General features: G+C 64.4%; 54 protein-coding genes and 1 rRNA gene (2 of these 55 cut by a window edge). 21 read left to right on the plus strand and 34 right to left on the minus strand.

The genetic code is table 11. From position 1 onward, the window contains the following. Together SADO_RS06970 and tyrS are read right to left on the minus strand one after the other, a co-directional pair. A 16S ribosomal RNA gene (locus tag SADO_RS06970) occupies positions 1-469 on the minus strand (it extends 1068 nt beyond the left edge of the window). Between the two features lie 578 nt (positions 470-1047). Next, a complete protein-coding gene (tyrS, locus tag SADO_RS06975; protein WP_353110409.1) occupies positions 1048-2256 on the minus strand; it encodes a tyrosine--tRNA ligase in 1209 nt (402 codons plus the stop codon). A gap of 171 nt (positions 2257-2427) precedes the next feature. Between tyrS and SADO_RS06980 the strand changes: the two genes are divergently transcribed. Further along, complete coding sequence (locus tag SADO_RS06980; RefSeq protein WP_353110410.1) at positions 2428-4065, plus strand: OapA family protein; 1638 nt, start codon at positions 2428-2430, stop codon at positions 4063-4065. After that, positions 4065-5216, plus strand: a complete 1152-nt coding sequence (locus SADO_RS06985) for an anhydro-N-acetylmuramic acid kinase (RefSeq protein ID WP_353110411.1) — start codon at positions 4065-4067, stop codon at positions 5214-5216. The genes SADO_RS06980 and SADO_RS06985 overlap by 1 nt, the downstream gene beginning before the upstream one ends. A 207-nt stretch (positions 5217-5423) precedes the next feature. Here the strand turns inward: SADO_RS06985 and erpA are convergent, their stop codons facing one another. Next, positions 5424-5786, minus strand: a complete 363-nt coding sequence (gene erpA / locus SADO_RS06990) for an iron-sulfur cluster insertion protein ErpA (protein ID WP_353110413.1) — start codon at positions 5784-5786, stop codon at positions 5424-5426. Between the two features lie 88 nt (positions 5787-5874). Then, entirely contained in the window at positions 5875-6927 is a 1053-nt protein-coding gene (gene argC, locus SADO_RS06995; RefSeq protein WP_353110415.1) for an N-acetyl-gamma-glutamyl-phosphate reductase, read from the minus strand. 140 nt (positions 6928-7067) lie between these two features. Here argC and SADO_RS07000 point away from each other — a divergent pair, with 140 nt between their 5' ends. Further along, positions 7068-8843: a chloride channel protein gene (locus SADO_RS07000; RefSeq protein ID WP_353110417.1), complete on the plus strand. Its 1776-nt coding sequence runs from the start codon at positions 7068-7070 to the stop codon at positions 8841-8843. A 67-nt stretch (positions 8844-8910) separates the two neighbouring features. Further along, positions 8911-9336, plus strand: coding sequence for a CopD family protein (locus SADO_RS07005; protein WP_353110419.1), 426 nt, complete (start codon positions 8911-8913; stop codon positions 9334-9336). 89 nt (positions 9337-9425) lie between these two features. Here the strand turns inward: SADO_RS07005 and bfr are convergent, their stop codons facing one another. The 3 genes from bfr to SADO_RS07020 form a co-directional block, all read right to left on the minus strand. Continuing rightward, positions 9426-9926, minus strand: coding sequence for a bacterioferritin (bfr, locus tag SADO_RS07010; RefSeq protein ID WP_353110420.1), 501 nt, complete (start codon positions 9924-9926; stop codon positions 9426-9428). Positions 9927-10031: 105 nt separating this feature from the next. After that, a complete protein-coding gene (locus SADO_RS07015) occupies positions 10032-10262 on the minus strand; it encodes a (2Fe-2S)-binding protein (RefSeq protein ID WP_353110422.1) in 231 nt (76 codons plus the stop codon). 171 nt (positions 10263-10433) lie between these two features. Next, positions 10434-10910, minus strand: coding sequence for an RNA pyrophosphohydrolase (locus SADO_RS07020; protein ID WP_353110424.1), 477 nt, complete (start codon positions 10908-10910; stop codon positions 10434-10436). A 73-nt stretch (positions 10911-10983) separates the two neighbouring features. Here SADO_RS07020 and SADO_RS07025 point away from each other — a divergent pair, with 73 nt between their 5' ends. Continuing rightward, positions 10984-11655: a histidinol-phosphatase gene (locus tag SADO_RS07025; protein WP_353110426.1), complete on the plus strand. Its 672-nt coding sequence runs from the start codon at positions 10984-10986 to the stop codon at positions 11653-11655. Between the two features lie 19 nt (positions 11656-11674). On the opposite strand, the gene SADO_RS07030 is transcribed toward SADO_RS07025, so the two are convergent. The 7 genes from SADO_RS07030 to SADO_RS07060 all read right to left on the minus strand — a co-directional run bounded on the left by SADO_RS07030 (position 11675) and on the right by SADO_RS07060 (position 20382). Continuing rightward, the gene (locus SADO_RS07030; protein ID WP_353110428.1) at positions 11675-12481 is read right to left on the minus strand and encodes an inositol monophosphatase family protein; all 807 of its coding nucleotides are present in this window, start codon (positions 12479-12481) and stop codon (positions 11675-11677) included. Between the two features lie 36 nt (positions 12482-12517). Continuing rightward, positions 12518-13405 carry a regulatory signaling modulator protein AmpE gene (ampE, locus tag SADO_RS07035; RefSeq protein ID WP_353110430.1) on the minus strand — a complete coding sequence of 296 codons (888 nt, stop codon included), beginning with the start codon at positions 13403-13405 and terminating at the stop codon, positions 12518-12520. Beyond that, on the minus strand, positions 13396-13959 hold the full coding sequence (gene ampD, locus SADO_RS07040; protein ID WP_353110431.1) for a 1,6-anhydro-N-acetylmuramyl-L-alanine amidase AmpD: 564 nt from the start codon (positions 13957-13959) through the stop codon (positions 13396-13398). Before ampD ends, ampE begins: the two co-directional genes overlap by 10 nt. Positions 13960-13963: 4 nt before the next feature. After that, positions 13964-15916, minus strand: coding sequence for an Lnb N-terminal periplasmic domain-containing protein (locus tag SADO_RS07045; RefSeq protein WP_353110432.1), 1953 nt, complete (start codon positions 15914-15916; stop codon positions 13964-13966). A 9-nt stretch (positions 15917-15925) separates the two neighbouring features. Then, complete coding sequence (locus tag SADO_RS07050; RefSeq protein ID WP_353110963.1) at positions 15926-17719, minus strand: Lnb N-terminal periplasmic domain-containing protein; 1794 nt, start codon at positions 17717-17719, stop codon at positions 15926-15928. Positions 17720-17841: 122 nt separating this feature from the next. Continuing rightward, positions 17842-18324: a DUF3015 domain-containing protein gene (locus SADO_RS07055; protein ID WP_353110434.1), complete on the minus strand. Its 483-nt coding sequence runs from the start codon at positions 18322-18324 to the stop codon at positions 17842-17844. 186 nt (positions 18325-18510) lie between these two features. Continuing rightward, a complete protein-coding gene (locus SADO_RS07060; protein WP_353110435.1) occupies positions 18511-20382 on the minus strand; it encodes an OPT family oligopeptide transporter in 1872 nt (623 codons plus the stop codon). Between the two features lie 101 nt (positions 20383-20483). On the opposite strand from SADO_RS07060, the gene SADO_RS07065 reads away from it, so the two are divergent. Together SADO_RS07065 and SADO_RS07070 are read left to right on the plus strand one after the other, a co-directional pair. Then, positions 20484-23606 carry a M16 family metallopeptidase gene (locus SADO_RS07065; RefSeq protein ID WP_353110437.1) on the plus strand — a complete coding sequence of 1041 codons (3123 nt, stop codon included), beginning with the start codon at positions 20484-20486 and terminating at the stop codon, positions 23604-23606. Further along, entirely contained in the window at positions 23599-24753 is a 1155-nt protein-coding gene (locus tag SADO_RS07070; RefSeq protein ID WP_353110439.1) for an OmpA family protein, read from the plus strand. The genes SADO_RS07065 and SADO_RS07070 overlap by 8 nt, the downstream gene beginning before the upstream one ends. Before the next feature lie 117 nt (positions 24754-24870). On the opposite strand, the gene SADO_RS07075 is transcribed toward SADO_RS07070, so the two are convergent. Further along, positions 24871-25194 carry a hypothetical protein gene (locus SADO_RS07075; RefSeq protein WP_353110441.1) on the minus strand — a complete coding sequence of 108 codons (324 nt, stop codon included), beginning with the start codon at positions 25192-25194 and terminating at the stop codon, positions 24871-24873. 102 nt (positions 25195-25296) lie between these two features. On the opposite strand from SADO_RS07075, the gene SADO_RS07080 reads away from it, so the two are divergent. Both SADO_RS07080 and SADO_RS07085 read left to right on the plus strand, forming a co-directional pair. Then, positions 25297-25620 (plus strand): putative signal transducing protein, encoded by a 324-nt coding sequence (locus SADO_RS07080; protein ID WP_353110442.1) that lies wholly within the window; start codon positions 25297-25299, stop codon positions 25618-25620. Further along, positions 25617-26066 carry a tRNA (cytidine(34)-2'-O)-methyltransferase gene (locus SADO_RS07085; RefSeq protein ID WP_353110964.1) on the plus strand — a complete coding sequence of 150 codons (450 nt, stop codon included), beginning with the start codon at positions 25617-25619 and terminating at the stop codon, positions 26064-26066. The genes SADO_RS07080 and SADO_RS07085 overlap by 4 nt, the downstream gene beginning before the upstream one ends. Positions 26067-26078: 12 nt before the next feature. Here the strand turns inward: SADO_RS07085 and SADO_RS07090 are convergent, their stop codons facing one another. The 5 genes from SADO_RS07090 to SADO_RS07110 form a co-directional block, all read right to left on the minus strand. Further along, positions 26079-26768 (minus strand): HAD family hydrolase, encoded by a 690-nt coding sequence (locus SADO_RS07090; protein WP_353110444.1) that lies wholly within the window; start codon positions 26766-26768, stop codon positions 26079-26081. After that, positions 26768-27388, minus strand: coding sequence for a CDP-alcohol phosphatidyltransferase family protein (locus SADO_RS07095; RefSeq protein WP_353110445.1), 621 nt, complete (start codon positions 27386-27388; stop codon positions 26768-26770). Before SADO_RS07095 ends, SADO_RS07090 begins: the two co-directional genes overlap by 1 nt. An 84-nt stretch (positions 27389-27472) precedes the next feature. Next, a complete protein-coding gene (locus SADO_RS07100; RefSeq protein WP_353110446.1) occupies positions 27473-28495 on the minus strand; it encodes an NAD(P)H-dependent glycerol-3-phosphate dehydrogenase in 1023 nt (340 codons plus the stop codon). 6 nt (positions 28496-28501) lie between these two features. Beyond that, positions 28502-29002 (minus strand): protein-export chaperone SecB, encoded by a 501-nt coding sequence (secB, locus tag SADO_RS07105; RefSeq protein ID WP_353110448.1) that lies wholly within the window; start codon positions 29000-29002, stop codon positions 28502-28504. Positions 29003-29169: 167 nt separating this feature from the next. Continuing rightward, the gene (locus tag SADO_RS07110; RefSeq protein WP_353110450.1) at positions 29170-29601 is read right to left on the minus strand and encodes a rhodanese-like domain-containing protein; all 432 of its coding nucleotides are present in this window, start codon (positions 29599-29601) and stop codon (positions 29170-29172) included. Positions 29602-29735: 134 nt separating this feature from the next. Here SADO_RS07110 and SADO_RS07115 point away from each other — a divergent pair, with 134 nt between their 5' ends. Then, complete coding sequence (locus SADO_RS07115) at positions 29736-30896, plus strand: murein hydrolase activator EnvC family protein (protein WP_353110452.1); 1161 nt, start codon at positions 29736-29738, stop codon at positions 30894-30896. 139 nt (positions 30897-31035) lie between these two features. After that, positions 31036-32376 (plus strand): S41 family peptidase, encoded by a 1341-nt coding sequence (locus SADO_RS07120; protein ID WP_353110454.1) that lies wholly within the window; start codon positions 31036-31038, stop codon positions 32374-32376. 45 nt (positions 32377-32421) lie between these two features. Here the strand turns inward: SADO_RS07120 and SADO_RS07125 are convergent, their stop codons facing one another. From SADO_RS07125 to ubiE, 4 genes are read right to left on the minus strand one after another with little or no spacing between them, the layout of a single operon-like run. Then, entirely contained in the window at positions 32422-32919 is a 498-nt protein-coding gene (locus SADO_RS07125; protein WP_353110456.1) for a GNAT family N-acetyltransferase, read from the minus strand. Continuing rightward, complete coding sequence (gene ubiB / locus SADO_RS07130; protein WP_353110458.1) at positions 32916-34535, minus strand: ubiquinone biosynthesis regulatory protein kinase UbiB; 1620 nt, start codon at positions 34533-34535, stop codon at positions 32916-32918. The genes SADO_RS07125 and ubiB overlap by 4 nt, the downstream gene beginning before the upstream one ends. Continuing rightward, on the minus strand, positions 34535-35158 hold the full coding sequence (locus tag SADO_RS07135; protein WP_353110460.1) for a ubiquinone biosynthesis accessory factor UbiJ: 624 nt from the start codon (positions 35156-35158) through the stop codon (positions 34535-34537). Before SADO_RS07135 ends, ubiB begins: the two co-directional genes overlap by 1 nt. 9 nt (positions 35159-35167) lie before the next feature. Beyond that, positions 35168-35971, minus strand: a complete 804-nt coding sequence (gene ubiE, locus SADO_RS07140; RefSeq protein ID WP_353110462.1) for a bifunctional demethylmenaquinone methyltransferase/2-methoxy-6-polyprenyl-1,4-benzoquinol methylase UbiE — start codon at positions 35969-35971, stop codon at positions 35168-35170. A gap of 129 nt (positions 35972-36100) precedes the next feature. Here ubiE and SADO_RS07145 point away from each other — a divergent pair, with 129 nt between their 5' ends. Next, the gene (locus SADO_RS07145) at positions 36101-37318 is read left to right on the plus strand and encodes a saccharopine dehydrogenase family protein (protein ID WP_353110464.1); all 1218 of its coding nucleotides are present in this window, start codon (positions 36101-36103) and stop codon (positions 37316-37318) included. Between the two features lie 62 nt (positions 37319-37380). Here SADO_RS07145 and SADO_RS07150 read toward each other — a convergent pair whose 3' ends face one another. The 6 genes from SADO_RS07150 to SADO_RS07175 all read right to left on the minus strand — a co-directional run bounded on the left by SADO_RS07150 (position 37381) and on the right by SADO_RS07175 (position 43790). Continuing rightward, positions 37381-39114, minus strand: coding sequence for a phosphoethanolamine transferase (locus SADO_RS07150; protein ID WP_353110465.1), 1734 nt, complete (start codon positions 39112-39114; stop codon positions 37381-37383). Positions 39115-39198: 84 nt separating this feature from the next. After that, a complete protein-coding gene (locus SADO_RS07155; RefSeq protein ID WP_353110467.1) occupies positions 39199-40485 on the minus strand; it encodes a sensor histidine kinase in 1287 nt (428 codons plus the stop codon). Continuing rightward, entirely contained in the window at positions 40472-41152 is a 681-nt protein-coding gene (locus SADO_RS07160; RefSeq protein WP_353110469.1) for a response regulator transcription factor, read from the minus strand. The genes SADO_RS07155 and SADO_RS07160 overlap by 14 nt, the downstream gene beginning before the upstream one ends. 4 nt (positions 41153-41156) lie before the next feature. After that, entirely contained in the window at positions 41157-42752 is a 1596-nt protein-coding gene (locus tag SADO_RS07165) for an ArnT family glycosyltransferase (RefSeq protein ID WP_353110471.1), read from the minus strand. Next, positions 42749-43051: a lipid-A-disaccharide synthase N-terminal domain-containing protein gene (locus SADO_RS07170; RefSeq protein ID WP_353110473.1), complete on the minus strand. Its 303-nt coding sequence runs from the start codon at positions 43049-43051 to the stop codon at positions 42749-42751. Before SADO_RS07170 ends, SADO_RS07165 begins: the two co-directional genes overlap by 4 nt. After that, entirely contained in the window at positions 43041-43790 is a 750-nt protein-coding gene (locus SADO_RS07175) for a glycosyltransferase family 2 protein (RefSeq protein ID WP_353110474.1), read from the minus strand. The genes SADO_RS07170 and SADO_RS07175 overlap by 11 nt, the downstream gene beginning before the upstream one ends. 237 nt (positions 43791-44027) lie before the next feature. Here SADO_RS07175 and SADO_RS07180 point away from each other — a divergent pair, with 237 nt between their 5' ends. Further along, the gene (locus SADO_RS07180; RefSeq protein ID WP_353110476.1) at positions 44028-44786 is read left to right on the plus strand and encodes a phosphatase PAP2 family protein; all 759 of its coding nucleotides are present in this window, start codon (positions 44028-44030) and stop codon (positions 44784-44786) included. Here SADO_RS07180 and SADO_RS07185 read toward each other — a convergent pair. After that, on the minus strand, positions 44771-46300 hold the full coding sequence (locus SADO_RS07185; protein ID WP_353110478.1) for a right-handed parallel beta-helix repeat-containing protein: 1530 nt from the start codon (positions 46298-46300) through the stop codon (positions 44771-44773). The two genes, SADO_RS07180 and SADO_RS07185, sit on opposite strands and share 16 nt — an antisense overlap. 172 nt (positions 46301-46472) lie before the next feature. On the opposite strand from SADO_RS07185, the gene SADO_RS07190 reads away from it, so the two are divergent. The 3 genes from SADO_RS07190 to SADO_RS07200 all read left to right on the plus strand — a co-directional run bounded on the left by SADO_RS07190 (position 46473) and on the right by SADO_RS07200 (position 48668). Beyond that, complete coding sequence (locus SADO_RS07190) at positions 46473-46910, plus strand: DUF3465 domain-containing protein (protein ID WP_353110479.1); 438 nt, start codon at positions 46473-46475, stop codon at positions 46908-46910. Positions 46911-46982: 72 nt separating this feature from the next. Then, positions 46983-47864, plus strand: a complete 882-nt coding sequence (locus SADO_RS07195; protein WP_353110481.1) for an alpha/beta fold hydrolase — start codon at positions 46983-46985, stop codon at positions 47862-47864. A gap of 99 nt (positions 47865-47963) precedes the next feature. After that, a complete protein-coding gene (locus SADO_RS07200; RefSeq protein ID WP_353110483.1) occupies positions 47964-48668 on the plus strand; it encodes an SHOCT domain-containing protein in 705 nt (234 codons plus the stop codon). A gap of 6 nt (positions 48669-48674) precedes the next feature. Here SADO_RS07200 and SADO_RS07205 read toward each other — a convergent pair whose 3' ends face one another. Continuing rightward, complete coding sequence (locus tag SADO_RS07205) at positions 48675-49322, minus strand: endonuclease (RefSeq protein WP_353110485.1); 648 nt, start codon at positions 49320-49322, stop codon at positions 48675-48677. A 140-nt stretch (positions 49323-49462) separates the two neighbouring features. Between SADO_RS07205 and SADO_RS07210 the strand changes: the two genes are divergently transcribed. The 3 genes from SADO_RS07210 to SADO_RS07220 all read left to right on the plus strand — a co-directional run bounded on the left by SADO_RS07210 (position 49463) and on the right by SADO_RS07220 (position 52956). Next, positions 49463-50233: an SDR family oxidoreductase gene (locus tag SADO_RS07210; RefSeq protein WP_353110487.1), complete on the plus strand. Its 771-nt coding sequence runs from the start codon at positions 49463-49465 to the stop codon at positions 50231-50233. 32 nt (positions 50234-50265) lie between these two features. Further along, positions 50266-51144 (plus strand): ketopantoate reductase family protein, encoded by an 879-nt coding sequence (locus tag SADO_RS07215; RefSeq protein WP_353110489.1) that lies wholly within the window; start codon positions 50266-50268, stop codon positions 51142-51144. 312 nt (positions 51145-51456) lie between these two features. Then, complete coding sequence (locus SADO_RS07220; protein WP_353110491.1) at positions 51457-52956, plus strand: sensor domain-containing diguanylate cyclase; 1500 nt, start codon at positions 51457-51459, stop codon at positions 52954-52956. Positions 52957-53006: 50 nt separating this feature from the next. Here SADO_RS07220 and SADO_RS07225 read toward each other — a convergent pair whose 3' ends face one another. Then, positions 53007-54506: a sodium:solute symporter family protein gene (locus SADO_RS07225; RefSeq protein ID WP_353110493.1), complete on the minus strand. Its 1500-nt coding sequence runs from the start codon at positions 54504-54506 to the stop codon at positions 53007-53009. A gap of 3 nt (positions 54507-54509) precedes the next feature. Then, on the minus strand, positions 54510-54785 hold the full coding sequence (locus tag SADO_RS07230) for a hypothetical protein (protein ID WP_353110494.1): 276 nt from the start codon (positions 54783-54785) through the stop codon (positions 54510-54512). Positions 54786-54993: 208 nt separating this feature from the next. On the opposite strand from SADO_RS07230, the gene SADO_RS07235 reads away from it, so the two are divergent. Next, complete coding sequence (locus tag SADO_RS07235) at positions 54994-55899, plus strand: LysR family transcriptional regulator (protein ID WP_353110495.1); 906 nt, start codon at positions 54994-54996, stop codon at positions 55897-55899. Between the two features lie 117 nt (positions 55900-56016). Further along, positions 56017-56947: the 5' portion of a CaiB/BaiF CoA transferase family protein gene (locus tag SADO_RS07240; protein ID WP_353110497.1), read on the plus strand. It continues 320 nt past the right edge of the window; the window shows 931 of its 1251 coding nt (coding positions 1-931); its start codon is at positions 56017-56019; the stop codon falls past the right edge of the window.

Below are 56947 nucleotides of genomic sequence, written 5' to 3' on the forward strand. Positions count from 1 at the left end.
CTCGGAGTATTAATCCGGCGCTTTTCTTTCCTGCTTAAAGTGCTTTACAACCCTAAGGCCTTCTTCACACACGCGGCATGGCTGGATCAGGCTTTCGCCCATTGTCCAATATTCCCCACTGCTGCCTCCCGTAGGAGTCCGGGCCGTGTCTCAGTCCCGGTGTGGCTGATCATCCTCTCAGACCAGCTACTGATCGTCGCCTTGGTAGGCCGTTACCCCACCAACAAGCTAATCAGACCTAGGCTCATCCTTCTGCGCGAGGTCAAAAGATCCCCCGCTTTGCTCCGTAGAGATTATGCAGTATTAGCCCGAGTTTCCCCGGGTTATCCTCCACAAAAGGGCAGATTCCTAGGCGTTACTCACCCGTCCGCCGCTCGACGCCCATCCGAAGATGTCGTTTCCGCTCGACTTGCATGTGTTAGGCCTGCCGCCAGCGTTCAATCTGAGCCAGGATCAAACTCTCCAGTTTAATACTACTTCAACTGGTATATGACCGAAGTCATACAATGAGTCATCCTTAGCGTTAAACGCTTTGGATGCTCTATTAGGGCTTGGCTTATCACCAACCCAAGGGAGCACCCACACAAGTCATTTGCATATTGTTAAAGATCTGCAACAGAACGCTTTGGGCTAATGCCGTTTGGCGTCCTTGCCGTTGCGAGAGAGCGTATTCTACGCTGAACCGCTGAGCTGTCAAGAACTTTTTTAAATTTCTTTAAAAAAGTTTTCGTGGCCTGCGCTGCAGGTATGTCGACTGCCCAAGCCACCTTTCGGCGACTTCGGCGGCCGGCATATTTCAACAGAAAGTAGCGAGCTACTCAATGCCGAAACCGACAACTCAACACATTCCGTTGAACATCTTACTGATCAACGCTCTACGCTTGTTAGCGCAGGCTTGCCGGTAAATACGTTTTAGCGTTTTTGCCGGCTCGCCGTGTTGCGAGAGGGCGTATTCTAGGGATATCGGATGAGGTGTCAACGAAAATCGTGAAAAATTTTCACGAAAGTTTCAAAACGCTGTCATGACAGCGTCTCAAAAGCCGGATATCACCCGGTCTCCAGCACCACCCGCGCGATTCTGCGTTTGCCGACCTGGATCAGACGCTCGGAACCCGGCTCGATCACGAGACCGGAATCACTGATTCGGTCCCCATCCAGACGTACCGCCCCCTGCTTCACCAGCCGGATACCTTCGCCATTGCTTTGCGTCAGGCCCGATGCTTTCAGCACAGCAGCCACCTGAAGGCCACCTTCCTCGCAGGGCACACGCTGCAGCTCGATGTCTTCGGGCACGACGCCATGGCTGAATCGCTCGACAAAAGCCTGATGGGCCGAGCGGGCTGCCTCTTCACCGTGGAACCGGGCAACGATCTCGCCGGCGAGACGGTACTTGAGGTCACGGGGATTGGCCCCGTCTGCCACTTCCTTGCGGTATCCCTCGATCACTGCGATTGGCTCGAAGGAGAGCAGCTCGAAGTAACGCCACATCAGGTCGTCGGAGATCGACATCAATTTGCCGTACTGATCGTTAGGCGCCTCGTCGATGCCGATATAGTTGTCCAGCGACTTCGACATCTTGTTGACACCGTCCAACCCCTCCAGCAACGGCATGGTCAGGACGGCTTGCGGCTTCTGCCCATAGACCTGCTGCAGATGGCGACCCATCAACAGGTTGAATTTCTGATCGGTGCCGCCGAGTTCCACGTCTGCGTCGAGGGCGACAGAGTCGTATCCCTGTATCAATGGGTACAGGAATTCGTGGATCGCGATCGACTCGTTGGCCTTGTACCGCTTGTTGAAGTCGTCGCGCTCGAGCATGCGAGCCACGGTATGGGTGGAGGCGAGCTTGATCATGTCGGCACTGGACAGCTCGTTCAGCCAAGAGGAATTAAGGACTACGCGCGTGCGCGCGCGATCCAATACCTTGTAGATCTGTGCTTCGTAAGTTTCCGCGTTCGCCTTGACCTGTGCTTCGTCCAATGGCTTGCGGGTTACGTTCTTGCCGGTCGGGTCGCCGATACGGCCCGTGAAGTCGCCGATCAGGAAGACCACGTCGTGGCCCAGGTCCTGGAAGGTGCGCATCTTGTTGAGGAGTACCGTGTGGCCCAGGTGCAGATCAGGCGCCGTGGGATCGAAACCGGCCTTGATTACGAGCCGCTCGCCGGCCTCATGCGCTTCGGCAATACGCTTGCTGAAGGCATCCTCCGGAATGACCTCATCACAGCCGCGGCGGATTTCCGCCCATATATCCTGCATCGAAAAACTTCTCCCGGTTTCCGGTCGACATACACACTTGTTGAACGAGTCTAGCGGTTTCACACTTGGCAAGCATCCGTGTTTATGCTTTTCTATCCGGATATTTGCGGGCAAGAGACAGGGGCGAGCCCGCACTTATTCCCTCGCTTCCAGCACAGCGCGCGTCTCTCTATGGGCAAGATCGACACTGATTATCTGTGGCTGCACGAGCAGCAGCCGCCTGCCGGATCGCGCTTGCGTCGACTCGCTCTACTACTGGTGATACCACTGATCGGCGGCACCGCCTGGCTGACCGCCACGCCGCAATCGGCCCTATTCGACACGACTGTCACGAACGCCGCGGACGCGAACTATGAGAGCAGCTCGAAGGTTGCGAACACGGATGTCGATGCCTCCATCGGACCGGGGCGCGCTGACGTAAGTATGCCGGCAAATGCCGCGCAAACTGACGGCGCACAGGACGACCCACAACAAGACAGCGACATCGCGCTCAGCGACAGCCAGCCCGGCGCAGCCGCCGTGGCCGTCGCCCCGATAGACCCTGACCGCGAAATCGACGAGCCCGACTCGCAGGCCGCGAACAGCCAAGCCGAGCCGAGCCATATCGTCGAATCGAGCACGGGCCTTGCGGCAGCGAGCGATGCCCCGATCGTCGACGTCCCCCAGGACACGGCATCGCAGTGGCGGGAAGTCACGATCCGCTCGGGCGATACGCTATCGATCGCGTTCAACCGTAACGACCTGTCTTATACCGACTCGCTGAAGATCGCCCATATGCCCGAGCACGGCAAGCGGTTCACCCGCGGCTTGCGTGCCGGCGACACCATGCGCGTGAAGGCTGACGACCAGGGCAGCGTCCTCGCGGTCGATTTCGCGATCGACCCCCTGCATACCCTAAAGGTTCGCCCTGCCGGCGACGGCTTCAGCGGCGACATGCAGCTTACCGACGTCGAACACCACAACGCCTACGCAGCGGGCACGATCGATACCAGCTTCTATGTGGACGCACTGGAGTCCGGCCTGTCGGACCGTCAGATCATGGAGCTGGTGAAAATCTTCGGCTGGGATATCGACTTTGCACTCGACACCCGGCCGGGCGATCGCTTCGTTGTCGTTTATGACGAGCTCTACAAGGACGGCGACAAGGTCGCCGATGGCGAGATTCTTGCGGCATCGTTCATCAACCGCGGCCGTGAGGTTCGCGCGGTACGTTATGCCGAGGCTGGTGACGACCAGGGTACGGTCTACTATTCCCCCGAAGGTCGAGCGATGAAGAAAGCCTTCATCCGTACGCCGGTGGACTACACCCGTATCAGCTCCGGCTTCAACCTCTCGCGCAATCACCCGATTCTCAACCGGATTCGCCGCCACGAAGGAACCGACTATGCGGCGCCGACCGGCACCCCGATCAAGGCAACCGGCAGTGGCCGCATCGTGTTTCGCGGCCGGCGCGGCGGCTACGGCAACATGATCATGATTCGTCACGACAGTCATCTGTCGACCCGCTACGGACACATGTCTTCGTTCGCTAATAAGTTCGGTGTCGGCAGCAAGGTGCGCCAGGGCGACGTGATCGGTTATGTCGGCATGAGCGGGCTGGCCACCGGCCCCCATCTGCATTACGAGTTCCGTGTGGACGGCGACCCCAAGGATCCCGAGCGCGTCGAACTGCCCAAGGCCTTGCCGCTACCCGACGAGCACCTGGCCGACTTTCGCAAGCGCTCCGCGCCACTGCTGACACAACTGGATTCGCTAACCCGCACCGATGTGGCCCGCGCCAGTACCGACGACGACAACAGCGCGAACTGATGGCCGCCCCGGCCTGCTATATCGGACTCATGTCCGGCACCAGCGTCGACGCGGCCGACGCCGCGCTGGTCCAGTTCGATGACAACGGCAATAATCCTCGCATCATTGCCACCCACGCCGAAGAACCCGACCCGGGCCTTCGAGACGATCTGCTGCACCTGTCCCAACAGGTTGCCGGCATATCGCTCGCCAAGTTCGGCGAGCTGGATCAGCGCGTAGGCGAATGGTTCGCCAATGCCGCGCTGGCCGTACTGGAAAAAGCCGGCATGAGCGCCGAGTATGTCGACGCGATCGGCAGCCACGGCCAGACCGTTCGCCACGAGCCAGAATCCCGCTACCCGTTCAGCCTGCAACTCGGCTCACCCAGCCTGATCGCGGCGCGCACCGGCTGCCGCGTGGTGGCTGATTTTCGCAACAGCGATATCGCCATGGGTGGCCAGGGGGCCCCGCTGGTGCCGGCGTTTCATCGCAGCGTGTTCGCCCGGCCCGACCGTGATCGAATCGTGATCAACATCGGCGGCATCGCCAATCTGACCGTCCTGCCCCGCGCGTCGGCCGACGATAGCCAAGCAGTGACAGGCCTGGATACCGGGCCGGGCAACGCGCTCATGGATACCTGGGTCGCAGCGCATACGAAACACAGCTACGACGCAGACGGACGCTGGGCGGCGAGCGGCAACGTGGACGATGCCCTGCTCGCGCAGATGATGTCGGACCCGTATCTGGCGCGCCCCGCCCCCAAGAGCACCGGCCGCGAATATTTCAATATCGACTGGCTGCGTGCCCAGATCGACAGCCTGTACTCGCCGCCGATCCCGGCCGACGTGCAGGCCACGCTATGCGAATTCTCGGCCCGTACCATTGCCCAAGCAATCGACGATTACGGCCCGGGGGACGAGGAGCTGCTGCTTTGCGGCGGCGGCGTGCGCAACGACGAACTATGCAGACGCCTGGAGCAGCTGGTGCGCCCTCGCGTGGTCACACGCACCGACGACTACCATGTGGATTCGGATTGGGTGGAAGCCGTCGCCTTCGCCTGGCTGGCGATGCGCACCGTGCACGGGCTAAGCGGGAACGTACCGGCCGTTACCGGGGCGCGCGAGTCCGTGGCGCTGGGCGGCATCTATCAGGCAGCGATCTCGCCGGAGTGATCGTCACCGGGCGATGCCTTGAAGCATGGCCTCCCGATCCACGAGAAACGACCACGCCCATGACGCCCATGGCGTCGCGTCGATACGTGGGTTGAGAACGGCGTCGCGCGCTGCGCGCGGCATTCGCACCGCAAGCCTGCCGCGTTCTCGTATGCCCGATTCACCTGTCGCGAACCAGCCCCTCACAACAGGCAAAGGCCCGCCGACTTAAACAGCGAAGGAGTTGCCGCAGCCGCAGGTGGTCGTCGCATTGGGATTGCGGATCACGAACTGCGCGCCTTCGACTCCGTCGGAGAAGTCGATTTCAGCGCCGCTGAGATAGAGCACGCTCATCGGGTCGACCAGCAGCGTTACACCCTGCTTCTGGATCTGGGTATCGCCATCCTCGACGTTCTCGTCGAAGGTGAAGCCGTACTGGAACCCCGAACAGCCGCCACCGGAGACGAACACGCGCAGCTTGAGCGCGTCGTTGTCCTCGTCCTCGAGCAATTCCTTGACCTTGACTGCGGCGGCATCAGTGAACACCAGCGCGGCCTGGTCTTCTTCGATTGCGTGTGTGGCGGTACTCATAAGCGTTTCAATTCCGTGGACCGGATATCTCTATCATAGGACATCGGTGCAAGCGCAGGGGATTCAAGCCCCTGACGAGAGTACAACGTTACGGCAACGGGCCCGGCGCTGCGAGGGCGCAGTTCTCGTCGGCGCCGATCATGAGGTTGAAGCACTGCACGGCCTGGCCGGCTGCGCCCTTGATCAGGTTGTCGATCACCGACAGCACCACGACCGTGTCACCGCCGCCCGGCCGATGCACGGCCATGCGGCACATGTTGCCGCCGCGCACGTGGCGTGTTTCGGGGGCCGCGCCGGCCGGCAGCACGTCGACAAACGGCTCGTCGGCATAGGCGTTTTCGTACAGCGCCTGCAATGCATCGGCGCTGCCTGCATTCGAATCGCTCAGACGCGCATAAAGCGTGGCATGGATGCCACGGATCATGGGCACCAGATGCGGCACGAAGGTCAGGCCCACATCGCCGCCTGCCAGCTCACCCAGCGTCTGGCGGATCTCGGGCAGGTGGCGATGACCGGCCACGCCGTAGGCCTTGAACGACTCCTGCATTTCGGCGAACAGAAAGCCGGGCTTCAGGCTCTTGCCTGCACCGGAAACGCCGGTCTTGGCGTCGGCAATCAGACTGGCGGCATCCACCAGCCCGGCATCGATCAACGGCTTGAAACCGAGCACCACGGCGGTCGGATAACAGCCCGGTGCGGCGACCAGATCCGCGCCCGCGATCTGCTCGCGGTTGAGCTCCGGCATGCCGTAGGCCGCGCGTTCGATCAGCTCGGGGCAGACATGCTCGACCCCGTACCAGGCGGCCCATTCGTCGGCATCCTTGAGACGGAAATCGGCAGATAGGTCGATCACCCGCTTACCCGCTTCCAGCAACGCCGGCACATCGTGCATCGCCGCGGCATGCGGGGTGGCGAAGAACACGATGTCGCAATCCACGAGATTCGCGGTCGATGGCTCGACAAAATCCAGATCGATGACGCCGCGCAGCTGCGGGTAGGCGTCGGCGACCGGCGTACCCGCATCGCCGCGCGAAGTCACTGCCACGACTTCTGCATGGGGATGCGCGCTGAGCAGGCGTAGCAGTTCCGCGCCCGCATAACCGGTGCCGCCGACAATTCCGATGCGTTGAAGCTGGGCCATGACTAACCGTGAAAAGACCGAAGAAACCGCGCATAATAACGCGCAACGCGTCGTCATGCGCAGCCGCGACGCTCCCGGCGCAGCCACAACCCCACAGCAATACGGATACGAGCTCTTGCACGTACGCCCTCGACCGACCCATGGCCGCTGAACCTTCGCGCCGTCGTTCGCTGCGGGAGGCCTGGCAGGGGCGCATGGACTCGATCCGCCAGCAACTCGCCGATGTCGAGAATACCCCGGGACTGAGTCTTCTCTGCCTGCTCGGTGCCGCCACCGGCGGCTTGTGCGGGCTGGTGATTCTAGCCCTGCATACGGCTATCCATACGCTGCAGGAGCCGCTGTTCGAGGTCTTCGGGATTGCGAGCGGCACGTTCACCGAGGCCAGCGTGACGTTTCGGGTAGCCGTACCCGTGCTGGGCGCCCTGCTGCTCGGGCTGATCGTGGAGTGGGTGATCAAATCCTCGGAATACGGGATTGTTCATATCATTGAGCGGCTGGTCTATTACCAAGGGGTGCTGCCGGTAAAGGCCGCCCTCGCCGAGTTCACGATGTCGGCGCTGGCGTTGGCAACCGGCCAATCCGTCGGGCGCGAAGGCGTCGCCGCCCATACCGGCGCGACCACGGGCAGCTGGCTCGGCCGCCAGCTCGACCTGCCCAACAACAGCGTGCGGACGCTGGTCGGCTGCGGCGCGGCCGCGGGCATCGCGGCGTCGTTCAACACGCCGCTGGCTGCGGTGATCTTCGCCATGGAAGTGGTGATGATGGAATACACCATCGCCGGCTTCGCGCCCATCATCCTCGCGGCGGTGACCGGCTCGCTGGTGACGTTCACGTTCACCGACGTGCATCCGCGGCTGATGGCCGACTACTCCGGCTTTTCCACCGTCGAGTTGCCCTATCTCGCGTTTGTCGGCGCCGTTCTCGGCATTGCCGGCGCGGGCTTCACACGCCTTTGCGGCGCGCTCGTGCCGCTGCTGGGCAAGATCCGGATCAGCCTGCGTATCGGGCTCGCTGGCCTCGTGACCGGTCTGCTCGCAATCCAGTTCCCACAGATCATGGGCCTGGGTTTCGAAACCGTGAATGCGTCGCTGGCCGGCGAGTACGCGATCGCTGTCGCGCTCGGCATCGGCCTGGCGAAGCTGCTGGCCAGCAGTTTTGCGACGGCCGCGGCGATTCCGGGCGGCGTGATCCTGCCAACTTTCGTGGTCGGCTCGGCCTTGGGCAGCGCGCTGGGTTCGGTCGGCGCGTTGATCCTGCCCGGCCATGCCACCGATAGCGGCCTCTACGCGCTGCTCGGCATCGGCGCGATGATGGGCGCGGTACTTCAGGCGCCGCTGTCGGCGCTCGTGGTGATCCTGGAACTGTCCGGACAGACCGGACTGGTGCTGCCCGGCATGCTGGTGGTGATCGCTGCCCTGGTGGTATCGCGCCGGATTTCCGTCAGCGAATCGCTGTTCCGTTTGTTGCTGCGCCGGCGCGGTCTGGACTATCGCAACGATCCGATCTCCCAGTACTTGCGGCGCGCAAGCGTACTCACCGCGATGAACCGGCGTTTTCGTATCGTCGAACGCCGGATCGGGCGCGCCGAACTCGAAGAGATTCTGGAAACCAAGATCGACTGGCTGCTGATCCGCTCGCGCGAGCATCGCGCCAGCCTCATGCGCCCCAGCGATGTGGCGCGTTTTCTCAGCCAGGAAGAGAACGCCGAGCTCGAGGAAATCGACCTGCACAACATCCCGGGCAAACGCGTGGACGCCTATGCGATCCACGTTCGGGCGAGCCTCCAGGAAGCGTTCGACATGGTCAATCGCAACGAAACCGAGGCGCTGGTCGTCGAGCGCAATGTAACCGGCAGCCGCGCCATTACGTATGGCGTACTCACCCGCGAGGCGATCGACGGTACTTACCGCCCGTAGGTCAGCCGCTACAATGCACCCGATTCAAGGGCGGCCGACCCAGGCCCGCCTGCCACAGGAGTAACGAATGCTTTTATGGGTCAAGGCCTTCCACGTGATCTTCATGGTGACGTGGTTCGCCGGCTTGTTCTATCTGCCGCGTATTTTCGTCTACCACGCCGATACCACCGACGAAGTCGGCTATGCACGTTTCTGCACGATGGAAAAACGGCTCGCGGTCCTCATGTCGATCGGCGCGGCGCTGACGATCATCTTCGGCCTCTGGTTGATCGCCGGCTACGGCGGCGCATGGATGGCAGCCAACGGCTGGATTCACGTGAAGCTGCTGTTCGTGCTCGGCCTGATCGGCTATCACGGCTGGTGCCAGGTGCAGGTCAAGAAGTTCCGCGAGCAACGCAACACCGGCCGCGCCGGCTACTTCCGGCTGATGAACGAAGTGCCCACGATCTTTCTCGTGGTGATCGTGGTGCTGGCGATCGTCAAGCCGTTCTGACACGTTTCGATCGGCCATGAAAAAGGCCCCGCCGGAGACGATCCGACGGGGCCTTTGCAGTTGCAGCGCCAGTAACGCTGGCCGACGGCTTATTCGCCGCCGTCCGGGTCCTGGTTGATGTTGGCACCGATCTGCGACTGGTTGTAGTTCTGCTCGCCCATGTGCTTGATCATGTCGAGCTGGGTCTCGATGAAGTCGATGTGCCCTTCTTCATCGGCCAGGATCTCCGCGAACAGCTCACGGGTGACGTAGTCGCCGACCTGCTCGCAGTGCGTGATCGCTTCCTTGTAGTAGGCGTGGCCTTCGTACTCGGCGGCCAGGTCGCATTCGAGCATTTCCTTCGGGTTCTCGCCAATGCGCAGCTTGCCGAGATCCTGCAGGTTGGGCAGGCCATTGAGGAACAGAATACGCTTGATGAAGCGATCTGCGTGCTGCATTTCCTCGATCGATTCCTCGTACTCCTTCTTGCCCAGCTCGAAGAAACCCATGTCTTCGTACATGCGGGCGTGGAGGAAATACTGGTTGATCGCAGTCAGCTCGAGCTTGAGCGACTTCTGCAGATACTCGATGACTTTCGGGTCGCCTTTCATGGCTGTTCCTGTACGTTGCGGCAATAACTAAGCACCAAGCTTAGCCGACACCGTGCAAGCGTACAAACAGCGAAGACGAAGGGCCGCGGGCCCGGAAACAGGCTGCTAGCCGGTCGCGGAAAGCGGCTCGCCCGTGGCGATCACGCGAATCGGGGCCACGTTGCGGTCCTGCTGCTGGCGGCACTCGTTGAGCAGATCGCGTGCACACTGCGCACAGCGACCACAACAGCCGGCCACGCCCAGACGCTTGCGCAATTCGCGCATGCTGCACGCGCCTTCACAGTAGGCGTCGCGGATCTGGCAGTCGGTTACTGCGTTACAAACACAAACGTACATGGGCACCTCCGACGCGTAGTACAACGCGAATGAGAATGAGTGTCAATAGCGACAATTCATGACACCACTCGCTGTCATTGTCAGCCTACACTGACAACGTCGGAGTTGCACCCACACGAAAACCGCGCCCGCCGGGCGCCCGAGAAAGATCGGAATGGAGAGTGAGCGGCGCTACTGTCCGTTCAGGCAGCAGGACAGTTCATCGAGGGCGAGGCGATAGACCTGGCGCTTGAAAAAGACCACTTCATTTACGGGATGCCAGTAGTCGACCCAGCGATAACCGTCGAATTCCGGCTTGTCGCAGGCATCGAAACGGACACAGGTCTCGGGCGCGATCAACTGGAGCATGAACCACTTCTGCTTCTGGCCGATGCACAACGGCTGACGATTGCGGCGCACGTAGCGCTTGGGCAGACGATAACGCAGCCAGCGCCGGGTGGCACCGATCATGCGCACATGCTCCGGACGCAGGCCGACCTCTTCTTCAAGCTCGCGAAACAGCGCTTGCTGTGCGTTCTCACCCTCGTGGATCCCGCCCTGCGGAAACTGCCACGATTGCTGACCAATACGCTTGGCCCAGAACACCTGGCCACTCTGATTGCTTAAGATGATGCCGACGTTGGCCCGAAAACCCTGCGCATCGATCACGACGACGCCCTCGGTATAAGTACTTAATCGATTCTTTCATACATTGGTCAAAAACGAAAAAGGCTCTTTCAACTTGGACTTAACCCTCTTCGATCTCGACCACACCCTGCTCGCCGGCGACAGCGATTATCTATGGGGCCGTTTTCTAGTGAATGAAGGCGTGGTCGATTCCGCGCACTACGCCCGTGAAAACGAGCGTTTCCACGATCAGTACAAGGCCGGCAATCTCGATATCCATGCCTACCAACGCTTCGCGCTGGCGCCGCTATTGGAGAACTCACTGGAGACCATGCACGCGCTGCGCCGCGATTACGTCGAGCGCATCATCAGCCCCATCGTTGCGCGCCATGCCAGGGCACTGATCGACCACCACCGGGCGCGCGGCGACGCCATCGCAATCATCACCGCGACCAATCGTTTCATTACCGAGCCGATTGCCGAATTGCTGGACATTGATGCGCTCATCGCGACCGAGCCAGAGATTGTGGACGGCGCCTATACCGGCGAGATCGCGGGCACGCCCTCGTTTCAGGACGGCAAGATTGCACGTGCGATCGACTGGGTTGCCGAACAACCGCAGCCGTTCCAGCAGGTGACCTTTTATTCTGACTCGCTCAACGACCTGCCCTTGCTGCGCTGGGCGGATACCGCCATCGCAGTCGACCCGGACGAGACCCTAGCCGCCGCCGCGCGTGAAGCAGGCTGGCCGATCATCAGCCTGCGCGGCGAGACCCGGCCGTTCTGACCGGGCCTCGTCTCTCCGGTCAGTCCTTCGGCGCGTCGCGGGCTTCGTCCCAGGCGGACACGAACGGCGCGATCGCATCGCGCAGCTTGCCGTTGGTGGCGAGCACGCTGCGCGTGGGCAGGTCGATCTCGCCACCGCCAAGCTCGGTGATATCGCCGCCGGCCTCGCGCAGGATCACCGTAAGCGCGGCGATATCGAGGATGTTCAGATCGGACTCAAGGATCGCGTCGATCCGCCCCGAGGCGAGCAGATGGTAGTGATAGAAATCGCCATAGCCGCGGATACGGTGCACCTGTCCGATCAGCTCGCCCACCGGCGCCCAGGCCGGTGACGCCGCTAGCGACGCGATGTTGCCGAGCGACAGGCTGGTTTCGGCGAGGCTGTCGATCTTGGAAGTCGCGATCGGCTCGTCGTTGAGCCAGGCGCCGAGGCCTTTGGCCGCGCAAGCCAGCTCACCGCCGTTGAACATCGGGGCATTGGACACGCCGACGATCAGTTCACCGCGGTGGCGCAACGCGATCTGGGTCGAAAAGAACGGATAACCACGCACGAAACTCTTCGTGCCGTCGATCGGATCGATCAGCCACACGTAGTCCGCATCCGCATCGGATATGCCCAGTTCCTCGCCCTGGAAACCGTGGTCGGGAAACGCCTGCGACAGCACGTCCTTGATCGCACGCTCGCATTCGATGTCGGCAATGGTCACCGGGCTGGCGTCCGCCTTGCGCTCGACCTCGAAATCGCCGTGATAGTAACGGCGGATGATGGCTTCGGCCGCGCGTGCGGCCTCGACGGCCTTGTCGAGAAACGGCTGCAGATCGCTCAAGTCGGACTCCCTCGGATGACGGTTTGGGCGCGGATGCTAGCGCAATACGCCGAAGATGGTCAGCAATGCCAACCCGGCCAGCAGCACCAGCAGCGACCGCGAGATCAGACCCAGCGCTTCGAGCAGCGTGTCGTTGAGGTAGCGATCGTAGCGGGGCGAATCCACGCGCGGAGACGACCCCAACGCACCGCGACCGACCGCCGCGAGCAGGCGCCAGCTTGCCGATGCACTGGCATGCGTGGTCGCCCGCGCCGACGGCCAGGCGCCCAGCGCGCCACGCGTATTGCCGACCAGTGCGTAGATCAGCACGCACAGACGCGCCGGGATCCACGCCGCCAGGCCGTGGACATATTCCGCCGTGCGCCGCATCGCGCGGGAACCGGTGCCACGTGCAGCCAGCGCCGGCAGCTCACGCACACTCCGATAGAACAGCGCCCCCGCCGGCCCAGCCACCAGGAACCAGAGCAGCACCGCCAGCACGCGTTCATGGCCCTGTATGAGCACTGCGCCGACAATCGTGCGGCCGTTGATATCGACAGCCGCGCGCCCGCTCGCCCGCCGGCAAAGCGACACAGCGCGCGCCTCGGCGCTGTCGTGGTCGGCTTCGCCCCGGGCATGGGCCAGCGCATAGACGTCTTCCCAGAGATCGCGCGGGCCGAAGGTGAGCATCAGGATGAACACGCCGAAGGCCAGCTGGAAACCCAGCCACAGATACTCGGCGATCGCCCATTGCAGCAGCGCCACTATGAGCACCGGCGGCACGATCACCAGCACGCCCGCGGGCTGGGCCAGCCAGCGGCGGCCGATACGGCTGCTTTCGATCAGCGCTACATAACGCGCGAACCCGTCGGTATCGCGCCAGCGCTTGAGCTGGCCCAACGCACGCTCGGCGAACAGCGCGATGACGATCACGATCAGGTGCATGCGCGCTCTCGCAGACGATGAAACAAGGCCCAGTCGAAAGCCGGACCGGGATCGGTCTTGCGGCCCGGCGCGATATCGCTATGACCGACGATGCGTGCCGGCGTGAGCGCAGGATAGGCCGCAAGCAATGCAGCCGTCGCACCCGCCAGCGCGCGATACTGCGCCGGCGTGTAGGGGCAATCGTCCGTACCTTCCAGCTCGATACCGATACCGAAATCGTTGACCGCCTCGCGCCCATCGAAACAGGAACGCCCGGCATGCCAGGCACGGTCGCCGAAGCCGACATACTGCGTGATGCGCCCCGCCCGCTCGATCAGCAGATGTGCCGAGACTTTCAGGTGGGCGATCGCCTGATAATAGGGATGTACCGCCGGATCGAGCCGGTTGGTGAACAGCGCATCGACCTGGCCGCGGCCGAAGCGGCCCGGCGGCAAGGTGATGCCGTGCACGACCAGTGTATCGACTGTGCTACGGCCCGGCCGCGCGTCGTGATTGGGCGAGCGCAGGTGGCGCACGCCGGTCAGCCAGCCGTTCTCGATCGATAACCGGTTCATACGGCTAAAAATACGCCTGCAGTCCGATCACCGCACGCACGCCAGCATCGACCGCGGTGTTCTCCCAGCCGATCTCGGTGCGCAGGCCGAGCTCGCGCGTGAGATTGAACTGCTGCTGGACCTTCGCCCAGCGGTAGTAACCATCGTCGCCGGCCAGGTATTCGAGCATCCCGGCCTCGGCCTTGATCTGCAGGTCGGGCATGGGATAGACCAGCACGCCCGTGCTCGCGCCGGCGCCGAGCGCATAGCCCGGCGACAGCGCGCTGTTGGCATCCAGCGAGCCCAGGCCGAAGACATAGCCGAGCAGTTCACTGTCGCCCCAGGCCAGCCCCGGCCCGCCTTGCAGGTAATAGCCGAGATTGTTGTCGACATCGTCGAACACGTTCGACGAGGGACGCCGACGCAGGCCGGTATCGATCTGGAACGAGACCGGCTGGAACAGATCGTTGCGCGGCGACAACGACACGATATTGAGCAGCTGCAGATCGTCGATGCGCAGTTCGCCGTCCTCCGGATCCACACGCAGGCCCAGGTCGAGGAAATTGATTTCGGCGCCGTCCGTATAGCCGCCCGGATCGTCGAGCAGATCGTGATAGGCCGGCCGCAAGCGCAAACCCAGCGACAGGTCGTCTGCTTCGTAGATCATCGACGAGGCCAGCCGCAGCGTGCGATGCCCCTGATCCGGCGGGGTCTCGGGCGTGGGGACCTCGGTGAACGGCGATGGCTGCCCGATACGACTGCGCTCAAGCAGGATTGCGTTGGCATGGGCCTGATCCGCCGGCGCCTTCTCCGGCTCGCTCTGCAGCCGGTAGTAGAGATAGTCGTGGGCGACTTCCAGCACCGCGGCGCGATCGGCCGGCGCGAGCGCCGTCAGACGGGCGTCGTCGAAGGCGACCTCGTCGGCCGCGAGTTCTCGCGCCAGGTCACGCTGGTCGACGTCGAGCTGATCGGCCTGCCAGCGCAGCGTGGTTTCCAGCGAGGGCCGGTAGCGCGGCGTTTCCATCAAGCCCGGCACGTCGGCAAGCGTGCGGATCGTATCGGCCGGAATCGCATACCAGGAATACTGCTCGGTCAGCTTCAGCTCGGGCCGGGCGACCTCAAGCAGGCTGAGCAACTGATAGGAGCAATTTTTGGTCAGGAAGTAATAGTCGAAGCGTACGCCGTCCATCTCCCAGAGATGATCGACCAGCCGCTCGGTCTCGGCGTCGTTCAGGTCGAGCGGATAGGCCCAGACGTCGCGGTGTTCGATCCAGGCGTATTGCTTGACCTTCTCGTAATAGGGAAACAGCCCGAATATGCCGGGATAGCCGCCGGTCAGGCCATGCCATGCAAACCCTAGGCCCTTGGCGTCGTCGCCCGCCGCCGCGGCAAAGTTCACCGCATAGGACAGCAGCTCGGTGCCGCGCGCCGCGCGTGACGAATCGATCCGCAGCAGCGTATGACCAAACATGGACGACGGGCTGTTCGGAAACGCGGTCGGGAAGATCAGGCTGATGCGATCCGGACTGAGGGCGGCCCGCCATTGCCGGTATTCGTTGCAGTCCGCACCGCCCAGCGCCTGCGGCGCCAGCCCGAGCGAACGCGTCAGAAACTTGCGCCGTGCGATGAAGACACAGGACGCGGGCTTGTCGCGGCCTTCGATATGCCGATCCTCGACGAGCGCTGCGAGCGTGGCATCGAGCTCGGCGGCCGGGTCGGTACGGCCCGCAGGTGAAAGAAAGAAATTGTCGCTGGCGACCGTGCTGTGCAGCCCGTCACCCAGCCAGTTGGCCTCGTAGTGCACCAGCGAACGCCATTGCGGGCTCGCCGCGAGATCCTGCTCGGCCGCGCGGGCCTGCAGGGCCGCCACGTCCGCGCCGGGCGACTCGGCCGCCGAGGCCACCCCGGCCCACCCCAAGCTCAAGATCAGCGCCCAGCCCAGAGCGGACACACCCGAAAACACCGCCAATCGCGCCATCAAGGAGACCTAGTCGAAAAAATGTCGGAACGACACGCTGCAACCCGTGACCGCATCGCTTTGCCAGGTCTCATGGCTGCATTCGCCGCGCAGCGCATTCTCGTGCGATACCGGCAGGTTGACCGTGAGGCCGGTACGCAGGCGAGAGAAATGCGAGGTGAATTCAAGCCATCGAGCGTGTACACCCCATTGTACGGACTCCGCCTGGAACGCGACGCCGATCTCGGCGCCCCCGCCGAGCGCGGCATCCGGGTTCGCGCCGCTCACGCTTTCCAGTCGGGCAACGGCAAAGACGTACGGGAACAGATCCCCGAAACGCCAGCTCGCGCCCGGCCCACCCTGGACGAATCCGCCCAACGCGCGCTCCTCATCGGCCACCGGCGCCTGCTCCAAACCAGCGTGCACGAACCAGGAAGTCGGCTTGATGAAATTACCGCGTGGCGCGAGCGAACGGATATTGACCAGATCGAGGCTTTCGAGGTCCAACCCCTCGTCCTCGTCGACGCGCAGCTGGATATCCAGCCCTTCGATCGCGGCACCGGGCAGAAAGCCGGTCATCGGATCAAACAGATCGTGGTAGGTCAGCCGGTAACCGAAGGACAGGAAATCACGGCCATCCTGGCGCCCGGCACCGAGCGTTGCCATCTGGGTGCCGTGACCGACCTCTGGTGCGGCCGGCGGCTCTATCGGCTCGGGTGCCGGCGCCGGATTGCGCTGGACGACCCGCAATAGCGCCAGGCTCTTGCGTGCCACATCGGGGTCGCGCGCGCCTTCGCGATTACGCAGCCGTAGCGCCTGATAGGCGAGCTGCGCCATGAGATGCCGGCGTGTCGGTGCATGCGCGGCAAAGCGCCTGCTATCGGCAAGATCAGGATCGTCTCGCAATGCCTCGGCGAGCGCGCGCTCATCGCGATCCAGTCGAGCGCTCAGTGCTTCCAGTTCGCCTGCCTTCGACGGGCGATAGCGGCGCTCCGCCACCAGATCCGCGGCATAGAGCGCGCGCACGGTATTCACCGGCAGCTCGGCAAAACGCAGACCGGTCATCAGGGGTGCGTGGGGCCGGCCCACCTTGATCAGTTCGAGCAGGCGAAAAGAGCAGTTCTCGTCGAAAAAGTAGTAGTCGAAATTGATCCCGCGCAGCTCCCATAGATGACGCACGACCCAGTCGATCTCGCCGGCATCCAGATCGAGGGCGTACTCCCACATGTCGCGGTTTTCTACGAAGGCGTAATCCCGGATCTTTTCGACATAGGAGGTCACCGAGAACTGCCCCGGGTAACCACCGGCCAGCCCGCGCCAGATATAGAACAGCGAGTTGTCCGCCCCGCCCGCCTGGGCGCCGAAGTTGATCGCGCGCGACAGCCAGACGGCATCGGGCTCGGGCGTGGCGTCCAGCCGCAGCAGCGTATGGCCGAACATCGACGAGGGACTGTTCAGATAGGCCGCAGGAAAGACCAGCACGAGCTGCCCGATCGGCATCTGCTCGCGCCAGGCGAGATAGTCGTCGCAATGCGCAAGAGGCGCAGCCTCGTCCCAACCCAGTTGCTCGGCCAGAAAACGATAGCGCGCGGGGAAACGGCAACGCACCTGGCCTTCCTCGGGCTCGAGCGCCTGCCATGTCGCCCGCAGCTCGGCCGCGGGATCGGCTTTGCCGTCCGCGGCTAGGAAGAAGTCATCGTCATCGACATAGCTGGTGCCGACACCACGTAGCGTCGCACCCGGATTGACGTGCATGAGCGCTTGCCAGCGCGGGGTGGCAGCCAGGGCCTTGAAATCCGGCGGTGGCGCGGCGCTCGCAACCATGCTCACGACAAGCGCGCACAACCCGATCGCGGCTCGTGCCGCAGGCATCAACGAAACGAAAGAGTGCAAGACAAAAAAATGCCCCGCCTCAACCGAGACGGGGCATGCCGACGAGCGGCTGATCAGGACACGTAGCGCGACAGGCGGTCGTCGTGCTTCATGACCGCGTTGATGTTCTCCATCACCTCGCCGGACGAGACATCGTCACGAGTGAAGATCTGGGCGAAGTTCTCGTGCATCACGCTGTTGAAGTGATCGCGATCCGATGCGTCGATCTGCATTGCGACGGTAAGCGCGGTCAGCGCCTCACCGTGACCCACGGCCATATCCTGGGCCACTTCTTCCAGCACACCGTTCATGGCGAGCAGGCTGTTGCCGCTATAGGTGAGCGTGCCGCCGGTATCGCAGCCGTTGGTACCGCTGGTCATGCCGAAGGTGGCATTGCCGGAGGTGCCGTTGACGATGGTTGCCAGCAGATGTGCCGGCAGGCCGCTGGAACCTTCGAAAAGCAGGTTACCCCAACCACAGCCTGGGCCACCCGGGGCCACAGCACTTGCCGACATGCTCGACCCAAGCAGGGCAGCAGCAACGATGATTTTCTTCATTTTTATCCCCTGATAACGAAAGGTTTTTGTTCGTTTTATCGCCCTCCCTTATCGAGGCGGGCTGAAATCACTATAGCGCGCCTGTCGTTCCTGTAAAGGATCGCCGCAAAAGCCCGGCCGCAACATATGTTTGCGACCGGACTGGAGCAGGCATAAGCACCACCGAAAACCGCCCATTCATGAAAACTAGGTCGGCGATCGACCGCGAGTAGCGCGCGCCAGATTCCATAACCAGAGCCCCAGCCCGAGCATCAGAACAAGGCCCGGCCACGCAGCCGGCAGGCCACCGATATTCAGCGCAAGCACATCGCTGCTGCCGAAGAACGCGACTGGCAGGGCAATGAAGATGCCCATCAGCGCCTCGCCGGTAATGATGCCGGCAGCCGCCAGCAGGCCGCGTCCTTCGCGGGCGGCACCGCTGCCGCCGAGCCAGGCGACCAGCCCGCCGAAAGCGATCGCCATGGAGAGCGACAACGGCAAGTAAAGCCCCAGCGCTACCGCGAGCACCGGCATGCGAAAACCACTGCCCCGTCGCCCGAGCACGGTGTCGAGCGCGATCGTGGCCAGCGCCATCACGCCACCACCGATCACCCAACCCCAGGGCAGATCGCCGCCGAATACGCCGCGTACGACTGCCACCATCAAACTGGCCTGCGGCGCCGGCAGCGCGTTGGGATGGGCCGCATCCGACACGCCAATGCCATAGGCGTGCAGCAACAGCGACAACACCGGCGAGAGCACGCATACCGCCGCGATCACGCCCAGCATCTGCGCCAGCTGCTGGGCCGCCGGCGACGCGCCGAGAATGGCGCCCGCCTTGAGATCCTGCATGTTGTCGCCGCCGATCGCAGCCGCACAGCAGACCACTGCACCCACGATGATCGCGCTGGCCGGGCCCGCCGTCTCCGCACCGAAGAACATGAAGAGCCCGAGCGCTGTTATCAGGATGGTCGCGATCGTCACACCCGAAACCGGATTGTTGCTCGACCCAACGAGACCGGCCATATAGGCCGCCACCGCCGAGAACAGAAAGGCGGCCGCGAGCATCAGCAGCGCGACCATTGCACCGCCCACCACGGAATCCAGCAGCACCGCGTAGAGCGCGATCATCGGCAACGCTAAAAACACGAGCAGCGTGACCAACAGCCGGCGTGGCAGATCGCGCTGGCTGGGCAAAACGGTCTCGCCGGTCTGCTTCAGGGCACCGAACAGCTGGCCGCGCAGCGTCCACAGCGCGGCAAGGCCGCCGACCAGCATCGCGCCGACGCCCAGATAGCGGATCTGGTCACTCCAGACCTGCTCGGCACCGGCCACGCCGGTCGCGATATCTGCGCCGCCGAAGGCCATCACCAACGGGATCGCTATCCACCAGGCGAACACGCCGCCGAGCAGAATCGGCAAGGCGACGTTGATGCCGACGATATAACCCACCGCCAGCAACGCCGGCGACAGATAGCTGCCGACATAAACACTGCTCTGCTGGCCAATCGAGAACGCCGTCTCCGCCACGCCTTCCCAGACCTTGAGGCCGCTATCTGCCAGCTTGGCCAGCGCACCGATCCCGGCGCCGACGAGCAGCGTGCCAATGCCCGCGACGGCCTTGCCGCCATAACCGGCCTGCAGCACTGCCGCCGTGGCCTGGCCTTCCGGAAAGGCCAGCGAACTGCCATCGACCAGAGCGCGCCGCAACGGCACCGTCATGATCACGCCCAACAGGCCGCCGACACCGGCGATCAGCACGGTCTGGAAATAAAGGAAATCCGACCAGTAATCGAGCATCACCAGGGCCGGCAGGGTGAAGATCACGCCCGCCGCGATCGCCTCGCCCGCGCTGGCCGCGGTCTGCACGATGTTGTTTTCCAGAATATTGGCATCGGCGAACAGGCGCAGAAGGCCCAGCGACAGCACCGCTGCCGGGATCGAAGCGGAAACCGTCAGGCCCGCAAAGAGTCCAAGGTAGGCATTGGCCGCGGAAAGAATCACGGCCAGGAGCACCCCGAGCACGGCTGCTCTGATCGTCAACTGCCCCTTGAACATCGAGGATGGTCCCGTGCTCATCACAACCTCCCCTGCGACGTTCGGATGCTAGCGCCCAGGCACCCTGATAAGCTCGCGACAGTGCGCTCGTGACGCACCCTATTCAAAAGGACTGACTCTTCATGCGGATACGACTCCTGCTCTGTCTGACGCTGCTGGCCGCGGGGTTCACGACGGGTTGCGACAATACGAACGTGGGCAACACGAGCGACAGCCGCAACGTCCTCGAACGCGCCTGGGCCCAGATCGAGAATAGCTTTTCCGGCAAGCCATCGTCAGCCGCGACCAAACCCTCCGCCCAGAGCCCGACTGCACCAGCCGGCCCGAACGACGCTCATGGCGCCGCGCCACAGCAGCCCGCGCCGGCCGTTGAAAAACAGCAGGATGCTTCGCATACCGAGACCAACGCGCCCGCGCCGGAAGCTACGCCCACTGCCGACGCGCCCGACAGCCCACAGCCGGCAGCGACCGCCGAAGCCAAGGGCACCGATGCTGTGGAGTCCTCCGAAGATCGCGCCGAACCCGAGTCGGTGCAAATCCCGGACGTGGATATCGGCTACAAGAAATACGTGCTCGACAACGGCCTGACGCTGATCGTGCATACCGACCACAAGACACCCATCGTGGCGGTCAATATCTGGTACCACGTCGGTTCCAAGAACGAAGGCCCCGGCCAGCAGGGCTTCGCGCATCTGTTCGAGCACCTGATGTTCCAAGGCAGCGAACACTGGCAAGGCGAATACTTCGAGCCCTTCGAGCGCGCCGGCGCGACCGACATGAACGGCACCACCAACGTCGATCGCACCAACTACTTCGCCAGCGTGCCCACGTCCGCGCTCGACATGGCGCTGTGGATGGAATCCGATCGCATGGGCCATTTCCTTGGCGCCATCGACAAGAATCTGCTCGAAGAGCAGCGCGGCGTGGTGCTCAACGAAAAACGTCAGGGCGACAACCAGCCCTACGGCAAGGTGTTCGACACCATCCCGCCGAACACCTACCCGGCCGGGCATCCCTATTCCTGGTCGACGATCGGCTCGGAAGCGGATCTCAACGCCGCCTCGCTGGAAGACGTCAAGGACTGGTTCAAGCGCTACTACGGCCCATCCAACGCGGTGCTCGTACTCGCCGGCGATATCGAACCGGAAGACGCCAAGACCAAGGTCGAGCAGTATTTCGGCAGCATCGAACCCGGCCCGCCGGTCACCCAGCAGAAGCGCTGGGTCGCGAAGATGAGCGGCGAACATCGCCAGGTGATGTTCGATCGCGTGCCGCAGGCACGGATTTACAAGGTCTGGAACATTCCGCCGACCGGCGCGCCGGATACCACGCGCCTGCAGATCACCGCCGACCTGCTTGCCGGCTCCAAGAACAGCCCGCTGTACAAGACGCTGGTCTACGACCAGCAGATCGCGACCGACGTATCGGCCTTCGTCTGGGACAAGGAGATCGGGTCGCAATTGATCGTCAGCGCGACCGCGCGGCCCGGCACTGAGCTGGAAACCATCGAGAAAGTGCTGGACACCCAGATGCAGCGCTTCATCAACGAAGGCCCGCCGGCCGACGCCGTCGATCGGGCGCGGGCACGCTTTGGCGCCTCTTTCGTGCGCGGCATGGAAAGCGTGGGTGGTATCGGCGGCAAGGCCGATATCCTCGCCCAGGGCGAGATCTACGCAGACGATCCCGGCGCCTACCGCCAGGAACTGGAAATCCTGCGCACCGTCACGCCGGAAGACATCCAGATGACGGCCGCGAAATGGCTCTCGGACGGCGTTTACGTGCTGTCGGTGAAACCCTTCGGCGATCGCAAGGCCAAGGGCGAGGACGTCAATCGCGACAAGCTGCCCGAGATCGGCGAAACACCTGACCTCGACCTGCCCGAAGTGCAGCACGCCACGCTGTCCAACGGCCTGAAGGTGCGCCTGGCCGAACGCCACAGCGCGCCCACCGTGCAGATGCGCATGGTCTTCGATGCCGGCTATGCCGCCGACCCGGCCGACGCCCCCGGTACGGCCAGCCTGACGATGGGCATGCTCGATGAAGGCACGGCCAGGCGTGATTCGCTGACCATCAGCTCCGATCTCGACGCGCTCGGTGCGGAGTTGAACACGGGCGCGTCCCTGGATTCCGCAACCCTGAGCCTGTCCACGCTCAGCACCGCGCTCGACCCGTCGCTGGATATCTACGCCGACGTGATCCGCAACGCGAGCTTCCCCGAGAACGAGTTCGCACGGCTCAAGAAACAGCGCCTGGCCAGCATTGCCCAGGAAAAACGCCAACCGACCAGCCTCGCGCTGCGCACGCTCGGTCCGTTGCTCTACGGCAAGGACCACGCATACGGCATACCGCTGACCGGCTCCGGCACGCAGGCGGCGATCGAGAACATGCAGGTCGCCGACGTGCGTGCCTTCGCCGATAGCTGGCTGCGCCCGGACAACGCCACGTTGGTGGTGGTCGGCGATACGACCATGGAAGACCTCAAGCCCATGCTCGAGGCACACCTCGGCGACTGGCAGGCCAGCAACGACGAGCCACGCCCCGAGAAACGCCTGCCCGAGATCACGCCGCCGGAAGAGCCGCATATCTATCTGGTCGACCGGCCCGGCAGCAATCAGGCCACGGTGATCGCCGGCAACGTCGCGCCGCCCAAATCCAGCGACCAGGATGTCGCCATGGAAACCGTCAACGCGGTACTCGGCGGCATGTTCAACTCACGCCTGAATCTGAACCTGCGTGAGGACAAACACTGGTCCTACGGCGCCCGCAGTCTGCTCATGGACGCCCGCGCCCAGCAGCCGTTCGTGGCCTACGCGGCGGTGCAGATCGACAAGACAGCGCCCGCCATGCAAGAGATGCGCAAGGAGCTGACCGCGATCCGCGATGACAAGCCGATCAGCGACAGCGAGTTGTCGGCCGCACAGGCCAATCTCACCCGTAGCCTGCCCGGCGAGAACGAAACCACGCCGGCACTGGCGTCGACGCTGACCGATTCGGTGGTGTTCGATCTGCCGGACGACTACTACGAAGACTACGTGCGGCGTATCCGCGGGCTGGAACAACCCGCGCTGGCGGAGGCCGCGCTCTCCATGATCGACACCGAAGGGCTGACCTGGGTGGTCGTGGGCGACCTCAGTCAGATCGAGGACTCCATCCGCAAGCTGGGATGGGGTAAAGTCCGCACGGTGGACCCGGAGACACTGGAAACGTCGACCGGGGATTCCGTTGAGGGGGAAAAGGATGAATAGGCGGGTGTGGAGTCGCTTTACCGCGACGCTGCTGCTGGCTGCCTGCGCCACGCAGGCATTGGCCGTCGTCGAACGCGAGGACATCATCGTGCTCGCGGCTGACGGCCTTCGCTATACAAGCTACAAGACGCTGCGGTCGGACCTGGCCGAGCGGGTGCTATATCTGGGCCCGGACGAGGCGCCCGAGGACGCCGTGTTCATCGTACCGGACGACTACGCGTCGACGCCGCTGGACGATGGTGGAACCCGCCTGCACTTCCAGAGCGGCAGCTTCGCGCTGATGAACACCGGCGTGTTCGATGCCGAGGTCGAGCGCAAAGCCAACGGCATCCGCGTATTCACCAGCTGGGACGGCGTCACGCGCAGTGACGGCCACCTGGGCAAGTGGAATGCGCCGGACGACTTCTCATCGTTCTCGTACACCTGGGTGGTGCCGCGCAATATCGACATACTGGCTTATCAGGCCAATCGCTCCGGCACCTGGGAAAAGCGCGAAAACACGCTCAACTGGACCGGCAAGCAGGTCAACGATATCGCGTTCACGATCCGTTACCGCGTGAACGACCCGGACGCCGGCGCTGCCCCGGCGGCGAAGCCGCGGCCGACCCAACCGGCGCCGCAGCAGACCGCACCGTCGAAACCCAAGCCGCAGCCGAGCTATTCCGGCAACGGGCTCGAGACCGCGCCATCAACAAGCTTCGATAGCAAGCCGCCGCAGGCCGGCGGAACGCCTTCGCAGGCCAAGCCGCAACAGCCGACCACGTCCGAGCAGGACAAGCCGGCGCAACCGAGCAATGTCGATCCGAAGCCGCGCAGTGTCACGCTCGACAGCGTAGTCACGCTCGCCGACGGCCGCCCGCAGGTCACCGCTCGCGGACAGGGCGTGCTGCGTCGCCTCGCCGGCGCGCTCGCCACCGACAACACGCGACGCGTGGTCATACACGGCCCCGGCTTTACCGACAGCCGTGATACCGGCGGCTCGGTGGCGCAGGCCGCTCGCGTGTCGGACTTCCTGGCGGCGCACGGCGTGGCCGAGGAACGCATCGAGATCCGGGCCGGCAAGCGGGCCGACGATGCCACCGGCCGCACGATCGAAGTCACCGTCGAGCCCGGCGGTCTGCTCGACGCTTTCTCGGAAAAGCGTTAGAGCGTAGATCCGCTGGCGTCGGCAAACGCCGCGCACTAAAAAGCCGGGCCCGATGGCCCGGCTTTTTTATTTGCATCAGCCGCCGCTATAAACGCCGGCTCGCCCGGCGCAAATAAATCAGCGAGCGGGACTGCTCGCCTGAAAGTTGCCCAGCGGCCGAACAAAGGTATATTTGCCCGGCTCGACGACCAGACGATTCCCGGCATCAGCCGCATTCATGCCGAGCAGCGAGAACGGCAGGGAGACCACGAACAGGCCCGCGCCCAAAGTGGTCGCCACCAGACTGACCGGGCGAACCAGCACCATATCCACGCCCATCGCTGCTGCAGACGGCGGCCCGGGCGAGGCATAATCATCAATGGCCGAGGCGGGGCCGGCCAACCCGAGCCCCAGCGCGGCCACGAGAACGATAAGCGCGCGGCGCGCGGAGAAAACGGTCATGACTCAAACCCCCTTTGACTACGTGCAGGTCACATTAGCAAAGCGCCCCCGCAAGTCAATCGGCGGCGCACCGCCGGTGCCCGCGGGCCGACAAGCGGCGTCATGAGCGCCCGTAAAGTCTATCTCGCAGCGGACCCGGTCAACGCCGAAATCGCGAAGGACATGCTCACCAGCCACGGCATCGAGGCTCATGTGCGCAACCAGTATCTCTGGGGCGGCATGGGCGACCTACCGGCTGACGTCTACCCGAGCGTGTGGGTCGATGAAGCCGACGACTACGATGCTGCGCGGCGTCTTGTGCTTGATCTGGAGCGGGGTCCGGTCCGTAACGGCCGTCCCTGGCAATGCCCTAAATGCAGCGAGTATCTCGACGCGCAGTTCGAACAATGCTGGAACTGTCAGACCGCCAAACCGGCCGACGCCTGATGCATATCGTGCTGCACCAACCCGAGATACCGCCCAACACGGGCAACGCGATTCGGCTGTGCGCCAATATCGGCGCCACCCTGCACCTGATCCATCCGCTGGGTTTCTCCATCGACGACAAGCGCATGCGTCGGGCCGGGCTCGATTATCGCGAGCAGGCCGTAATCCGTGAATGGGACGATTACGACGCCTGGCGCGCGGCGCATTCACAATCGCGCGTGTTTGCCGCAACCAAACGCGGCACCACCCGTTACGACCAGATCGCCTACCGCGCCGATGACGCCCTGCTGTTCGGCTGCGAGACCCGCGGCCTGCCGGACGCGCTGGTCGCGCAGGCCGACGCCGCGATCTACCTGCCCATGCGGGAAGGCAATCGCAGCATGAACCTGTCCAACAGCGTGGCGGTGGCGGCGTTCGAGGTCTGGCGCCAGGCCGATTTCGCCTAGCGCGACAATCCGCTAGCGGCGCAGATCCTGTTGATCATGCTTGGCGGGCGCCGTCATCCGGTCGAGCAGCACTTCCCAGCCCGCGCCATCAGCCACTTCGGACAGATGCTTGTCCGGCTGCACCGCCACGGCCTCCTCGACCACGCGAAACAGATGCGCATCCGTGATGGAATCGCCAAAGGCGACCGCGGTTTCCAGCGACAGTCCGGTTTCACGCGCCAGCGCCTCGGCCGCGTCGATCTTGGTCGGACCGTAGGGATGGCGAACCGGCGGCGCGGCCGTGTAGTGCCGGCCATCGGTCGCGCACAGCGCTGCATGACTGTGTCCCACGCCCAGCGATTCGGCCAGCGCATCGGCAATGAACTGCGGTGTACCCGACAGCAGGGCAATGCGATCGCCTGCAGCCTGATGGGCACGCAGGCGCTCCAGCGCCGGGGGGTACAGGGCGGGCGATAGGCGCGTGGCAACGAAATCGCGCGCGAGCGCGGCAATTTCGGCTTTCGTATGCCCGCTCAGATACGCCTTGTTCTTCTGCATGACGTGCCGGCCGTAACGCGGGAAATAACGCAGGCAGAACCAGGCGAACGCGAGCAGCTGGCGCACGCCGAGCGCGCCCTCATCCCACAGATAGCGCGCAAAGCGCGCTTCCGAGCTCGCGCCCGGCACGAGCGTGCCGTCGATATCGAACAGTACGAGTCGCATCAGGCCTTGCCCGCCTGCGCGCCGGGGCGCGCGTTGGCACAGAATTCGACAATCACCGGCAGACCGCGGGCGACACAGATCGCCGCCGATGCCCAGGCCAGCGCCAGGCCGATACCGTTGAGCACCGACCCGTAGCTATCCCAGAACTCGGGCGCGAGGAACGGCGCCGGCTGCCAGGCCAGAATCCAGGCGAAGGCGACCGCCTTGAGCACGGCGTAGAAACCGCGCATGAAGCGCCCCGCGACCAGGAACCGCCCGATCGGCGACTGCATCATGTCGAAAGCGGCGGTACCCGACTGCGCGCCCTTGCTGCGAATCGCGTCCACAAGGTTGCCGCGAATGATGAACAACAGCGGGATCCACACACCAATGAAACCCAGATGGGCAAGCACGACCCAGAGCACGGTTTCGACGATCCGGTCAATCGCGATATCGAAGGTCGCGCCGAACAGCGACTCCTCGCCGAAACGGCGCGCAACCCAGCCATCGACGCCATCCAGGGCGATGATCAGGATCGTGAGTGGCGCGTTGATCAGCTGCAGCGCGGGCGCGCCGGAGTAGACGATGCCCAGCAGCACGAAGAGCAGCAGAAAACGGCCGAAAGTTACCCAGTTCGCCATGGCCCGAAAATCTTTTTGAGTGGTTCTTGGTGCGATCTAAAAACTTGCAGCGACGCGGATTACGCCAGCGTCGACTGTCATATTTTAGTCTTTTTCGGCCCGGAACGGGCGATCCGTCAATTTACGCACGGCATCGCGGGGCGCGACGTCCTCGTGCAGAACACGATAGGCCTGGGTCGCAATCGGCATTTCCACGCCCAGTTGCTGGGCGATACGGTGTACTTCGCGCGCCACGCGCACACCTTCGACCACCTGCTGGATCTCGTGCTGCGCCTGCTCGACATCATGCCCTGCCGCCAGCGCCAGACCCATGCGGCGATTGCGTGACTGGTCGTCGGTGCAGGTCAAAAGCAGGTCGCCAAGACCGGCCATACCGGTGAACGTACCGCGCTCACCGCCGAGCTTCTCGCCGAGGCGCATCATTTCGGACAACCCGCGGGTGATCAGCAGCGCCCGTGCATTCGCGCCATAGCCAAGCCCGTCGGATATGCCCACCGCGATGGCGAGCACGTTCTTGACCGCACCGCCCACGCCCACGCCGATGACGTCGGTGGCGGTATAGACGCGAAATACGCCGTCGTGGAAGGCACCGGCCATATCACGGGCAAAATCGGCATCGCCGGACGCGATGGTCACCGCGGTGGGCATGCCCTGGCCGACTTCGCCGGCAAAGCTCGGGCCGGACAGTACCGCTGTCTTGCGATCGGCGCCGAGCACTTCGGCGGCCACCTGATCGGGCAGCAGCGCAGACTCGGGCTCCAGGCCCTTGGTCGCCCAGATCACCCGGCGGGTATCGCCAAGCAGCGGCGCGAGCTGCTCTAGGCAGACACGCAGGGCATGGCTGGGCACGACCACGAGCACGTCGTCTGCAGCCGCGACGGCCGCAGCCATATCCGGCTCCGGCGTCAGGGTCTCGGGAAAGGGACAACCGGGCAGATAGCGGCTGTTTTCGCCGGCATCGGCCATGGCTGACACGGCGGCCGTATCGCGCGCCCACAGCCGGACATCGTTGCCGTTACGAGCGAGCTGAATAGCCAGCGCGGTGCCCCAGGAGCCCGCGCCCAGCACGGCCATGCAGCGATTGGCATTGTCGTGCGGCGCAGTCATCGTCAGCTAGTGCGTGGCGCTGCCAGCGTCGGTCGGCTGGCCGCCCTGGTTGTTCTGATGCTGGGCATAGAGCAGATCGAAATTGACCGGCTGCAGCAGGAAGTGCGGAAAGCCCGCGCGCTGAACCATGTCACCCACGCTTTCGCGAATATAGGGAAACAGGATCGACGGGCAGTAGCTGCCCAGCAGATGACCGCGTTCCTTGTCGTCGTCAAAGCCTTCGATCTGGAACACGCCGGCCTGCTGCACCTCGACGATATAGGCGGTGCGCTCGCCCTGCTTGGCGGTGACCGTGACGGTCAGCGTGACCTGATGGGTTTCGCGGCTGAGATTCTCGATGCGCGTGTTCAGATCGACGTTGACGTCCGGCTTGTATTCCTCGGTGAACACGCGCGGCCCGTTGGGCACCTCAATGGATGCGTCGCGAATATAGATCTTCTGCAAGCCGACCTGGCGCTGGGGTTGACTGCTGCCTGCGGCCTCGCCCTGCCCGTTCTCTTCGGCCATGTTCGCCTCCTCGTTCGCCTGTATTGAATATCGTTTCGCTCGTCGCAGCATGCCACCGCGCCAAGCGACAGAAGGCACAAATCGCGATTTGCTCCTTCGAAAAACCCGATCACGTCATCGCCGCGGCAAACCGCGCCGAATATCGCGACCCGGAAGTGTTTCGTCCGCTACTTGCTGGTCACCGGCATGCCGTCGGCCTGCCAGGCGTTGATGCCGCCCTTGAGCGCATGCGCGCGACTGTAGCCGAGCTTGCGCAGCTTGGCGGCAGCCTGCGGCGCCACGTTACCGATACCGCAGTAGCAGATGATCACACGATCGGTGTTCTTGCTGATTTCCTTGGCGCGCTCCTCGATGCCGGCCATCGGTACATGCTTGGCATTGAGGATATGGCTTTTCTTGAAGTCGGCCGCTGAACGCGTGTCCACGACCACGGCGTCATCGGTGTTCATCAGCCGCACGGCCTCGTTGGCCGGAATCGGCTTCTGACCCTTGACCGTGCGCAGACCCTCATTGACCGCCAGCGCAATCAGCGCGAGCACCAGCCCACCCCAAAGGAAGGGATGATTGACGACGAATTCCTGAATCTGCTCCATGTCCATGGCGTGTACGGTCCAAATCGGCCTCAAAGGGGCCGGTGAATTCAAGATCGAGAGGTGCGCGGGCCGCGCGCCGGCCGCGATTATTGCATACCGGGCGCCGCGCTCGCGCATGCGCCTGCCTTACAATGGCGCCCATGCGGTCTGTTCTGTTCGCCGGCATCTGCCTGCTCGCTCTCGCTGTGGCCAGCCCCGTGCTGGCCCAGAGCGACGACGCGCGCTCTCAACGCGCGCGTGCCGAGCTGGATGCCCTGCGCGACCGGATCGATACGGTACGCCAGCAGATCGCCGCCGACCGCAGCCAGCGCGGCGATCTGTCCAGCCGCCTGTCCGCCACCGAAGCCGAAATCAGCGCCGCATCCAAGCGCCTGCGCTCACTCGACGACCGGATTCGTGACGCCCGCAAGCGCGTCGAGCAGCTGACCCGCCGACGGGACGACGAACGCGATCGCCTGGCCGACAAGCTGGCGGGCCTGCGCGATCAGGTTCGCGCCGCCCATGCGAGCGGGCAGATGGACAAGATGCGCCTGCTGCTCTCGGGCGAGTCGCCCGAAAAACTCGGCCGCATGCTCGTCTATTACGAATATTTCGCGAATGCGCGTACCGAGCAGGTCACGTCGCTGCGTACGGCACTTGCCGACCTCGCCATCCGCCAGAACGCGCTCAAGAACGAAGAGGACGAGCTGGCGCGCCAACGCAGCGCGCGCGCCAGCACGCTCGACAGCCTGAAATCGAGCCAGGCCCAGCGCGAGCAGGCCATCGCCGCGCTCGATCGACAGCTGTCGAACAAGCAGGCCAGCCTCGAGGAGATGAAGAACGACGAGCAGCGCCTGCAGCGCCTCATGGGTCGGCTACAGAACCAACTATCGAGCCTGCCGCCGGTTACGCCCGGCGACGACACGCCCTTCGGTCAGCTCAAGGGCCGTATGCGCCCGCCGGTCAGCGGCCAGGTGCTGGCGCGCTTCGGCACCAGAAAGGCGGGTGGACCGCTCAAATGGCAGGGCCAGTGGCTCGCTGCAGATGCAGGCGATCCGGTCAATGCGGTCGCCGGCGGGCGGGTGGTCTATGTCGGCTACATGCACCGCTACGGCCTGATCGTCGTGCTTGATCACGGCAACAACTACTACACGCTTTATGGCCATGCCGAGAGCGCGTATGTGGAAGTCGGCGACCGGGTCGAGCGCGGCCAACCCGTGGCCAAGGCCGGACACAGTGGCGGCCACGCACGCGACGGCACCTATTTCGAGTTGCGCAAGGGCCGTACACCGATCAATCCCTCGAGCTGGCTGGCCGGCTAGAAGTCACACGCGACTGCCGGAAATCGGCACGCATTATGCTATCTTTTAACCGCATTATTCGCGTATCGGACACGTTCAGATATTGACGCGCGCACTGCGCGTTCGGGCCGATGGGAAGGCCTCAGGGGAGTCAGGATTCATGCGATCGAAAACCCGCAGCTCGCTGCTGATTGCGCTGGGCGTGGTCATCGGCGTGATCGTGAGCATTGGCCAGGGGGGCTGGGCCGAGCGTAGCGACCGCAACGACGACAACGGCGATATCGCCGCCCACGGCCTGCCGCTGGACGAGCTGCGCACCTTCGTCGAAATCCTCAACCGCGTTAAGCAGGGCTATGTCGAGGACGTCTCCGACCAAACGCTGCTGGAAAACTCCATCCGCGGCATGCTCGACGGGCTGGATCCGCATTCGGCGTATCTGAACAAGGAAGAATTCAAGGAAATCTCGATCTCGACCTCCGGCAAGTTCGGCGGCCTGGGTATCGAGGTGCAGATGCAGAACGGCTTCGTGCGCGTGGTCACGCCGATCGACGACACGCCCGCGAGCAAGGCCGGCATCGAAGCCGGCGACCTGATCATCCGTATCGACGATACCGCCGTGAAGGGCATGACCCTCATGGACGCGGTGAAGAAGATGCGCGGCAAGGCCGGCAGCGAGACCACCCTGACCATCCTGCGCGAAAAGCGCGACGAGCCGTTCAAGGTCACCCTCGAACGCGCCGTGATCCGGGTACAGAGCGTGAAGTCACGGATGCTCGATGACGGCTATGGCTATGTCCGTATCACCCAGTTCTCGAGCCAGACCGGCGACAATCTCCAGCGCGAACTCAAGAACCTCGAAGACGAGGCCAAGGGCCCGTTGCGCGGCATCGTGCTCGACCTGCGCAACAATCCGGGCGGCGTGCTGAGCGCCGCGGTCGACGTCGCCGACACCTTCATCAACGCAGGCGGCATCGTGTCTATCCGCGGGCGCGCACCGAATACCGACCAGCAGTTCGACGCCACACCGGGCGACATGCTCGACGGCGCGCCTATTGTCGTGCTGGTCAACGAGGGCTCCGCCTCGGCTTCCGAGATCGTGGCCGGCGCGCTGCAGGACGACAGCCGCGCGGTGATCATGGGCACGCGCACGTTCGGCAAGGGCTCGGTGCAGACCATCGTGCCGCTGCAGAATGGCGCCGCACTCAAGTTGACCACCGCGCGTTATTACACCCCGAGCGGTCGTTCGATCCAGGCTGAAGGCATCGAGCCCGACGTCGGCATCCAGAACGTCAACGTCACCGCGGCCGAGTCCAGTGGCATCGCACCGTTCTCCGAAGCCGATCTGGCAGGGGCGCTGGCCAACGATACCGTCGATACAGAGACGGCACTGACACCGACCGAGAACGGCGACAAGAACAACGGCCTCGCGGCGTCGGACTACCCGCTCTACGAAGCGCTGAATCTGCTCAAAGGGCTACATATCCTGCGCTCGCGCGAATAGCGCGGGCCGGAAGTCACTGCCGCCTATTCTGGCGGCAGCAGTTGCTCAGTCCGCGGCCTGCTTGCGTGCAGGCCAGCACATTTCGAAATGGGTGGCCGTTCGGCCCGTCACTTCAAAACCATGGCGGCTGTAAAAAGCCTGCGCCCTTGGATTAGTGCGAAACACCTTGAGCGTGACCGCAAGGCCGCGTTGTTCGGCGTGCGCCTGCAGGTATGACACGAATGCCGAGCCGACGCCCTGCCCACGCGCCGGTGCTCGGATGACGATATTGGCCAGGTGCAACGAGGTTTCACGGGCCTGCGTCTGGATATAGCCCACGCCGACCCCGTTCTGCATGAGCACCAGCGGCGGCAGCGCCGCGAACAGTTTCCCGAAGTCGTTCCGATGCCAGTCCTCGTCCCAGGACCAGAGCTGCTCGATGTAGTCCCGATAGGCTTCGACATGCCAGCGATAGAGAATCGGCTTGTCGAGGGCATCGGCCACGCGCAGGGACAGATCGTCGTCGATCGGGCCAGCGGCGAGTGCCGTTTCGCGCGTGCTCACCCGCGCGAGGCGCGCACCCAGCAGCCGAAGCCAGCCAGGCCGCCAGCCACGCCCACCCAGGTCGGCGCCGGCGGGTAGATCACCAGCAACACCGCCGAAACCACCAATCCCGTGCCCACAACGGTCCAGCGCATCGCGCGGCGTGCACTACGCAGCTCGGCAGTGATATCGGTGAGCGCACGCTCGAGTTCGCGCGCTGCCGGATTGGTGCCCTCGTCGAGCCGCTTCATCAGTGTACTCGCCAGTCCCGGCAGGCCGTCCATGATCTGCGGCAGCTGATTTCTGAAGCGCTCGGCGGCGACCTTCGGGCTGGCGCGATGATGCATCCATTGCTCGAGTACCGGCTTGGCGGTCGCCCACAGATCGAGCTGCGGATAGAGATCGCGGCCCAGACCTTCGACGTTGAGTACGGTCTTCTGCAGCAACACCAGCTGCGGCTGGACCTGATAGCGATAACGACGCGCGATCTTGAACAGGCGTACCAGGAACAGGCCGAAGGAGATCTCCGCCAACGGCTTGTTCATGATCGGCTCGGAGACGGTACGGATCGCGCCCTCGAATTCCTCGATGCTGGTATCCGCCGGCATCCAGCCGGACTCGACGTGCAGCTCGGCGATCTTCCTATAATCCTGATTGAAGAAGGCCAGGAAGTTCTCGGCGAGATAACGCTGGTCGTCTGCGGTCAGCGAGCCGACGATGCCGAAATCCAGCCCCACATAGCGCGGCCGATGCGGCATGTCGGTCTGCACGAAGATATTGCCGGGGTGCATGTCGGCATGGAAGAAATTGTCGCGAAAGACCTGATTGAAGAAGATCTCCACGCCGCGCTCGGCCAGCACCTTGAAGTCCACGCCGGCGGCCTTGAGCGTTTCCACATCGTCGATGGGCACGCCCCGCATATGCTCCATCACCAGCACGGTCTCGGTGCTGTAATCGAAATGGATCTCGGGATGGATGATCAGGTCGGAGCCGGCCCAGTTGCGCCCCAGCTGGCTGGCGTTGGCGCCTTCGCGCATCAGATCCAGCTCGTCGCTGATGATGCGGTCGTACTCGGCCACGATCTCGACCGGACGCAGGCGCTTGGCCTCCGGATGGAACCGCGCAGCCAGGCCAGCCAGACGATAGAGCACGGCCACATCGCGGCCGATGCGCTCATGCACGTCCGGGCGCAGCACCTTGACCACCACTTCACGACCGGTCTCCTCGCCTTCGCGCGCGTGAAGTCGCGCCGCGTGGACCTGGGCGATCGACGCGGCCGCCATCGGCTCGGTCTCGAAATGCTCGAAGAACACGTCCAGCGAATGGCCGTAGGCGGCTTCGATCAGGCGCCGTGCTTCAGCGCCCTCGAAAGGCGGCACCTCGTCCTGGAGCTTGGACAGCTCCTCGGCCATGCCTTCCGGCAGCAGGTCGCGACGCGTGGACAGGGTCTGGCCGAACTTCACGAACACCGGGCCGAGCTCTTCCAAAGCCAGCCGCAGGCGGACATTCAACGGCTCGTCGAAGTCGCGCGGCTTGCCCAGCAGCCAGGTCGGTGCGGCATCGCCCATGATCTCGCCGAGACCGTAGTGACGCGCGGTCCGCAGAATCTCGAGCATGCGCCGGCTGCGATCGAACATCAGCGCGTTCCTTCCAGTCGGCGCACACGGGCCGCGAGGCGCTCGGCGTCATCGCGCAGGGTTTCGACTTCGGTCATGAACTTCTCGTGCTCCCAGCCGCCGATCACGTCGCGAGTCTCCTCGCGCAGATATTCGGCGGTCTGTTCCGGCAGCTCCTGCGCCGCGCGCGCAAACAATGCCCGTGCCTGCTTGAGGCCCTTGCCGATGAAATAGGCCGGCACCGGGCCAAGGCGCGCATCGATGAAATCGGTGAGATCGAAATCGACGCTGGCAAACAGATCGGCAAAGCGCTGGGCCACGCCGACATCGCCCTCGATCCGCAGCCCGCCACCGGTGATGCCTTCGCGCCCGCCGGAGAACAGGATGCGCCCGAACGAGCTCGCGGTGCCGGTCAGGCAGACATCAGCCTCGGTCTCCGGCGCGCCGCGCAGCTGCATGCCGTGGCTTTCGGCGATGAACACCAGCCGCAGCCCGAGATCGGAGAAACGCAGTTCCAGCGAACGCCCGGCGAGAGCGCCGCAGAGCGACAGCGCACGCGGATCGCTGCCCAGATAACGATTGAGCGCGATTTCGGCCGCGCCGAGAGCCGGCGTAGGCAGGCTACGCAGCGAGGAATCGGTCATGACGAAACCCTAGGGCGCGTAGCCGCGATGGACCGCGACAATGCCGCCGGTGAGGTTGTGATAGCCGCAGCGCACAAGCCCCGCGGTCTGCATCATCGACTTCAGTGTTTCCTGATCGGGATGCATACGGATCGATTCCGCCAGATACCGATAGGAATCCTCGTCGTTGGCGACCTTCTTGCCCAGCCACGGCAACACCGAGAACGAGTAGATATCGTAGAGCTTGTCCAGGCCCGGCACGGCCGGCTTGGAGAACTCGAGCACGATGGCGCGACCGCCCGGCCGGGTCACGCGATTCATCTCGGCCAGCGCAGCCGGCTTGTCGGTAACGTTACGCAGACCGAAACCGATCGAGACACAGTCGAAGCTGTTGTCGGCGAACGGCAGTTTTTCGGCGTTGGCAAGGCAGTAATCTATATTTCCGACCACGCCGCGATCCATCATGCGCTCGCGCCCGTTGGCGAGCATCGCGCCGTTGATATCCGACAGCAGAACGCGCCCGTTCTTGCCGACACGGCGCGCGAAACCCGCTGCGAGATCGCCGGTGCCGCCCGCCAGATCCAGCACCCGCTCGCCTTCACGCACCGCGGCCAGTTCAAGCGTGAAATGCTTCCATGCCCGATGGATGCCCATCGACATGAGATCGTTCATCAGGTCGTAGTTATCGGCGACCGAATCGAACACGGCGCCCACGCGGCCCTGCTTTTCGCCACGGGCGACGCGCTCGTAGCCGAAGTCGATGGTGCTGTCGTCATCGGGCGGGATATCGGATCGCGGCGTGCCGCGACCGGGGGAGTCGTCTTGCGGGACCATAACGGACCTGAGATTGAGGCTGCGGCAAGCTTACGCGAGCCACGGCAGGCGGCCAAGCAGCACCGCCCGCAACGGGTAATCCGCGTTGTCTAGTAGATTGGCCGCAACATTCGCACTGGTATTCACCGCATGGACAATCCTGCTTTCGATATTGTGGTTTTCGGCGCAACGAGCTTCGTCGGCCAACTCGTCTGCCGCTATCTCGCCGACCGCTACGGCGACAACGGCGAGGTGCGCTGGGCCATGGCTGGCCGTTCCAAAAGCAAGCTCGGCCAGGTCCGCAGCGAAATCGGCAATCCCGAAGTCGCAATGATCATCGCCGACGCCAACGACACCGATTCGCTCGAAGCCATGTGCAAACAGGCGAAAGTCGTAGTGTCGACGGTCGGCCCCTATGCGCTCTACGGCGAGGCACTGGTCGCCACCTGTGCTGCGAGCGGCACCGACTACTGTGACCTCACCGGCGAAGTGCACTGGATCGCGGCGATGCTGGCCAAATACGAGGGTCAGGCCAAGGCCAGCGGCGCGCGCATCGTGCACTGCTGCGGCTTCGACTCCCTGCCGTCGGATCTGGGCGTGCACTTCCTGCAGAAGCAGGCAGTCGAACGCTTCGGCGCACCCTGCACGCGGGTGAAGCTGCGCGTAAAAGCCATGCGCGGCACGTTCTCCGGCGGCACCGTGGCCAGCCTGGTGAACTTCGCCAAGGAAGTGCGCGCCAACCCGGCGCTGCGCAAGCAGCTGGCCAACCCGTACTCCATCTGCCCCGACGGCTATCGCCCGGAAGTACGCCAGCCCAATCCCAAAGGCGCGTCATTCGATAAAGACGCAAACAGCTGGATCGCGCCTTTCATCATGGCCAGCACCAACACCCGCGTGGTCCAGCGCAGCAACGCGCTGTCGAACCAGGCCTACGGCGCGGAGTTCAAATACGACGAGGCGATGATGACCGGGCGTGGCACCAAGGGCCGCCTCAACGCTTATGGCCTGACCGCAGGCCTGGGCGGGTTCCTGATGGGCGTGGCCCTCAAGCCGACCCGCGCGCTGCTGCAGCGCTTCGTGCTACCCGAGCCCGGCGAAGGCCCGAGCCCGAGCGCTCAGGAGAACGGCTTCTACGATATCCGCCTGTTCGGCACGACGGCCGCGGGCGACAAGCTCACCGCGAAGGTGCTGGGCGATCGCGATCCGGGCTACGGCTCGACTTCGAAGATGCTCTCCGAAGCGGCGATCTGCCTGGCCAATCGCGGCGACACCGAAGGCGGTTTCTGGACCCCGGCCACCCTGATGGGCGACGCGCTGGTCGAGCGTCTGCACGAACGCGCGGGCGTGACTTTCGAACTCGTCGCCTGAGACGCGTCTTACGATCGGCCCCGCATCCGGCCTCCGGGGGTGGGGCCGACAGCGCCGCCTGTTCATTGCCGCGAGGCATGCAGTTCGGTGCTCGCCGCCGCGTCCCGGCAGCCGCTGAAGATATCGGCGTCTGGCTTGTAGATCGACGTCCGCACCGCGAACAGCCCGAGCACCGAGTCGAACAGGTTGTCCTGCGAGTAGGCGTTGCCGGCGACCTGCGTCAGGCAGCCGCGATCCATGCCGAAACGCGTCGAGAACCAAGCCAGCGCGGGTACATGGGTCTGTACCGCCGGTGCGAGCGCGTAGGGAAAGCCGTGCAGGTAAAGTCCGCTCTCGCCCAGCGACTCGCCGTGATCGGAGAGATATAGCAACGCGGTGGCGTCCTGGTTCCGCCGGGCATCCTGGTCGAGCAGGCCGATGATCTGGTCGAGCACATGGTCGGTATAGACAATCGTATTGTCATAGGCGTTGATGATCGCCTGGCGATCGCAGTCCTGCGGCAGATTGCTTGAACACACGGGCGTGAAGCGCTCGAAGCGATCGGGATAGCGCTTGTAGTACTCCGGGCCGTGGCTGCCCTGCTGGTGCAGCACGACAAGCAGATCGCCCTTGGCGGCATCGATCCGCTCCTGTAATCCCTGCAGCAGGATCTCGTCGTGGCATTCGCCGTCGCCGCACAGAGCGGGGTCGTCCGTGTCGGACACATCCTCGCTGGGGACACGGGCACAAACGCCCTTGCAACCCGAGTTGTTGTCGCGCCAGAGCACGCTCACCCCGGCATGGGCGAGGACATCGAGCAGGCCTTCGGTATGACGGGCCTGGTACTCGTCGTAATCGCCGCGATCGAGCCGCGAGAACATGCAGGGCACCGACACCGACGTCGACGTGCCGCAGGAGGAGAATTTCGGGAAGTTGACCAGATCGCGCTTCGCGAGCCGCGGATTGGTGTTCCGCGCGTAGCCATTGAGCGAGAAATTGGCGGCACGCGCGGTTTCGCCGACCACCAGCACGACGACCCGGCGCGACGTTCCGACCGGGCGTTGCTGATGGGCGTCGCGACCGAGCGGCGCCACCGGCGTGTTGGCCGCTTCGGCGGTCTGCATCGCCGTATCCACCGCGGCATAGAGCGGATAGGTCGGGTTGATCAGATAGCGCAGTTCGCGGTGCTCACGCAGGACCAGCGAGAAGTCCTTGTAGTGCGCGTAGACGCTGACGCCCAACACGCCCACCGCGAGCGTCACGGTGAGCGCGCGAATGCCCAGCTCGCGCCAGAACGGGCGGTAGCGGATGCGCCATGCCAGCACGACAAGCGACGGCAGGATCGCGGTCAGCAGCAGGTGCCCCACCAGCCGCGCGCTGAACAGACCGGACGCCTCTGCGCTGTCGGTCTCGAGTACGTTGTGGATCATCGTGTCGTCGATGGCCACGCCGTAGACGTTCATGAAATAGCTGGCCAGCGAGGCGACGCACAGCAACGCGATGATCGCCGGCTTGAACAGATAACGCAGGCCGAACAGCGATACCAGCAGCACGAAGAAAGCGAGCATGGCAGCTGCCAGCGACAGGCCGAAACCCAAATTGCGCGCCATGCCGATATCGGCTGCCGCGATCACCGCTTTCCAGAACGCGGTATTCAGAAAGATCGCCAGAAACGCCGCCACCGCGAGCGTCAGCCCCGCAGTACCGCTTTCCGGGCGCGGCAACGCATGCAGAAAACGACGCAGGCGTGAAGAGAATTCTGGCGTGGTCGACGACATGGGCAGCGTGCTCGCGAGCGGATGGACCTGGAAGGCCAATCCTTGCGCGCGCGCCGTGTGCCGCCCGTCCTGCTGTCGTGGGTATTGCGTTAGATCGGGCGGATCGCTGCCTGAAACGCCCGACTAGTGGAAACGCAGATCGAAACGGGTGCCGGTACCGAGCGTGCTGCTGACATCGACCGTCCAGCCAAAGCGCTCACTGATGCGCTTGACCAGATACAGACCCAACCCCTGGCCCCGGCTGTGGGCACCGCGGAAACGCCGATCGAACAGCCGCGACAAGGCCGCCGGCGCGATGCCTTTGCCGTGATCGCGAATCGTCAGGCAGCCGCGATCCAGCACGATATCGATCCGCACCGTGCCGCCATGCTCGATGGCGTTGCGCAGCAGGTTGTTGACCACCGATAACAACATGCTCGCCGGCGCCGACACCTCGGCTTCGCCGCGCGCATCGAACACGATCTCGGGACACGGCTGAGCGGCGCCGGCAAACATCTCCTGCTGCATGGCAATCGCTTCGCGCACCACCGGGCTGACCGGCGTAATACAACGCTCGTCGGTCTCTTCGCGGGCAAACAGCAGCAGCGACTCAATCAGCTCGTGCATGCGCGCGGTGGCCGAGCGCGCCCGCATCAGGCGCGTGCGCGATTTGGTCGACAGGCTGTCGTCGCCGGCAAGCAGGTCGATGGAACTGATCGCGGTCGCCAGCGGCGTGCGCAGTTCGTGGCTGGCGTCTTCGGTAAACGCCTGCTCGCGGGCGACGAACGCATCGAAGCGGTCCAGCACGCTGTCGAACGCCTCGACGATCACGTCCAGCTGGCGATCACCGGTGGCGATACGCAGCTGCGGGCGTTGCTGGCCCGGCACCACACGCGACACCCGCTCGGCCAGGCCACGCACCGGCCGCATCACCAACTGGGACAGCCACAACGCCAGCGTCACCGCCAGAAACAGCGCGCCGAGGCCGACCACCCAGGCTACGCCGATCAGCTCTTTTTCCAGCCGTTCGACCGGGGTGAGATCAAGCAGCAGGTACAGACTCTTGTCGCCGATGTCGCGGCGCGTGGCGCCGTATTCGTACTCGGCGCCCGGCACCTCGACCTCGTGCGAGCGCCCGTCCGGCAGATGCGCCAGCGATGGCGGCAGGCTGGCCGTGTCGCCGCGCGGCACCACGAACACCTGCAGCCCCGGCTCGGTGACCTGCAGCAGCGCCGGGTCGCGCTCGTAAAGGGCCGCGATACGGTCCATGTCGCGCGAGAGCTCGCCGTGAATCATGTCGTCCTCGAGCACGTCGAGAAATTCGGACACGGCATAGACAAAGCCGCCGAGCACGACGAACACCAGCGCCAACATCGCCAGCAGAAAACGCGGCCGTAGCCCCAGCCGTGGCAGCAGCCTAGAGCGACTCATCGTCCGCCAGTCGGTAGCCTATGCCGTGCACGGTCTTGAGCAGCTTGGTCGGAAACGGCTTGTCGATGATGCCCCGCAGCTGGTGGATATGGCCGCGCAGCGCGGCCTCGCTGTCGGGCGGATCATCACCCCAGATGGCGCGCTCCACCGTGGCGGTGCGCACCACAGCCGGCGAGGCGCGCATGAGCAGTTCGAGCATGCGCATGCCGGTGGGCGTGAGGTCCAGACGGCGCCCGCCGCGACGCACTATCAGCGTGCGCAGGTCGAAGATCAGATCCGAAACCACCAGATGATCGGTCGCCCCGGCCGCTCGGCGCACCAGCGCCTTGAGCCGCATATGCAGTTCCTGCAAGGAGAACGGCTTGGTCAGATAGTCGTCGGCCCCGGTCTCGAAGCCGGTCAGGCGATCGCGCAGGGTATCGCGGGCGGTAAGCATGAGGATCGGCACGTTGTTGCCGGCATCCAGACGCAGCCGCTCGCATAGCGACAGCCCGTCGAGGCCGGGCAGGCTCAGATCCAGCACCAGCACATCGTAGTTGTTGACCGCCGCGAGATGCAGGCCGGTCAGCCCATCACCGGCATAGTCGACGATATCGCCCTGCTCTTCACAGTACTCGCCGATATTGGCTGCCAGATCGTCGTTGTCTTCCACGATCAGGATATACATGACGTCAGGCTCCAGCGTTCTGGGGAGCACGGCAAGCCGTACCGGGCGGCAGGCGGGTCGCCGCGAATTCGGAATCGTTATCGGCCAGCAGCGGCTCGAACGCCAGCCGCCGGACCAGTTCATGCCGCCTTTGCCGCGGATAGATAAGCAGCGTCGCCGCGCCTTGTCGACCAATCCAGTCGCAGACCGCGCCGATCGCCTCCAGACCCTTCACCGGCCGTTCGAGGTAGTACGAATAGTGCGCGGCGTCGATATCCCAGACCACGATCGGCATCTCCGGATCGACATGCCGCGATAACGATTCCACGAACACAAGCTCCTCGTAGCGCGCGCTGCTCCACAGGTTGGGCACCGCGCCACCCTGGAACAATCCCACGGCAAAGGCCGCCGCCACCAGCGCTGCAGCAGCCGGCGTCTGGCGGCGACGCAGCGCCCATACGGCACCAGCGACAAGCAACAGCCCGGCTGCAGCCATCAGTAACGCAGTCAGCCCGGCTTCATAGACCAGCCAGACGAGCGCCACGCCAACCACCGCGATCACGAGCCCGACACAGACCCGCGCCCAGGCGACCCGCGTGATCGCCGCCGCCAGCAACAACATCGCCGGCGCCAGCCAGGGCAGCATGTAGATCTCGCGATACTGCGGGCCGAGCGCAAACGCCAGCATCGCGAATACGATCGTGCAGGCAAGCAGCCCGGCCGGTCTGCGCCGATCGCGCCAGGCAAGCAGCACCGCGGCCGGCAAGAGCAACGCCCACGGCAGCCAGAGCATCGGCGCGCGCAGAAGATAGAACGGGGTGAACAACCGCCACGGATCGATGGTGAGCAACGCGCCGGACAGCTGCGAGTCGCCCAGCGTCTGGCCGCCGATCGCCTGGCGCAGCAGCAGATACCAGGGCACAACCAGTGCAAGCACGATCAACAGACCGCGCACGGGGCGCAGTCGCCGCCAGAGATCGACCGCGCGCTCATCGCTCAGGACCGCGTGCAGGCTCAGACCGAGCAGAAGAATCAGCGGCGCCTGCGGCCCCTTGGTCAGCGTCGCGAATCCGACGAGGACCCACAGCGCCCAGGCCCATCGTGCCTGCGTGGCCACGCTCGCCTGACGGCTGCCGACCCAGGCCGCGAGCACGGCCGTGGTCCAGAACGCATAGAGCATGTCGGGCCGCGCGTTGTGGCCGTACTTGAAGGCCGCCAGTGAGGCCACGCACAGCAGCCCGGCCAGCATCCCGGTGCGGCGATCGAACAGCCGTGTGCCGATCCAGAGCGCGAGCAACGCCACGCCCATCACGGCCAGTACCGAGGGCGCGCGTGCGATACCCGCGCCGACATGGTCCTGACCGACGAACGTTGCCATACCGGCCACTAGCCAATAGCTAAGCGGCGGCTTGGTCAGCCGGTATTCGCCGTTCAGGCGCGGCACCAGCCAATCGCCGCTTTCGAGCATGTTCTCGGCGGTCTGGGCGACATAGATCTCGTGGCTTTCCAGTGGAATCTCGCCCATGCCTCGGCCGGCCACGGCCATCGCGAGCAGCGCGATGACGATCACTGCCAGCCATGCCGCCGGCGCTCCGCCGGTCAAGCGAGACCGCACGCTCATGTCCCGGCCGGCGCTGATTCGGCCCGCCCGGCACGAATCAGATACAGATTGCGAGCATAGATGAACACGCCCGTGCTCTGGCCCAGAATGAACACCGGATCGGCCCGATAGATGGCGTAGGTGAGCAGCGTCAGACCACCGGCGATGCTCAGATACCAGAACGCGACGGGGATATGGCTGCGCCGCCGCCGTTCGCTGGCGATCCACTGCACCAGAAACCGGGCCGAGAACAGCGCCTGACCAAGCAGGCCCAGCCCGATCCACACGATGTCCTGCGTCTGTAACGCGTCAAACATCATCCACCTCGTATTCGATACGACAGGCACGCCGCTGCAGCCAGTACACGCCGGCCATGTCCAGCAAACCGGTCCAGAGCCGGTTGCGCACGCCGTACTTCGACCGCCCTGCGCGCCGTGGCCGATGCGCCACCGGCACGCTGATCACGCGCGCACCGGCACGCACGAACAGCGCCGGCAGGAAGCGATGCATGTGCCGAAAACGCGGCAACGCAAGAAAATCGTCGCGGGCGAAGACCTTCAGACCACAGCCCGTATCCGGGCAGCCGTCGCCCAACAACGCGCCGCGCAGGCGGTTGGCCACGCGCGACGACAGTCGTCGCAGGGCGCTGTCGTTGCGTGTCCGGCGCCAGCCGACCACGACACAGCGGCCTGCCGGGTCATGCTGACGATAGGCGTCGACCAGTCGGGCGATATCGGCCGGCGGGTTCTGGCCGTCCCCGTCCAGCGTCGCGATCAGCGGCGCTCGCGCGGCATGGATGCCGCTGGCGAGCGCCGCGCTCTGACCACGATTCCGCGGCAGACGCACGACGCGCAAGTTGGCAACACGCCCGGCAGCGAGCGTCAGCACCGATACGGTGTCATCGGTCGAGCCGTCGTCCACGGCGATCAGCTCGTAATCGATCTGCCCGGCAAGCGCACGCTCGACCTCGGTCAGCAGCGCGGCAACGCTGTCCTGCTCGTTGTAGAAGGGAATGACCACGGCCAGGGCCGGTGCCGTAAGGCAGTCGCGATTTGGCAAACGCTTCGATCCTCTTGCGTACCGGCCGACCAGGCGCGGCACGCTTTGCATGCACGATGCACCCAATTATCGACAGCGCGGATCGCACAGCTGTTAGCAGAGCGTTTGTTTTCCGTTGGTTGGCAAATCCTGCAGTGATTGCCCGGCTTTCGGACGCCCCACTGACGGCATGCCCACGTTTTCCGCACGCGGCCCGGGCGAGGCTCTCGCAGGTCCTTCGCCTCAGGCCTCATTGCCATGTACCAACCCTCCCGCGCTGGCCGCCGAACGGCCAGCGGTCACGCCTGCCGGGCGCCGCGCCCGTGGCATGACGACGCTCTGTTCGTATGCCCACTGCTGGCGCTGGTGCTTGGGCTACTGATCACGCAGGGACTCGATCTGGATCGTGTTTGGGCCGACCTGCTTTTTCGGCTCGAAGGCGGGCACTGGCAATTACGCCATGCCTGGCTCACGTCGCGGGTGCTACACGAATACGGCCAGCGTTTCTCCATCGCCTGGGGTGTCGGCCTGCTCGCACTGACCGCGGTGAGCAGCTGGAGCCAGCGGCTGCGCCCCTACCGGCGCGGGCTTGTCTGCCTATGCATCGCCATCATCACCAGTCTGCTGCTGGTGTCGCTGTGCAAGCATGTGCTCGCGCTGCCCTGCCCCTGGGACTTGGCGCGCTATGGCGGCGATGTCGCCGGCGCGACCTCCTATTCCCTGCATCCCGGCGAAGTCGGCGGCTGCTTTCCGGCCGGCCATGCCGCCGGCGGCTATTGCCTGTTCGCGCTGTTCTTCTTTGCCCGCCAGTATCCGCTGGGCCGGGCGATCTGGTGGCTGGTGCCGGGAATCGTGGTCGGCATCATCTACGGTCTGGCCCAAGAGCTGCGCGGCGCGCACTTCCTGTCGCACGACATGGTCAGCGCGGGCCTGTGCTGGTTCGTCAGCTATGCGGTGTTTCGGATCGGCCTCGCGCGGACCACGGACGATCGCCCGCGCGATCAGTCGTATTCGTAGGCGCCGACGTCCACCGCCCCGCCGTTGAAGCGCGGGCGGCCCTCGAAGTCGAGATCGCCGAAAGCGGAATCGCCGATATTCAGACCGGCGTCGATCGCGGCCGAACGGTGCCCCAGACGAAAATCCTGCACGGCGCGGGCGGCGACAAAACGCGGGTCCGCGAATAGCGAGCGCCGGTCGTTGCCGGTACCCCGTACATAGGCAGCCATGCCCTGGAAATGCTGTCCGCGCCATTGCCACTGGCCGGCCGAGCGCCCGCGCTCGGCATAGAACAGATTGTGGTCGCTGATCAGCGGCTGCGGGGTGGATTCGACGTAATAGTTAATGAACACCGCCTGCTCGTTGGCATAGACGATATTGTTCTTGAACAGGTTGTCGCGCGCGTTGTGCTGAATCACCACCTCGCCGCCCCAGCTGCGGGCGGTATCGTTGTGATAGAAGGTGTTGTGCACAATGCGGCAGCCCTCGGCGCCGCCGACATCCGGCGCGTAGCCGCCGATCGCCAGCCCCATCGAGCGGTTGTTGTAGATCAGGTTGTTGCGAACGAGCACGTTGCGGGTCGCCTTGCCGCCGTGCTCGCTGGCGAGTTCGATGCCGATATCGTTGTCGAACACACGGTTGCGTTCGATCACCACATCGCGGCCGCCATCCACATAGATACCGCCTGCCGCCATCTCGCCATCAGGGTAGGCACTGTTGGCGCTGGACGTGATGCCGTGAACGGTGTTCGAGGCGATCACGCCGTTGCGGGCGATATCGAAACGCGGGTCCGGGGCCATGCCCTCGTGGCCGATCACGTCGATGCCGATATTGTTGTTGTCGTGAATATGGTTGTGCGATATCTCGAAGCCGGTCACGTTGCCGTTCACAGATACCGACTCGCTGCAGCCGGTCTTGAGATACGCGATTTCGTTGCCGCGAATACGCACCTGCGACAACGGCTCCGGTGCCCGCCGACCATAGACCGCAATGCCCAGCGCGTTGCCCTTGCAGCCCGGCTGATGGGTCTCGATCCGGGTGACACGGTTGTCGAGCAACTGGATATGGCTGCCGGCGCCGGTGACGAAAACCCCCATCGGCACGGATTTATCGCTGGATCGGAAACCGGTCAGATGCAGGCCCTGGACCCGGACATGACTGCGATCGGCAATGGTCACCAGTCCCTGCTCGCCGCCCTCGACACGCAGGTCGCTGCCATCAATCACAGGCCGCTCGCCGGGCGCGTTGCGCAAGGTGATGAAACCGTCGCGGCGTGAGCCGGAACGTGGAAACCGCACGCGCTCCGGATAGCGGCCGTCGTGCAGATAGACGGTATCCCCGGGCTCGGCCTGGGCCAGCGCATAAGCGATCGTCGCCCACGGCGCGTCGCGGGTGCCGGCATTCGCGTTCGCGCCATCGGGCGCGACATGGAACTGGGCGGCATGGCTACCTGCCGTGATGCACAGACACAAGACCGCGGCCACAACGCCCTGAACCGTCAGGCGCAGCGGCGTCCATGAACGGTCTCGTCGCACATTCGGTATCGATCGCTTTGGCATGTGGTCCCGAGAAGGCGGCGAGGCATTGCCCGAAGCGGCGCGCCCGACTGTTCTAGCTATCGACCGCAGGCAGCCGCTCTTGATCGCGGACAGCCGCGCCGTACCCGTCTAGAGTAGCGTTCATCGGCCCACGACCCTTCGAACACCGATGAGGAAATACGGACTACTGATCGCTGCGGTGATTGCACTGGGCGTGGGCGCCGAACGTTTCGCGCCCCTTCTGGACACGCCGCCAAGCACGCAGGCCGCCCAAAGCGATAGCGCGATCAGCGACGCGTTTCGCGCCAAGGCCGAAAATCTCCCGGTACGCGGCCAGGGCAAGGTGAGCGCCGTGCTGCGCGATGATACCCGCGGCAGCCAGCACCAGCGTTTCATCCTGCGGCTCGCCGACGGCCATACCGTGCTCGTCGCCCACAATATCGACCTCGCCCCGCGTATTCCGCAGTTGCAGCGCGGCGATATCGTTCGCTTCAAAGGCGTCTACGAGTGGAATCCCGAGGGCGGCGTGGTGCACTGGACCCATCACGATCCGGCCGGGCGCCATGCCGGTGGTTGGCTGCGCCACAACGGCCAAGTGTATGAATAAGCGGCCGGAGCACGCCCGCCTACCGTCTTGGTCGGGTAGGCTGACTGCCATCACATTCGCCGGGACTGCACCATGACCACGACCGAAAACCGCATGATCACCACCGAACGCGGCGCGTTTAATGTGCGCCTGCGAGGCGATGCCGACGGCACGCCGGTAGTCCTGCTGCACGGCTGGCCGGAAAGCAGCTATTGCTGGCAGGGCGTGGCCGCGCACCTGCCCGACGATTATCGCCTGATCATGCCGGACCTGCGCGGTCTCGGTGACTCCGAACGTACCCTGGACGACAGCGCCTATACCAAGCAGTCACTGGCCGCCGACATGCTCGGCCTGCTCGACGAGCTCGGGGTCGAGACTTTCGCACTCGTCGGCCATGACTGGGGCGGCGCAACCGCCCAGGAGATGGCACTCGCCGCACCCGAACGCGTACAGCGGCTGGTGTTGATGAATATTCATGTCCTGCCCAATGCCCGCGGCAACCAGGCCGCACAGGACGTCATACGCCAGCGCGGCGCGCAGTCTCTCTGGTACCAGTTCTTCCAGGCCGCGCCGAACCTGCCGGAAGCGATGATTCCCGGCAACGAGGACGCCTGGCTCGGCCACTTCCTGCGGACCTGGAGCCGCGAGGGTTTTCCCGACGCGGCCTTCGACGAGTACGTGCGCTGCTATGCGATCGAGCACACGCCGGCGACCGGCGCAGCCTACTATCGCTGCTACAAGGCCGACACGGCACGCTGGGCCGAGATCGCCGGCACCCGTTTTGCCATGCCGGGGCTGTATATCTACGGCCGCCACGATCCGGTCATCATTCCGGCGTTTACCCAGCATCTCGACGATGTGTTCGACGATATCCGGCTGGAAGAGCTCGACGCTGCCCATTTCGTGCAGGAAGAGCGCCCGAGCGAAGTCGCGGCGCTGATCCAGGATTTTCTCAGCCCTGTTGCGGCCGGCTAAGTACAGTCACGCGACGTGCGATGTAAGCATTCGTCCGGATACCGGGGGACCATGACGGCTGCATAGACTCGTCGACACGACGTTGAGGAGGTCTGCGCCATGTCTGTTTCCACCGAATCGAATGCCCCCATTACCACCTTGTCCAAGCGCCACGGATTCAGTGAAGAAGCGGTGCGCCATATGGAGACGGCTGTCATCCAGGGCCACGGCAGCATGGCCGCCTTCGACCACCCCGAGTTCGGCGGCCCCGGGCAATGGATGCGCGGCGGTCTGCTGATGCTCAGCGATGCCTTCAACCACGAACTCAAGGCGCGCGTGGATGCGCTGTGCAACACGCTCTCCGGTCAGGTTCGGCTCGCGCCCGGCATGGCCTGGGGCACCGCAACGCAGAATTCCTGGTGGCCCGCAGAGTTGGGCGAACCCACCGCAACCGGCCAGCAGAACGATCTGCACTACGCCTACTTCGCCGATACGCAGCGGCTGGCCGTTCGTCGTGGCGACGAAGTCAGCGTGTACGACACCGGGGATCATCGTATCCAGGGTGTCTCGCAGCAGCACACCGATGGCCATTCGGCGGCGTGCTTCACCAGCCAGCATGGCCCGGTCGATTTGGCGAGCCTTCCGCGGGTGGCGAGCGAAAGCCGCTCGAACGTGAGCGATGAAGACTTGTCCACACCCACTGCGGCCGCCGCGTCACACGACGTATTCGACGCCATCGAGCGTCTAGGTGAGCTGCTTCAACGCGGCCTGCTTACCGAAAAAGAATTCGCGGACAAGAAACAGGCCCTGCTCGCGCGCATCTGATCCGCCTCAGCCTGCGCCGTCTCGAATCCTGTCGAAGTCGCCGGCCAACTGAGTGCGTACGATAGCCGCCACCAGGCGCGGAAAGATCTGCGCATCGACCAGACGGGCCAGGTCGCCGGCGCCCGTGGGCAGGCCGAGCCGCCCAGCCGCCTTGGCGGTCGCCTTGTCGATGAACGGATAGAACTCCGGCCACGCGGCCTGTACCTCACGCAGGAAAATACTGGCGCCCACTTCCCCGATGCCCTTGAAGCCCCGCAACTGTTCTAGCGCCAGACTGGCCTCACCGTTCGCCGCAGCGCGTAGACGGCGCAGATCGCCGCCGTATTCGTCGAGCAGACGCTCGTTCAAGACCTCAAGCTGCGTCGCGGTCCTTTCGTCGACACGGGCATAGCCGGCTTCGTTGAGCGCCGCCACGCGTTGCGACCACCGGCTGTTCGCCAACTTGTGAGGTGTGGTCCAACCCGCATCCGCCAACGCGCGAGCGCCGCGCATGGCGATATCCGCCTGTACCGGCGCGCCGGTAAGCATCGCAAGACAAAGCAGACGAAACAGCGGCGACGGCGTATTGCGTGCGACGCGTGCGCCCAGTTCGGCGGCGAAGGTACGCCCATGCGTTTCGAGCAGCGCAGCCACAATGATGTGTTGATGTGTCATCGACGAGCCAGCAAACAGTCAATGGCCACCTATTGTCTGCCCGAACGTGCCACGCGCCTACCCGTTATTGCCGGCTGGCATCACCCTCCGCCCGGTTTCGAGTAGCATCCATTGCCGACGAAACGACTCCCGAACAGCCCATGGCGAATGACAAGCGAGTACTGATCACTGGCGCGGCCGCCGGCATTGGCCGGGCCTCGGCACAGGCGTTTCTCGACGCCGGCTGGTTCGTCGGCGCGTTCGATGTGGATGAGCTTGGCGTGCGCGCCTGGGCCGATGCGGTCAGCGCCGATCGCGCCTGCGCGGGGCGCCTGGATGTGACCGATAGCCATCAATGGCATTCGGCCATAGCGAAGTTCGAAGCGGCCGCCGGCGGGCTCGACGTACTGGTCAACAACGCGGGTGTTCTCGTCGATGGCGCCTTCGAGACGCAAGCCCCCGAGGCGCACCGGCGGATCGTCGAGGTCAACGTCACCGGCACCATGAACGGCTGCCACGCTGCCAAGGCCGCACTGACTGCCAGCGGCGGGCGCGTGATCAACATGTCGTCGGCCTCGGCGCTGTTCGGCCAGCCCTATCTGGCCAGCTATTCGGCGAGCAAGTTCGCGGTTCGTGGCCTGACCGAGGCGCTGCATGTGGAATGGGCGCCGGCAGGCGTAAAGGTCTGCGATGTGATGCCGCTTTTCGTGCGCACTGCGATGGTCAACGAGATGACCGCCGTACCCGCCCTGCAACGCCTCGGCGTAAAACTCACGCCTGCAGACGTCGCGCGGGTGATCCTGCGCGCGGCCACCGCCCGCCGCCCCCGTATCCACTACACGGTCGGCCCGCGCACGGCTGCCATGAAGCTGATGCTCCGGCTCAGCCCCGATCGTATCGCCGCTGCCGTGAACGCATCCATCGGCCGCTAGGCTTGTTGCGATGATCGCCCCGTTTACTCGTCGTGCCTGAGGTTCAGCCGCCGCACTGGGTTCTGGTCGGCGCCGGCCATATCGGCACGCTGGCGGCCGCCTACCTGCGGGCCGCCGGGCATGGCGTCACCGTCATCCGCCGCGCAGCGGCCGCGCCTATCGACACCACGCTGATCTTCGCCGATGGGCGCGGTACGCAACGCCTGCGCCTGCCGGTCACCACGCCGGAATCAATCGCAAAGCCGATTACGTATCTCCTGGTGGCCTGCAAAACGCCGTATACCGAGGCCGCGGTCTCGCCGCTGCGGCTGGCCGATACGGCAACGGTCGTACGCCTGCAAAACGGCATCGGCAGTCTCGACAATCTGCTGCCCGGCGGCGCGCGGCTCATCGATGCGGTCACGACCAGCGCAGTCAAAGGCACGCCGGAACGCCACGAGGTCGTCGCGGAGAACGCCACCTGGTTCGGCGATGGCGGCGCAGCGCCGCAATGGTTCGAAGGGCTGGCCCGACACTGGCCGCATCTGGAATGGACCGGCGCGATCCGCCAACGGCAATGGCAGAAGCTCGTTGCCAACGCCGCGATCAATCCGCTCACCGCGCTCCACGATGTGCCCAACGGACAGCTGCTCGAAGACGAGACACTGCACGCGCGAATGGCGGCCATCGTGCGCGAGGCCGACAATCTGCTGACCGCGCTCGATAGCGACTGGCCGGGCGATTCGCTGGCCTCGGTCGAGGCCGTCGCGCGAGCCACGGCCGGCAATACCTCTTCGATGCGTGCGGACGTGCAACGCGGCGCGACGACCGAGATCGACGCCATCAACGGCTGGCTTCTGGAGCAAGGCGCACGCCTGGGCGTCGACCTGCCGATCAATCGCGAGGTCTGCTCCGCTCTATGGGAGCGCTGAGCTTGGGCATCGCCGGGCCAACACTACGCTACTGGCCGCCGCGCACCCTAAAAAATCGGGGCCTCTGGCCGATGATATCCGTAGCGGGGCTAGCTCCCGTTCGATTCCCGGGCCGTATCGATCGGCGCCGATTGCAGAACGGGCTGGCACCGCATCAGATCGGGCGCACCCACTGACGTCATGTCCGCCGGGGCGTTGTCCGGCGAAGAGACGGCCGATGTGCCGTAGTGAGCGGATATTCCGGCGGACGAAAGACCGCCTTCATGCCGGGCGGTCTCGAGAGCGAGGCGCCTGCTCGACAGACGCGATCGAATGAACAAGACAATCGAGAACCAGCTTCGCCTGTGCCCCACCCTGCCGACGATTTCCAGCGTGGCGCTACGTATCATCGAGATCGGCCGCGACCCGGACATCGACCTGCGCGAAGTCGCCCAGCTGCTGTCCAACGACCCGGCGCTGGCCACCAAGACATTGCGCGTGGCCAACTCGCCCTTGTACATGCGCGGCCGCCAGGCGCGTAATCTGCATCAGGCCGTCACGGTGCTCGGCCTCAATGCCACGGTCAGCGTGGCCCTGAGCTTTTCGCTGGGCACCTGCCTGCGCGATATTCGCGAATCCGGTATCGACCTGGATCGCTACTGGCGGCGCGCCCTGCTGTCCGCGCTAGCCGCCCGCCTGCTGGGCAATGCGCATGGCATCTTCGTCAAGGAAGAGCTGTTCCTCGCCGGCCTGCTGCAGGATCTCGGCATGCTCGCGCTCGATTCGGCGATGCCCAAGGAATACGGCGTACTCAAACCGTTCGTCGACGACCACGAATCGTTTCCGGCGCGCGAAAGAGCCGCCATCGACGTCGACCATTGCGAAGCCGGCGAATGGCTGATGAAGGAATGGGGCCTGCCCGAATACCTGACGCTGGCGACGCGCGGCAGCCATGACCTGCGTGACGTGGACGCGCCGGAAGACCTGCACACCTTCATCGGCTGTGTGACGGTCTCCGGCCGTATGGCCGAGATCTATCTCGCCGAGGATCAGCAGAAAGCCACCGCCGACGCCGTGCGAGCCGCGCGCGATTTCCTGGGCATGTCGCCTGAGCAGATCAGCGACGTACTCACCCAGATGGCCGAGGAACTGCCCGAGGTGGAGTCGCTGTTCGAAATGACAGTGCTGTCGGCCACCCAGGCACTGGGCCTGACCGACCAGGCCCGCGAACTGCTGGCCACCCGCAACCTGCAACTGCTGCGCTCGGCCACCGAGTTGCAGGAACGCGAACTGGAGTTCAAGAAACAGGCACACCGGCTTGATCATATCGCCCGCCAGGATGCGCTCACCGGCATATACAACCGCCGGCACTTCGACGAGAGTTTTGCCGAGCGTTTCAGCCAGGCAGTCGCTGCCGGGCACGAACTCAGCCTTGCCTATCTCGACCTGGATCATTTCAAAGCCATCAATGACCAGCACGGCCACCCGGTCGGCGACGAAATTCTCGTCAAGGTCGCCGAACGCATACAGCGCCAGTTGCGCCAGGACGATCTGTTCGCCCGCTACGGCGGCGAGGAGTTCGTGCTTCTGCTGCCCGCGATTGGTCCGAAGGCCGCACAGAAGATTCTCGACCGGATCCGTGACGGCGTCGAAAAGCTCCAATACCCGCTGGAGTCGGGCGCCGTGCTCTCGGTCACCCTGTCGGCCGGCATCGCGTCATACCCGCTGGGCCCGCGAAAGTACGAAACGCCCGACGCCCTGATGCAGGCAGCAGATGACGCGCTCTATCGCGCCAAGCAGAAAGGCCGCAATCGCGTGGTGTCTGCCGCCTAGCCTCGGCCGAGCCACCGGTACCCGCGCCAGCGGCCGGCGGCACGCACCCGCTAGTATTCGCCGATCACCTCGACCGCGTGCTCATGCTCATCGCGGCTCACGCCGACGAGCAGGCTGCCAATTACGCAGACGGCCACGTTGAGCGACAGCCCCCAGAGCCCGCTGAAAACGCCCAGCGGCTTCCAGCCGGCGAAGGTCATGGTCGAGGCGAGCAGCGTACCGGCGAGCATGCCGATGAACACCGCGCGGCTGTTCAGCCGGCTCCAGTACAGGCCCAGCACCAGGGCCGGTGCGGCCTGAATGAGCAGCTCGAACTTCAGCACGAAGATCTGATACAGCGTGGACGGCGGATACCAGGCGATGATCACGAGCACCACCACTGCAACCAACCCTACGAGCTTGCCGACCAGGATCTTGCGGTGTTCCTCGGCCTGCGGATCGACATAACGCCCGTACAGATCGTTCGACACGATCGACGAGAACGTGAGCAGCACGGAGTCCGCGGTCGACACGATCGCTGCAATCACGCCGCCGAACAGCAGAATCATCGCCCAGTAGAACACCGGGTGTTCGAGCGCCAGAGCGTTGGCGATACGCCCGACCAACTGCTCGGACTCGCCCGTGGTCAGCCCCGGAAAGGCAGCGATCCCGATGATGCCCACCAGAAACACCACGCCGGCGGTGATGAACGGCATATAGGCCATACGGATGAACGAGCGCTTCAAAGTAGCCTCGCTCCTAGCCGAGAAGATGCGTTGTACGGCATGCGGATACACCGCCGCACCGATACCCACGAGCGCGAGCAGGCTGAACCAGTGTGCCAGGCCGCCGGTGTCCGGCGCGCCGAGCTTCTCCGGCGCCTGCGTGCGCATGACTTCCGCAGCAGCCGACGGACCGCCGAAATACATGATCGAGCCGACCAGCAGCATGAACACGCCAAACAACAGGGCGATGCCCTGGATGGTGTCGGTATAGGCCACCGAGCGCATGCCGCCCAGCCAGCTGTACGCGACCATGATCACGATGAAGAACACCACCCCGACCTGGTAGGGAATGGTGCCGCCCGTCAGTCCGGACACGCCCTGGCCGATCGCCACGAACTGCTCGAGCAGATAGTTGCCCAGCGCATAGAGCATCAGCGTGGCCGCCAGAATCGTCACCGCCTTGGACTTGAAACGGATATCGATCCAATCCACCGGCGTGAGCAGGGAAAAACGCCGCCCCAGCGCGTACAGCCGCGGCGCGAAGAACAGATAAACCGCGATGATCATGATGAAGAACGGCACCGACACCAGATACTGGTAGCCGATGCGATACGCCGTCGGCGGATAGCCGACCACCGTATTGCCGGAATACTGGGTCGCGAAGAAGGTGAAGAACAGCACCATCACGCCCAGCCCACGACCGCCGAGATAGTACTCGTCCAGGCTTTCGTGGATGTTGCGATTACGCAGGAACGTGATCAGCCCCACTGCGAGCATGAGCCCGCCGTAGGCCAACAGGACAACGATGCCGGAGGTGCCGCCAAATGCGAGTTCTACAGACTCCATCGATCAGCCCTCCTCTCGGTCGTGGCCGTGGCTGTAGCCGGGGTCGTGGCTGGAGTCTTCGTCGGCGCCCATGTCCCACTGGCAGCACACGACCCAGGTCACGAACACCGACAGCGCGAGCGACGCCGCAAGAATGATCCAGGCCCAGTACGGCACGCCCCAGATCAGCGGCTCGAACGAGCCCGCGGGGAAATACCAGGGGTTGATGGCGGCAAAGACCGCGACGAACACGATCCAGACGAGCGGGCTTTTCACCGGCTCTTTCGACTTGCGTTTCACGTTGCTCCTCCTGCTTCGACATCGGCACGGCGGGCCAGCCCCTGCGGCGCGCCAGACGGGTTCGGCTTGACCTGTTGGATCGGTCGCGCTGTCATGCTTGTGCCGTCGCCCGTGCCGCAGCATGACCGGCACCAGCGGCGGGCGACAATCAAGCAATCTGAAAGGGTGACTTCGTGAATCACGAAACCTCGAGCGCCGCACGGTGCCCATGAAGCGTCTCGACCTGGTCAGCCTGCGGCTGTTCGTGTCCATCGCCGATGCCCGCAGCCTCACCGGCGCGGCGACGCGCGAACACATGGCACTGGCCGCGGTAAGCAAGCGCGTGCGCGATCTCGAGGCGCAACTGGACACCGCGCTGCTCTATCGCCGCCCGCGCGGTGTCGAACTCACACCGGCCGGCGATGCACTGCTCCACCATGCCCGCACGGTGCTCGCCGATATCGACAGTCTGCAGGCCGAGCTCAGCGAATACAGCCGCGGCGTGCGCGGGCATGTGCGCATCCATGCCAACACCTCGGCAATCATCGAATTCCTGCCCGAGGATCTGGCGCTGTTCGCCCGCGAGCACCCGGAAATCAAGATCGATCTGCAGGAGCACGTCAGCACCGAAGCCATCCATGCCGTACGCGAAGGCCTCACGGACATCGGCATCTTCGCCAATACCCCAACCGTCGAAGGGTTGCAGGTCTTCCCCTACCGCGAAGATCGCCTGGTGCTGGTCGTACCCGATGGCCATGCGCTCGCCGCGCAGGAGCGCGTGTCGCTGATGAACGCCTTGCCCTACGATTTCATCGGCCTGCAGCACGACGCCTCGCTCTACGGGCTGGTCGCCAAGGCCGCGCGAGAGAGCGGCGCGCGGCTGCGCATGCGGATCCAGGTCCGCAGTTTCGAGGGCATCTGCCGCATGATCGCCCACGACATGGGCGTAGGCGTGTTACCGATCAAGGCCGTGACCCACCTCAGCGGTTTACCGCTGACCGCGGTCGAGCTTACTGACGACTGGGCGCGGCGCATGCTCTATCTCGGCGTGCGTGATTACGACGCGCTGTCGGTGATCGCCCGCGAGATGGTCGACCACCTCACCCGTGAACCCGCACTCGATGCACCGGCCTGATCGCGCGCCTACGCCAATCACGAACCCTGGATGCGCGATCGGATGATTGTCGGCCGCAGATCGTCTCACTAGGCTCGATCCATTCGCCCTACGGCTTACCCATCCAGGACCGACGCCATGAACCGTGCCGAATCCACCGCCGACGCGACCCAGCCAATGGCCCTCCAGGGGCTGAAGGTGCTGGAACTCGGCCAGCTGATCGCCGGCCCCTTCGCCACCAAACTGCTGGGCGAGTTCGGCGCCGACGTGATCAAGATCGAGCCGCCGGGCACCGGCGACCCGCTACGCCGCTGGCGCGTGATGCGCGGCGACACCTCGCTGTGGTGGCATGTCCAGACACGCAACAAACGATCGGTGTCACTCGATCTCAAGTCCGAAGAAGGCCAGGACATCGTCAAACGCTTGGTCGCCGAGGCCGACATCGTGGTCGAGAACTTCAGCCCCGGCCGGCTGGAGAAATGGGGCCTGGGCTGGGACGAACTCTCCGCCATCAACCCGGCCCTGATCATGGTGCGCATCTCCGGCTACGGCCAGACCGGGCCGTATCGCGACCTGCCGGGCTTCGGCGTGATCGGCGAAGCCATGGGCGGGCTGCGCTACCTGTCCGGCCACCCCGGCGAGTCGTCGGTGCGTGTGGGTATCTCGATCGGCGATTCGCTGTCGGCGCTCTACGGCGTGATCGGTGCCCTGCTTGCCTTGCAGGAACGTCGGCATAGCGGCAAGGGTCAGTACATCGACGTCGCACTCTATGAGTCTGTGTTCGCGATGATGGAATCGCTGATTCCCGAATACGACGGCGCCGGCGTCATCCGCGAGCCCAGCGGCAGCGCCCTGCCCGGCATCACGCCGTCGAATGCGTACCGCTGCGCAGATGGCACGGAAGTGCTGATCGCAGGCAATGGCGATTCCATCTTCAAGCGCCTGATGCAGGCGATCGGGCGCGATGATCTCGCCGACGATCCGGACCTCGAACACAACGACGGACGCAGCCAGCAGGCCGCGCGTATCGACGGCGCGATCAACGACTGGACCCGCGAACGCGACCGCG

Source organism: Salinisphaera dokdonensis CL-ES53 (assembly GCF_040361215.1).
In the GTDB taxonomy this organism is placed as follows: Bacteria; Pseudomonadota; Gammaproteobacteria; order Nevskiales; family Salinisphaeraceae; genus Salinisphaera; species Salinisphaera dokdonensis.

Bases quoted from the DNA above. Each gene is read 5' to 3' on its own strand.
- SADO_RS07220 (WP_353110491.1), top strand. From the start codon at position 51,457: ATGAACAAGACAATCGAGAACCAGCTTCGCCTGTGCCCCACCCTGCCG.
- SADO_RS07070 (WP_353110439.1), top strand. From the start codon at position 23,599: ATGAATAGGCGGGTGTGGAGTCGCTTTACCGCGACGCTGCTGCTGGCT.
- SADO_RS07200 (WP_353110483.1), top strand. From the start codon at position 47,964: ATGTCTGTTTCCACCGAATCGAATGCCCCCATTACCACCTTGTCCAAG.
- SADO_RS06980 (WP_353110410.1), top strand. From the start codon at position 2,428: ATGGGCAAGATCGACACTGATTATCTGTGGCTGCACGAGCAGCAGCCG.
- SADO_RS07110 (WP_353110450.1), bottom strand. From the start codon at position 29,601: ATGGACATGGAGCAGATTCAGGAATTCGTCGTCAATCATCCCTTCCTT.
- ampD (WP_353110431.1), bottom strand. From the start codon at position 13,959: ATGAACCGGTTATCGATCGAGAACGGCTGGCTGACCGGCGTGCGCCAC.
- SADO_RS07165 (WP_353110471.1), bottom strand. From the start codon at position 42,752: ATGAGCGTGCGGTCTCGCTTGACCGGCGGAGCGCCGGCGGCATGGCTG.
- ampE (WP_353110430.1), bottom strand. From the start codon at position 13,405: ATGCACCTGATCGTGATCGTCATCGCGCTGTTCGCCGAGCGTGCGTTG.
- SADO_RS07180 (WP_353110476.1), top strand. From the start codon at position 44,028: ATGTACCAACCCTCCCGCGCTGGCCGCCGAACGGCCAGCGGTCACGCC.
- SADO_RS07090 (WP_353110444.1), bottom strand. From the start codon at position 26,768: ATGCGACTCGTACTGTTCGATATCGACGGCACGCTCGTGCCGGGCGCG.
- SADO_RS07155 (WP_353110467.1), bottom strand. From the start codon at position 40,485: ATGAGTCGCTCTAGGCTGCTGCCACGGCTGGGGCTACGGCCGCGTTTT.
- SADO_RS07195 (WP_353110481.1), top strand. From the start codon at position 46,983: ATGACCACGACCGAAAACCGCATGATCACCACCGAACGCGGCGCGTTT.
- SADO_RS07135 (WP_353110460.1), bottom strand. From the start codon at position 35,158: ATGACCGATTCCTCGCTGCGTAGCCTGCCTACGCCGGCTCTCGGCGCG.
- SADO_RS07120 (WP_353110454.1), top strand. From the start codon at position 31,036: ATGCGATCGAAAACCCGCAGCTCGCTGCTGATTGCGCTGGGCGTGGTC.
- SADO_RS07170 (WP_353110473.1), bottom strand. From the start codon at position 43,051: ATGATGTTTGACGCGTTACAGACGCAGGACATCGTGTGGATCGGGCTG.
- SADO_RS07225 (WP_353110493.1), bottom strand. From the start codon at position 54,506: ATGGAGTCTGTAGAACTCGCATTTGGCGGCACCTCCGGCATCGTTGTC.
- SADO_RS07000 (WP_353110417.1), top strand. From the start codon at position 7,068: ATGGCCGCTGAACCTTCGCGCCGTCGTTCGCTGCGGGAGGCCTGGCAG.
- SADO_RS07160 (WP_353110469.1), bottom strand. From the start codon at position 41,152: ATGTATATCCTGATCGTGGAAGACAACGACGATCTGGCAGCCAATATC.
- SADO_RS07100 (WP_353110446.1), bottom strand. From the start codon at position 28,495: ATGACTGCGCCGCACGACAATGCCAATCGCTGCATGGCCGTGCTGGGC.
- SADO_RS07005 (WP_353110419.1), top strand. From the start codon at position 8,911: ATGCTTTTATGGGTCAAGGCCTTCCACGTGATCTTCATGGTGACGTGG.
- SADO_RS07080 (WP_353110442.1), top strand. From the start codon at position 25,297: ATGAGCGCCCGTAAAGTCTATCTCGCAGCGGACCCGGTCAACGCCGAA.
- argC (WP_353110415.1), bottom strand. From the start codon at position 6,927: ATGGCCCAGCTTCAACGCATCGGAATTGTCGGCGGCACCGGTTATGCG.
- SADO_RS07060 (WP_353110435.1), bottom strand. From the start codon at position 20,382: ATGAGCACGGGACCATCCTCGATGTTCAAGGGGCAGTTGACGATCAGA.
- erpA (WP_353110413.1), bottom strand. From the start codon at position 5,786: ATGAGTACCGCCACACACGCAATCGAAGAAGACCAGGCCGCGCTGGTG.
- SADO_RS07210 (WP_353110487.1), top strand. From the start codon at position 49,463: ATGGCGAATGACAAGCGAGTACTGATCACTGGCGCGGCCGCCGGCATT.
- SADO_RS07075 (WP_353110441.1), bottom strand. From the start codon at position 25,194: ATGACCGTTTTCTCCGCGCGCCGCGCGCTTATCGTTCTCGTGGCCGCG.
- SADO_RS07015 (WP_353110422.1), bottom strand. From the start codon at position 10,262: ATGTACGTTTGTGTTTGTAACGCAGTAACCGACTGCCAGATCCGCGAC.
- SADO_RS07145 (WP_353110464.1), top strand. From the start codon at position 36,101: ATGGACAATCCTGCTTTCGATATTGTGGTTTTCGGCGCAACGAGCTTC.
- secB (WP_353110448.1), bottom strand. From the start codon at position 29,002: ATGGCCGAAGAGAACGGGCAGGGCGAGGCCGCAGGCAGCAGTCAACCC.
- SADO_RS07055 (WP_353110434.1), bottom strand. From the start codon at position 18,324: ATGAAGAAAATCATCGTTGCTGCTGCCCTGCTTGGGTCGAGCATGTCG.
- SADO_RS07205 (WP_353110485.1), bottom strand. From the start codon at position 49,322: ATGACACATCAACACATCATTGTGGCTGCGCTGCTCGAAACGCATGGG.
- bfr (WP_353110420.1), bottom strand. From the start codon at position 9,926: ATGAAAGGCGACCCGAAAGTCATCGAGTATCTGCAGAAGTCGCTCAAG.
- ubiB (WP_353110458.1), bottom strand. From the start codon at position 34,535: ATGTTCGATCGCAGCCGGCGCATGCTCGAGATTCTGCGGACCGCGCGT.
- SADO_RS07235 (WP_353110495.1), top strand. From the start codon at position 54,994: ATGAAGCGTCTCGACCTGGTCAGCCTGCGGCTGTTCGTGTCCATCGCC.
- tyrS (WP_353110409.1), bottom strand. From the start codon at position 2,256: ATGCAGGATATATGGGCGGAAATCCGCCGCGGCTGTGATGAGGTCATT.
- SADO_RS07050 (WP_353110963.1), bottom strand. From the start codon at position 17,719: ATGGTTGCGAGCGCCGCGCCACCGCCGGATTTCAAGGCCCTGGCTGCC.
- SADO_RS07045 (WP_353110432.1), bottom strand. From the start codon at position 15,916: ATGGCGCGATTGGCGGTGTTTTCGGGTGTGTCCGCTCTGGGCTGGGCG.
- SADO_RS07115 (WP_353110452.1), top strand. From the start codon at position 29,736: ATGCGGTCTGTTCTGTTCGCCGGCATCTGCCTGCTCGCTCTCGCTGTG.
- SADO_RS07095 (WP_353110445.1), bottom strand. From the start codon at position 27,388: ATGGCGAACTGGGTAACTTTCGGCCGTTTTCTGCTGCTCTTCGTGCTG.
- ubiE (WP_353110462.1), bottom strand. From the start codon at position 35,971: ATGGTCCCGCAAGACGACTCCCCCGGTCGCGGCACGCCGCGATCCGAT.
- SADO_RS06985 (WP_353110411.1), top strand. From the start codon at position 4,065: ATGGCCGCCCCGGCCTGCTATATCGGACTCATGTCCGGCACCAGCGTC.
- SADO_RS07065 (WP_353110437.1), top strand. From the start codon at position 20,484: ATGCGGATACGACTCCTGCTCTGTCTGACGCTGCTGGCCGCGGGGTTC.
- SADO_RS07190 (WP_353110479.1), top strand. From the start codon at position 46,473: ATGAGGAAATACGGACTACTGATCGCTGCGGTGATTGCACTGGGCGTG.